The 56352-nt window shown below is 37.5% G+C and carries 62 protein-coding genes and 1 riboswitch (1 of these 63 cut by a window edge); of the genes, 46 read left to right on the forward strand and 16 right to left on the reverse strand.

Going from position 1 to position 56352, the window contains the following annotated elements; genetic code table 11:
- Positions 1-457: 457 nt before the first annotated feature.
- Positions 458-1108: a YqfQ family protein gene (locus BMZ31_RS07195; RefSeq protein WP_254778654.1), complete on the reverse strand. Its 651-nt coding sequence runs from the start codon at positions 1106-1108 to the stop codon at positions 458-460.
- A 298-nt stretch (positions 1109-1406) separates the two neighbouring features.
- On the opposite strand from BMZ31_RS07195, the gene BMZ31_RS07200 reads away from it, so the two are divergent.
- On the forward strand, positions 1407-2720 hold the full coding sequence (locus tag BMZ31_RS07200) for a DEAD/DEAH box helicase (protein WP_090831047.1): 1314 nt from the start codon (positions 1407-1409) through the stop codon (positions 2718-2720).
- 29 nt (positions 2721-2749) lie between these two features.
- Complete coding sequence (locus tag BMZ31_RS07205; protein WP_090831048.1) at positions 2750-3643, forward strand: deoxyribonuclease IV; 894 nt, start codon at positions 2750-2752, stop codon at positions 3641-3643.
- 39 nt (positions 3644-3682) lie between these two features.
- On the opposite strand, the gene BMZ31_RS07210 is transcribed toward BMZ31_RS07205, so the two are convergent.
- On the reverse strand, positions 3683-3937 hold the full coding sequence (locus BMZ31_RS07210) for a DUF2624 domain-containing protein (RefSeq protein WP_090831049.1): 255 nt from the start codon (positions 3935-3937) through the stop codon (positions 3683-3685).
- A gap of 185 nt (positions 3938-4122) precedes the next feature.
- On the opposite strand from BMZ31_RS07210, the gene BMZ31_RS07215 reads away from it, so the two are divergent.
- Genes BMZ31_RS07215 through BMZ31_RS07225 form a run of 3 tightly spaced genes read left to right on the forward strand, consistent with a single transcriptional unit; the run spans position 4123 to position 6175 of the window.
- The gene (locus tag BMZ31_RS07215; protein ID WP_090831050.1) at positions 4123-4917 is read left to right on the forward strand and encodes a metal ABC transporter ATP-binding protein; all 795 of its coding nucleotides are present in this window, start codon (positions 4123-4125) and stop codon (positions 4915-4917) included.
- Entirely contained in the window at positions 4911-5756 is an 846-nt protein-coding gene (locus tag BMZ31_RS07220) for a metal ABC transporter permease (RefSeq protein ID WP_090831051.1), read from the forward strand. The genes BMZ31_RS07215 and BMZ31_RS07220 overlap by 7 nt, the downstream gene beginning before the upstream one ends.
- An 11-nt stretch (positions 5757-5767) precedes the next feature.
- Positions 5768-6175: a zinc uptake transcriptional repressor Zur gene (locus tag BMZ31_RS07225; RefSeq protein WP_090831052.1), complete on the forward strand. Its 408-nt coding sequence runs from the start codon at positions 5768-5770 to the stop codon at positions 6173-6175.
- A 24-nt stretch (positions 6176-6199) separates the two neighbouring features.
- Here the strand turns inward: BMZ31_RS07225 and BMZ31_RS07230 are convergent, their stop codons facing one another.
- A complete protein-coding gene (locus tag BMZ31_RS07230; RefSeq protein WP_090831053.1) occupies positions 6200-6772 on the reverse strand; it encodes a hypothetical protein in 573 nt (190 codons plus the stop codon).
- Positions 6773-6982: 210 nt separating this feature from the next.
- Here BMZ31_RS07230 and BMZ31_RS07235 point away from each other — a divergent pair, with 210 nt between their 5' ends.
- Positions 6983-7360 carry a YybS family protein gene (locus tag BMZ31_RS07235; protein ID WP_090831054.1) on the forward strand — a complete coding sequence of 126 codons (378 nt, stop codon included), beginning with the start codon at positions 6983-6985 and terminating at the stop codon, positions 7358-7360.
- A 58-nt stretch (positions 7361-7418) separates the two neighbouring features.
- Here the strand turns inward: BMZ31_RS07235 and ispG are convergent, their stop codons facing one another.
- Positions 7419-8534, reverse strand: a complete 1116-nt coding sequence (gene ispG, locus BMZ31_RS07240; protein ID WP_090831055.1) for a flavodoxin-dependent (E)-4-hydroxy-3-methylbut-2-enyl-diphosphate synthase — start codon at positions 8532-8534, stop codon at positions 7419-7421.
- Between the two features lie 110 nt (positions 8535-8644).
- The gene (locus BMZ31_RS07245) at positions 8645-8977 is read right to left on the reverse strand and encodes a hypothetical protein (RefSeq protein ID WP_090831056.1); all 333 of its coding nucleotides are present in this window, start codon (positions 8975-8977) and stop codon (positions 8645-8647) included.
- Positions 8978-9144: 167 nt separating this feature from the next.
- On the opposite strand from BMZ31_RS07245, the gene BMZ31_RS07250 reads away from it, so the two are divergent.
- The gene (locus BMZ31_RS07250; protein ID WP_090831057.1) at positions 9145-10851 is read left to right on the forward strand and encodes a methyl-accepting chemotaxis protein; all 1707 of its coding nucleotides are present in this window, start codon (positions 9145-9147) and stop codon (positions 10849-10851) included.
- Between the two features lie 114 nt (positions 10852-10965).
- On the opposite strand, the gene BMZ31_RS07255 is transcribed toward BMZ31_RS07250, so the two are convergent.
- Positions 10966-11736, reverse strand: coding sequence for a DUF1189 domain-containing protein (locus tag BMZ31_RS07255; protein WP_090831058.1), 771 nt, complete (start codon positions 11734-11736; stop codon positions 10966-10968).
- A gap of 161 nt (positions 11737-11897) precedes the next feature.
- Here BMZ31_RS07255 and BMZ31_RS07260 point away from each other — a divergent pair, with 161 nt between their 5' ends.
- Positions 11898-12380, forward strand: a complete 483-nt coding sequence (locus tag BMZ31_RS07260; RefSeq protein WP_090831059.1) for a DUF456 domain-containing protein — start codon at positions 11898-11900, stop codon at positions 12378-12380.
- A gap of 139 nt (positions 12381-12519) precedes the next feature.
- Here the strand turns inward: BMZ31_RS07260 and BMZ31_RS07265 are convergent, their stop codons facing one another.
- Positions 12520-13215 carry a Crp/Fnr family transcriptional regulator gene (locus BMZ31_RS07265; protein ID WP_090831060.1) on the reverse strand — a complete coding sequence of 232 codons (696 nt, stop codon included), beginning with the start codon at positions 13213-13215 and terminating at the stop codon, positions 12520-12522.
- A gap of 354 nt (positions 13216-13569) precedes the next feature.
- On the opposite strand from BMZ31_RS07265, the gene BMZ31_RS07270 reads away from it, so the two are divergent.
- The 8 genes from BMZ31_RS07270 to phoU all read left to right on the forward strand — a co-directional run bounded on the left by BMZ31_RS07270 (position 13570) and on the right by phoU (position 22925).
- Complete coding sequence (locus BMZ31_RS07270; protein ID WP_090831061.1) at positions 13570-14178, forward strand: superoxide dismutase; 609 nt, start codon at positions 13570-13572, stop codon at positions 14176-14178.
- Between the two features lie 331 nt (positions 14179-14509).
- A complete protein-coding gene (locus tag BMZ31_RS07275) occupies positions 14510-15730 on the forward strand; it encodes an MFS transporter (protein WP_090831062.1) in 1221 nt (406 codons plus the stop codon).
- Positions 15731-15943: 213 nt separating this feature from the next.
- Complete coding sequence (locus BMZ31_RS07280; RefSeq protein WP_175478046.1) at positions 15944-18049, forward strand: peptidoglycan D,D-transpeptidase FtsI family protein; 2106 nt, start codon at positions 15944-15946, stop codon at positions 18047-18049.
- Positions 18050-18461: 412 nt separating this feature from the next.
- Complete coding sequence (locus BMZ31_RS07285; protein ID WP_090831064.1) at positions 18462-19421, forward strand: PstS family phosphate ABC transporter substrate-binding protein; 960 nt, start codon at positions 18462-18464, stop codon at positions 19419-19421.
- A gap of 71 nt (positions 19422-19492) precedes the next feature.
- Positions 19493-20440, forward strand: coding sequence for a phosphate ABC transporter permease subunit PstC (gene pstC / locus BMZ31_RS07290; protein ID WP_090831065.1), 948 nt, complete (start codon positions 19493-19495; stop codon positions 20438-20440).
- The gene (gene pstA / locus BMZ31_RS07295) at positions 20440-21318 is read left to right on the forward strand and encodes a phosphate ABC transporter permease PstA (protein WP_090831066.1); all 879 of its coding nucleotides are present in this window, start codon (positions 20440-20442) and stop codon (positions 21316-21318) included. The genes pstC and pstA overlap by 1 nt, the downstream gene beginning before the upstream one ends.
- 70 nt (positions 21319-21388) lie before the next feature.
- Entirely contained in the window at positions 21389-22174 is a 786-nt protein-coding gene (gene pstB, locus BMZ31_RS07300; protein WP_254778699.1) for a phosphate ABC transporter ATP-binding protein PstB, read from the forward strand.
- Positions 22175-22265: 91 nt separating this feature from the next.
- A complete protein-coding gene (gene phoU, locus BMZ31_RS07305; RefSeq protein ID WP_090831068.1) occupies positions 22266-22925 on the forward strand; it encodes a phosphate signaling complex protein PhoU in 660 nt (219 codons plus the stop codon).
- Between the two features lie 42 nt (positions 22926-22967).
- Here the strand turns inward: phoU and BMZ31_RS07310 are convergent, their stop codons facing one another.
- Together BMZ31_RS07310 and BMZ31_RS07315 are read right to left on the reverse strand one after the other, a co-directional pair.
- Positions 22968-23465: an MltG/YceG/YrrL family protein gene (locus BMZ31_RS07310; protein ID WP_090831069.1), complete on the reverse strand. Its 498-nt coding sequence runs from the start codon at positions 23463-23465 to the stop codon at positions 22968-22970.
- On the reverse strand, positions 23458-23832 hold the full coding sequence (locus BMZ31_RS07315) for a hypothetical protein (protein WP_090831070.1): 375 nt from the start codon (positions 23830-23832) through the stop codon (positions 23458-23460). The genes BMZ31_RS07310 and BMZ31_RS07315 overlap by 8 nt, the downstream gene beginning before the upstream one ends.
- 325 nt (positions 23833-24157) lie before the next feature.
- On the opposite strand from BMZ31_RS07315, the gene BMZ31_RS07320 reads away from it, so the two are divergent.
- The 8 genes from BMZ31_RS07320 (at position 24158) to BMZ31_RS07355 (ending at position 29773) form a co-directional block, all read left to right on the forward strand.
- Positions 24158-24817, forward strand: a complete 660-nt coding sequence (locus BMZ31_RS07320) for a DUF4912 domain-containing protein (protein WP_090831071.1) — start codon at positions 24158-24160, stop codon at positions 24815-24817.
- Positions 24792-26132, forward strand: a complete 1341-nt coding sequence (locus BMZ31_RS07325) for a glycosyltransferase family 4 protein (RefSeq protein WP_254778656.1) — start codon at positions 24792-24794, stop codon at positions 26130-26132. The genes BMZ31_RS07320 and BMZ31_RS07325 overlap by 26 nt, the downstream gene beginning before the upstream one ends.
- Positions 26132-26752, forward strand: coding sequence for a hypothetical protein (locus BMZ31_RS07330; RefSeq protein WP_090831072.1), 621 nt, complete (start codon positions 26132-26134; stop codon positions 26750-26752). The genes BMZ31_RS07325 and BMZ31_RS07330 overlap by 1 nt, the downstream gene beginning before the upstream one ends.
- A gap of 56 nt (positions 26753-26808) precedes the next feature.
- A complete protein-coding gene (rpmG, locus tag BMZ31_RS07335) occupies positions 26809-26958 on the forward strand; it encodes a 50S ribosomal protein L33 (RefSeq protein WP_015594975.1) in 150 nt (49 codons plus the stop codon).
- Between the two features lie 63 nt (positions 26959-27021).
- Complete coding sequence (locus tag BMZ31_RS07340; RefSeq protein ID WP_090831073.1) at positions 27022-27588, forward strand: 5-formyltetrahydrofolate cyclo-ligase; 567 nt, start codon at positions 27022-27024, stop codon at positions 27586-27588.
- Positions 27585-28376: a DUF92 domain-containing protein gene (locus BMZ31_RS07345; RefSeq protein WP_175478026.1), complete on the forward strand. Its 792-nt coding sequence runs from the start codon at positions 27585-27587 to the stop codon at positions 28374-28376. The genes BMZ31_RS07340 and BMZ31_RS07345 overlap by 4 nt, the downstream gene beginning before the upstream one ends.
- Before the next feature lie 149 nt (positions 28377-28525).
- Positions 28526-29479: an L-lactate dehydrogenase gene (locus tag BMZ31_RS07350; RefSeq protein ID WP_090831074.1), complete on the forward strand. Its 954-nt coding sequence runs from the start codon at positions 28526-28528 to the stop codon at positions 29477-29479.
- Between the two features lie 99 nt (positions 29480-29578).
- Positions 29579-29773 (forward strand): hypothetical protein, encoded by a 195-nt coding sequence (locus BMZ31_RS07355; RefSeq protein WP_090831075.1) that lies wholly within the window; start codon positions 29579-29581, stop codon positions 29771-29773.
- Between the two features lie 26 nt (positions 29774-29799).
- Here BMZ31_RS07355 and BMZ31_RS07360 read toward each other — a convergent pair whose 3' ends face one another.
- Positions 29800-30669 carry a hypothetical protein gene (locus BMZ31_RS07360; protein WP_090831076.1) on the reverse strand — a complete coding sequence of 290 codons (870 nt, stop codon included), beginning with the start codon at positions 30667-30669 and terminating at the stop codon, positions 29800-29802.
- A 224-nt stretch (positions 30670-30893) separates the two neighbouring features.
- Between BMZ31_RS07360 and BMZ31_RS07365 the strand changes: the two genes are divergently transcribed.
- The 5 genes from BMZ31_RS07365 (at position 30894) to BMZ31_RS07385 (ending at position 36894) form a co-directional block, all read left to right on the forward strand.
- Positions 30894-31103 carry a YqgQ family protein gene (locus BMZ31_RS07365; protein WP_090831077.1) on the forward strand — a complete coding sequence of 70 codons (210 nt, stop codon included), beginning with the start codon at positions 30894-30896 and terminating at the stop codon, positions 31101-31103.
- A 17-nt stretch (positions 31104-31120) separates the two neighbouring features.
- Positions 31121-32098, forward strand: a complete 978-nt coding sequence (locus BMZ31_RS07370; protein WP_090831078.1) for an ROK family glucokinase — start codon at positions 31121-31123, stop codon at positions 32096-32098.
- Positions 32099-32352: 254 nt separating this feature from the next.
- Positions 32353-34215, forward strand: coding sequence for an LTA synthase family protein (locus tag BMZ31_RS07375; protein WP_090831079.1), 1863 nt, complete (start codon positions 32353-32355; stop codon positions 34213-34215).
- A 117-nt stretch (positions 34216-34332) separates the two neighbouring features.
- Positions 34333-35520, forward strand: a complete 1188-nt coding sequence (locus tag BMZ31_RS07380; RefSeq protein WP_090831080.1) for a M14 family metallopeptidase — start codon at positions 34333-34335, stop codon at positions 35518-35520.
- Between the two features lie 228 nt (positions 35521-35748).
- Positions 35749-36894 carry a YqgU-like beta propeller domain-containing protein gene (locus BMZ31_RS07385; RefSeq protein WP_368086637.1) on the forward strand — a complete coding sequence of 382 codons (1146 nt, stop codon included), beginning with the start codon at positions 35749-35751 and terminating at the stop codon, positions 36892-36894.
- Positions 36895-36932: 38 nt separating this feature from the next.
- Here BMZ31_RS07385 and BMZ31_RS07390 read toward each other — a convergent pair whose 3' ends face one another.
- Positions 36933-37109 carry a DUF2759 domain-containing protein gene (locus BMZ31_RS07390; RefSeq protein ID WP_090831082.1) on the reverse strand — a complete coding sequence of 59 codons (177 nt, stop codon included), beginning with the start codon at positions 37107-37109 and terminating at the stop codon, positions 36933-36935.
- Between the two features lie 249 nt (positions 37110-37358).
- On the opposite strand from BMZ31_RS07390, the gene BMZ31_RS07395 reads away from it, so the two are divergent.
- Both BMZ31_RS07395 and BMZ31_RS07400 read left to right on the forward strand, forming a co-directional pair.
- Positions 37359-37994 (forward strand): MBL fold metallo-hydrolase, encoded by a 636-nt coding sequence (locus BMZ31_RS07395; protein ID WP_090831083.1) that lies wholly within the window; start codon positions 37359-37361, stop codon positions 37992-37994.
- Between the two features lie 243 nt (positions 37995-38237).
- Positions 38238-39296, forward strand: a complete 1059-nt coding sequence (locus BMZ31_RS07400) for a class I SAM-dependent methyltransferase (RefSeq protein ID WP_090831084.1) — start codon at positions 38238-38240, stop codon at positions 39294-39296.
- Between the two features lie 52 nt (positions 39297-39348).
- Here the strand turns inward: BMZ31_RS07400 and BMZ31_RS07405 are convergent, their stop codons facing one another.
- Together BMZ31_RS07405 and BMZ31_RS07410 are read right to left on the reverse strand one after the other, a co-directional pair.
- Positions 39349-39594, reverse strand: a complete 246-nt coding sequence (locus tag BMZ31_RS07405) for a DUF2626 domain-containing protein (protein ID WP_090831085.1) — start codon at positions 39592-39594, stop codon at positions 39349-39351.
- Between the two features lie 82 nt (positions 39595-39676).
- Positions 39677-40378, reverse strand: a complete 702-nt coding sequence (locus BMZ31_RS07410) for a helix-turn-helix transcriptional regulator (RefSeq protein WP_090831086.1) — start codon at positions 40376-40378, stop codon at positions 39677-39679.
- A gap of 218 nt (positions 40379-40596) precedes the next feature.
- Here BMZ31_RS07410 and BMZ31_RS07415 point away from each other — a divergent pair, with 218 nt between their 5' ends.
- The 10 genes from BMZ31_RS07415 (at position 40597) to BMZ31_RS07455 (ending at position 46227) form a co-directional block, all read left to right on the forward strand.
- Positions 40597-40971, forward strand: a complete 375-nt coding sequence (locus BMZ31_RS07415) for a Spx/MgsR family RNA polymerase-binding regulatory protein (RefSeq protein ID WP_090831087.1) — start codon at positions 40597-40599, stop codon at positions 40969-40971.
- 491 nt (positions 40972-41462) lie between these two features.
- Positions 41463-42569 (forward strand): competence type IV pilus ATPase ComGA, encoded by a 1107-nt coding sequence (comGA, locus tag BMZ31_RS07420; RefSeq protein ID WP_302846838.1) that lies wholly within the window; start codon positions 41463-41465, stop codon positions 42567-42569.
- Positions 42535-43587 carry a competence type IV pilus assembly protein ComGB gene (comGB, locus tag BMZ31_RS07425; RefSeq protein ID WP_254778658.1) on the forward strand — a complete coding sequence of 351 codons (1053 nt, stop codon included), beginning with the start codon at positions 42535-42537 and terminating at the stop codon, positions 43585-43587. The genes comGA and comGB overlap by 35 nt, the downstream gene beginning before the upstream one ends.
- 12 nt (positions 43588-43599) lie before the next feature.
- A complete protein-coding gene (comGC, locus tag BMZ31_RS07430) occupies positions 43600-43923 on the forward strand; it encodes a competence type IV pilus major pilin ComGC (RefSeq protein WP_090831089.1) in 324 nt (107 codons plus the stop codon).
- Positions 43920-44369 (forward strand): competence type IV pilus minor pilin ComGD, encoded by a 450-nt coding sequence (comGD, locus tag BMZ31_RS07435; RefSeq protein ID WP_254778660.1) that lies wholly within the window; start codon positions 43920-43922, stop codon positions 44367-44369. Before comGC ends, comGD begins: the two co-directional genes overlap by 4 nt.
- The gene (locus tag BMZ31_RS20265) at positions 44353-44688 is read left to right on the forward strand and encodes a hypothetical protein (protein WP_175478027.1); all 336 of its coding nucleotides are present in this window, start codon (positions 44353-44355) and stop codon (positions 44686-44688) included. Before comGD ends, BMZ31_RS20265 begins: the two co-directional genes overlap by 17 nt.
- Positions 44648-45115, forward strand: a complete 468-nt coding sequence (gene comGF, locus BMZ31_RS20900) for a competence type IV pilus minor pilin ComGF (protein ID WP_175478028.1) — start codon at positions 44648-44650, stop codon at positions 45113-45115. The genes BMZ31_RS20265 and comGF overlap by 41 nt, the downstream gene beginning before the upstream one ends.
- Positions 45116-45147: 32 nt before the next feature.
- Positions 45148-45492: a competence type IV pilus minor pilin ComGG gene (comGG, locus tag BMZ31_RS07445; protein WP_217644038.1), complete on the forward strand. Its 345-nt coding sequence runs from the start codon at positions 45148-45150 to the stop codon at positions 45490-45492.
- Positions 45493-45504: 12 nt separating this feature from the next.
- Positions 45505-46008: a shikimate kinase gene (locus tag BMZ31_RS07450; protein ID WP_090831092.1), complete on the forward strand. Its 504-nt coding sequence runs from the start codon at positions 45505-45507 to the stop codon at positions 46006-46008.
- Positions 46009-46041: 33 nt separating this feature from the next.
- Positions 46042-46227, forward strand: a complete 186-nt coding sequence (locus tag BMZ31_RS07455) for a YqzE family protein (protein ID WP_090831093.1) — start codon at positions 46042-46044, stop codon at positions 46225-46227.
- A 60-nt stretch (positions 46228-46287) separates the two neighbouring features.
- On the opposite strand, the gene BMZ31_RS07460 is transcribed toward BMZ31_RS07455, so the two are convergent.
- Both BMZ31_RS07460 and BMZ31_RS07465 read right to left on the reverse strand, forming a co-directional pair.
- A complete protein-coding gene (locus BMZ31_RS07460) occupies positions 46288-47079 on the reverse strand; it encodes a YqhG family protein (protein ID WP_090831094.1) in 792 nt (263 codons plus the stop codon).
- Positions 47048-48745 carry a DEAD/DEAH box helicase gene (locus BMZ31_RS07465; protein WP_090831095.1) on the reverse strand — a complete coding sequence of 566 codons (1698 nt, stop codon included), beginning with the start codon at positions 48743-48745 and terminating at the stop codon, positions 47048-47050. Before BMZ31_RS07465 ends, BMZ31_RS07460 begins: the two co-directional genes overlap by 32 nt.
- 227 nt (positions 48746-48972) lie before the next feature.
- Positions 48973-49063: riboswitch (glycine riboswitch) on the forward strand.
- Between the two features lie 183 nt (positions 49064-49246).
- On the opposite strand from BMZ31_RS07465, the gene gcvT reads away from it, so the two are divergent.
- From gcvT to gcvPB, 3 genes are read left to right on the forward strand one after another with little or no spacing between them, the layout of a single operon-like run.
- On the forward strand, positions 49247-50350 hold the full coding sequence (gene gcvT, locus BMZ31_RS07470) for a glycine cleavage system aminomethyltransferase GcvT (RefSeq protein ID WP_090831096.1): 1104 nt from the start codon (positions 49247-49249) through the stop codon (positions 50348-50350).
- 18 nt (positions 50351-50368) lie between these two features.
- Entirely contained in the window at positions 50369-51715 is a 1347-nt protein-coding gene (gene gcvPA, locus BMZ31_RS07475; RefSeq protein ID WP_090831097.1) for an aminomethyl-transferring glycine dehydrogenase subunit GcvPA, read from the forward strand.
- Positions 51708-53168, forward strand: a complete 1461-nt coding sequence (gcvPB, locus tag BMZ31_RS07480) for an aminomethyl-transferring glycine dehydrogenase subunit GcvPB (protein WP_090831098.1) — start codon at positions 51708-51710, stop codon at positions 53166-53168. Before gcvPA ends, gcvPB begins: the two co-directional genes overlap by 8 nt.
- Positions 53169-53924: 756 nt before the next feature.
- Here the strand turns inward: gcvPB and BMZ31_RS07490 are convergent.
- Positions 53925-54305 carry a rhodanese-like domain-containing protein gene (locus BMZ31_RS07490; protein ID WP_090831100.1) on the reverse strand — a complete coding sequence of 127 codons (381 nt, stop codon included), beginning with the start codon at positions 54303-54305 and terminating at the stop codon, positions 53925-53927.
- 204 nt (positions 54306-54509) lie between these two features.
- Between BMZ31_RS07490 and BMZ31_RS07495 the strand changes: the two genes are divergently transcribed.
- Positions 54510-55346 carry a lipoate--protein ligase family protein gene (locus tag BMZ31_RS07495; protein ID WP_090831101.1) on the forward strand — a complete coding sequence of 279 codons (837 nt, stop codon included), beginning with the start codon at positions 54510-54512 and terminating at the stop codon, positions 55344-55346.
- A 407-nt stretch (positions 55347-55753) separates the two neighbouring features.
- Positions 55754-56352 carry the start of a vitamin B12-dependent ribonucleotide reductase gene (locus BMZ31_RS07500; RefSeq protein WP_090831102.1) on the forward strand. It continues 1960 nt past the right edge of the window, so only the first 599 of its 2559 coding nucleotides appear in the window; it begins with the start codon at positions 55754-55756; its stop codon lies beyond the right edge, outside the window.

Consider the following 56352-nt stretch of genomic DNA (forward strand, 5'->3'; position numbering starts at 1 on the left):
GAACAAATACTCTGTCTTATGTGCTTCTTTATTATATAAAACTTGGTTTGATATTACAAAAGAGAATATCAGCAATGCGATTTTATGAGAAGGCTATGTTAAAGTACAATGTTGATTTTCTGCACTTTGTTGATTGGAGTGGAAGACGCTTGACTCCTCGAAAATCCTCCATTATGCTATCGCATAATATCGTGCGATGTAAATTCAGGAAAGAATTCCTTGTGCTATGGCCTATTCTTCGTACGCGGTTTATTTCGAGGAAGATTATCAATGTCCTAGGGGATTAGCGTTTAAGAATAAACCCTCCGCAGGAGCGATAGCAACAAGGAGGCTCGACGATTGCCCCCAAGACGAATTTGCTAATTCGTACCGGAAAGCAATCGTCTGGAACGGCAATCAAAAGGCAAGTTTAACAGAGCGAAAAAGAAAAAAAGAATGCTGCTTTCAGCATTCTTCATTAAATGTATAGTCTAGGTAATGAGTTTCCTTTTCTTGACGGAGGTTTTTGATTTTTTTCTTCTCTTGAACTGTTCTTCTTTGCTGATGTTTTTGGCAGGGATTCAATTTCTTTTGCATCAGTATTTGAAGATTGTGCTTCCGCATCAACAGGTACGCTCTTTTCTTTACTTTCTTGTTCAGTCTCTACGTTCGAATCCTTAAGACCTCGATAAAGCTTCCACATAGCAGGTAAGTTTTTCACAAGCGGGCCATATTGTTGAACCATTGGACCAATTGTTTGTGCTGTTTTAATGATTTGTTGTGTATTGTTCAACAAGCCATTGATCGAACCCGGGTTACTAAGCGACTTTAAGATTCCGCCCGCACCACTAGCACCGCCCGCACGACTCGCTGCTGCGGCCGGACCTGCTGCACCTCTTTGGTTCCCTTTTCCAAGGAGCTTAGAGAGAAGTCCTCCGCTACTATTACCTTGGCCACGAGGTGGCCTGTTCATCATGGGACTTTGAGGATAACCCATCATCGGTCCTTGTCCTTGGTAGGGTGATTGCATGGGCATGTTCCCAAAAGGAGGACGACCTCCCATATTTCCATATGGGCCCATCATAAATGGTCCCATTCCTCCCATAGGCATTCTTTGTCTTGGTGGCATTCATTCAGCCTCCTTCCAATATCCTTTCAAACAGCGTAAGAAAGTTACTTGATAATTACTATCTGGCCTGCAACTTCACAGAAAACGGCGCAGACTCTTTCTTAATATGATATGCCAAACACCTAATTTGGTTTAGGATTTATACACAAATTAGAAAAGTATATTTGTGATAAAATGAACTGAAAAAGTGAATGATGATAATAAAATCAGGGAATGGGTGGAGATTTACGTTAATCTCTACTATAATTACATGATGGACAAAAATTTGATCATAAATGAACTTTAAGGAGCAGTAACCATGAAAGTAACAAAATTCGAGAAATATGATTTTCAACCATTTATCATAAATGCATTGCAGAAGTTAGGTTTCCATGAACCTACTGAAATTCAGGAACGCATGATTCCACTTGTCTTAAAAGGGGATAGTGCAATTGGTCAATCACAGACAGGTACAGGTAAGACACATTCTTATGCTCTTCCAATCCTTCAAAAAATCAATCCTGCAAAAGCTGAGGTACAAGCCATCATCACTGCGCCTACGCGTGAACTTGCATCTCAAATTTATCAGCAAATTTTAAAGGTGACAGAACATTGCACTCCAGGAAATGAAATCACAGCACGCTGTTATATCGGTGGAACGGATAAACAAAAATCGATTGAAAAATTAAAAGTTCAGCCACATATTGTAGTAGGAACTCCGAGTAGAATTAAGGATTTAATGGTGGAACAGGCACTTTTCATTCATACAGCTAAGACACTTGTAATTGATGAAGCAGACTTGATGCTGGACATGGGCTTCCTTGAAGACGTGGACAGAGTGGCGGCAAAAATGCCTGAAGATTTGCAGATGCTAGTATTCTCAGCGACGATTCCAGAAAAATTAAAGCCTTTCTTGAAAAAGTATCTGGAGAATCCAAAATATGTTCACATTGAACCAAAGCAAGTTGCAGCGGAGAACCTTGAGCATTACTTATTGCCTTCACGTCATCGTAATAAGAAAGAATATGTTTTCGAAGCACTTACACAATTCAATCCTTACTTAGCTATTGTTTTTACAAACACGAAGAAGATGGCAGATACTGTTGCTGACTTCCTCATTGACAAAGGTCTAAAAGTTGGTCGAATCCATGGTGACCTTAACCCTCGTGAACGTAGGAAAATGATGAAACAAGTCCAGGATCTTGAGTATCAATATATCGTTGCAACGGATCTTGCTGCACGCGGAATCGATATTGAAGGTGTTAGTCATGTAATCAACTACGAGTTGCCTTCAGATCTTGATTTTTATATTCACCGTGTTGGCAGAACGGCGAGAGCGGGTAACTCAGGTATCGCACTTACAATTTATGAAGTTTCAGATGAAGATTCATTGAATCGACTTGAAAAGATGGGGATTACATTCAAGCATGTTGACCTTAAGAATGGTGAATGGGTAGAGCTTGAAGATCGTAACAAACGTAAAAAGCGAGTTCGTCAGGAAGATACTGCTGATAAAAAAGCGAAATCCTTAGTTAAGAAGCCAGGTAAAGTGAAACCAGGTTATAAGAAAAAGATGAAATATGAAATGGAATCTATCAAGAAGCGTGAAAGAAGATTGCAGAGGAAGAAATAAACCTCGCACTATAGGGGGAAAAGCTAGTTATGCTAAAAATAGGGTCACATGTTTCCATGAGTGGGAAAAAAATGTTGCTTGCTGCCAGTGAAGAAGCTGTTTCATACGGAGCAAACACTTTTATGATTTATACAGGTGCTCCACAAAATACACGTAGAAAAAGCATTGAAGATCTGAATATCGAAGCCGGCAGAAGACATATGGAGGCTAACGGAATAAATGAAATTATTGTTCACGCCCCATATATCATCAATATTGGCAACTCTACAAATCCAGATACATTTGAACTAGGAATAAGATTTTTGCGTTCTGAAATAGAGCGTACGGAAGCGCTTGGGGCAAGCCAGATTGTGCTTCACCCTGGTGCACACGTAGGTGCAGGTACTGAAGCGGGGATTAAGAAGATTGTTGAAGGGCTGAATGAAGTTCTTACCGGAAACGAAAATGTTCAGATTGCCCTTGAGACAATGGCTGGAAAAGGCTCTGAATGTGGAAAGTCATTTGAGGAAATCGCCATGATCATGGATGGTGTAAACTATAGTGATCGCCTCTCCGTTTGTTTTGATACATGCCACACTCATGATGCAGGATACAACATAGTGGAAGATTTTGATGGAGTACTAGATCAATTTGATCGCATAGTTGGATTAGATAAATTAAAAGTAATGCATATCAACGACAGTAAGAATGAAATGGGCATGAGAAAAGACCGACACGAGAATATCGGTTTTGGCCATATCGGATATGACGCACTTAGCTATATCGTTCATCATCCTCAACTCGTAAATGTGCCAAAGATTCTCGAGACACCATTTGTCGGCGAAGATAAGAACAATAAAAAAGCTCCGTATTTGCATGAAATTTCCATGCTCAAAGAAAAGAAATTTAATGATCAGTTAATGAATCTAATTGCTAATTCATAAACAAAAAGCTGTGGAATGCGTTCCACAGCTTTTACTATATTACTTAATAAATTGCATAAACAATTTATTTACTTCTTTGGCGGTATCTGCTCCAGCAATCTTAGCTATTTCTTTAACCAGTTTCACTCTTTGGCTATCATCAAAGATATTTACTTTTTTTCCGTGTAAGTACTCCGCGATTTGAACTGCTTGGGTACGATTCACTGAAATCTTAAATTGATTCGCATATTTCAGCAATTCATCGGGCGTTATGGTGCTTATCTTATGATTAATGATGTTCTCGTAAATCTTCATCCTCATCACCTCTCAATTAACTTATGACCTATTTTTGAAAATAGTGACAAAAAGAAGAGGGGGAATGAATAAAAATTATATTTGATGTTTAGATGTATAATAAGTGAAAGCAATTGCCTTTGAAAAATAAATGCGGTATACTACTCAGTGGTAAATCGGAATGATTCTTAAAATAAGGTGAATATATGACACAAGAAACTATAGTTGAGATAAAAGGATTAACATATCGTTATGAAAAAGAAACCGTCCTTGAAAATATAAATTTATCGATACCAAAAGGTGCCTTCTTAGGAATAGTAGGTCCAAACGGGTCAGGGAAATCTACATTATTAAAGATTCTCCTTGGATTGCTTAAGCGTCAACAAGGTGAAATAAAGTTATTTGGAAAAGAAATTAACCGATTTCATGATTGGCAACTTATAGGTTATGTCTCCCAAAAAGCCAATTCATTTAATACTGGTTTTCCGGCCACAGTATTTGAAGTTGTAGCGAGTGGATTGACTAAGAAACTAGGTATGTTTCGTTTTTTTCGGAAAGAAGACAAACCCATTGTGGTAAAGGCTCTTGAATCAGTTGGAATGAAAGAGTTTATGGATCGAAATATCGGTGAACTATCAGGAGGACAGCAACAAAGGGTATTCATTGCGAGAGCTCTTGTTAGCGAACCGAAGCTTCTGATACTCGATGAGCCGACAGTCGGAGTGGACGCAGAAAATGTACAAACTTTTTATGAAATGCTCCATGATCTAAACTTGAACTGGGGAATTACGCTTCTATTAGTGACACATGATATTGGAACGATTTCCGATAAAGTCACTCACGTTGCATGCTTAAACAAGCATCTGCATTTTCACGGGAAAACAGAAGACTTCATGAATCAAGAAGAAAATAAGATGTCTGGTTTCTATGGACATGACGTACATGTCCTGTCACATCATCATCACGAACATCACGGTGAAAAAGGAGCGGGAACATGTTAGAAGGGTTATTTCAATACGAATTTTTACAGAACGCCTTTCTCACAGGATTGATGATTGGAGTCATTGCCCCTTTACTTGGTGTATTCATCGTTGTAAGAAGGTTATCACTAATTGCAGATGCGTTAAGCCATGTTACTTTGGCGGGAATTGCAGCAAGTTTACTACTTGAAAAGAAGCTTGGCACAATGGGTATTTTCAATCCTCTTTACATGGGGATGGCCTTTTCTGTTACAGGTTCTTTGTTTATCGAAAAGCTTCGCAGTGTATATAAACATTATCAAGAGCTAGCCATTCCAATCATTCTCTCTGGTGGTATAGGTTTAGGTGTAATTTTCATCTCACTTGCCGACGGTTTTAACACGGACTTATTTAGTTATTTATTTGGTAGTGTAAGTGCCGTAAGTCGTATGGATTTATGGATCATTTTCATCATAGGATTAGTTGTTATTGGAGTTGTTATTGCTCTATATAAAGAGCTATTTTTGCTTTCATTTGATGAGGACCATGCAAAGGCATCGGGAATAGCTGTAAAGAGTGTTCACTTTATTTTTATCGTAATGGTTGCACTCGTGATTGCTGCTTCGATGAGGATTGTAGGGATATTACTTGTTTCTTCTCTGATGACCTTACCGGTTGCTGCGAGTATTCGAATCTCAAAAGGATTTAAACAAACGATTTTTCTTTCTTGTTTGTTTGGGGAGTTGTCAGTCCTTAGCGGTTTAACGATATCGTATTATCTGGATTTAGCTCCAGGGGGAACAATTGTCATGATTTCTGTTCTAATCTTAATTCTGGCCATTTTGTATAAGAAAATGGGTACAAGAATGCCTGCACGTTAGGAGAATTTAATATGAATGTAAATGAAGCCCTTCAAGTGCTGAAGGATCATGGATATAAATATACGGGTAAAAGAGAAGAGATGTTACAAGTCTTTGCCCAAAACAATAAATATCTCACAGCAAAAGACGTACTGGATAAAATGAAAGACGATTATCCAGGATTGAGCTTTGATACCATCTACCGTAACTTGTCTGTTTTTGCTGAACTTGGGATTCTTGAAATGACCGAATTATCTGGTGAAAAACATTTTCGTTTTATGTGTTCACTTAATCACCATCATCATCATTTCATTTGTATGGATTGCGGTAAAACGAAAGAAATTGACAGCTGTCCAATGAGAGATTTAAGTGAAGACCTTAAAGGATATGTTGTTTCTGGTCATAAATTTGAAATTTACGGACGTTGTCCAGAATGTTAAAAAGGAACGGCAAATGCCGTTCCTTTATTTTTTTGAAAGAAGCCAATCATTCACCCAACGATCTGCCTCAAACCAATCATTTACTCGAATGACGCCTTTAGGAATGGGATCTTGATTATATGGAGTGTTGAATAACAAAACAGGAATTCCGCATTCTTCGTGGATGGATACTGCATTGTCATGTTTATCCTCCAAGAATATATCTACTTCAAACTTTTTAGCAGCACCAATTTTATCATGAGTACCGATTAATTCGATATGATTGAAGCCTACCTCGTTCCTCACAAACCAATCCTTGGTGATTTCTAATAAATGATCACCTCGTGCGCTGATAAAGCATAACTCGTGGAGAAGTTCCCATTTAGCGAGAATCTCTTTTGCTCCGCTAGCCAATGGAGATTGTGAATAAATAATCGGCTCTTTTTCATAAAACCATTTAGCAAATTCCTTTTCGTCAATGTCTACCAACGGATTCAAATCGTATTGCTTAATATCATCAAGGGTGATATTAAGATTAAACGATTCGTTTAAATAAGGTACAAGTGAAGAAGGACAGGTAACTGTTCCATCTATATCGATGCCAAATTTTATTTTCATCTTGAATCTCCTTTATGTATGAGCTAACAATATTATAAATCCATTTTATCAAAATAAATGGCTCTGTATAACTTAACCAAAAAGTTACCTATTTCTTATGAAATGGCTAATCATGCAACAAACAACTATTTAGTTAAACATTGACATAGTAAAAAAACGTGAGCAGTAAACACTATGAAGGCTCCTATCATTGAAAGTGAGGGATCCTACATGGCAGATCAAGATCGAAATTTTGAAATAAACGATCTTCGTCATAGTACTGACATTGGAGAAGATGACCAATATCGATCAGCGGAATCAGGGTTTAGGGAAGAGACTGCTGCTGAAATTGCTGCTCCAGTTACACTCAGACGGGAAAGGGAGCATGATTACGATCATGACAGAGTGGATAGCGGTAGAGGTGTAGGTTACGCTGCACTTGCTCTCTCTGTACTTTCATTGTTCATCATGCCAATTCTGTTTGGTGCTGCAGGAATTGTGTTAGGTTTTGTTGCAAGGCGAAGAGGAGCAGAAGCTTCAGGAAGCTGGGCAATTGGGATTGGTGCCGTTTCTATTATCATCGGCATTTTTATCCTCCCGTTTTTCTAAAGTAGGAGCAAAAGAAAGATGCCTGGCGGCTGCCAGGCATCTTTTCGATTTCACTTTTCTAAACTTCTTGAATTTCAGCTTGTTCAGCAGCTTTTTTCTGGAAATATTCTTCAGCAATCTGGTCGATTTCCTTTTTAAGTTCTTCAACCATGGTAGCTTCAGGGACCTTCCTTACGATTTCACCTTTACGGAAAAGTAATCCTTCTTTCCTCGCGCCAGCGATGCCAATATCTGCTTCCCTTGCTTCTCCTGGACCGTTTACTGCGCATCCAAGAACAGCCACTTTAATTGGTGCTTTAATTTGTTGAATATATTCTTCAACTTCATTTGCAATGCTAATGAGGTCGATTTCGATTCTTCCACAAGTTGGACATGAAATTAGGGTTGCTGCATTTGAAGACAATCCGAAAACCTTAAGGAGTTCCCTTGCAACCTTTACTTCCTCAACTGGATCAGCACTTAAGGAAACTCTAAGGGTGTTTCCAATGCCTTTACTTAAAATTGCGCCTAGACCCGCAGCACTTTTAACAGTTCCAGAAAACAGTGTCCCAGACTCTGTAATGCCAAGGTGAAGAGGGTAGTCAAATGCTTTTGCAGCCTTCTCGTATGCTTCAATTGCTAATGGAACATCAGAAGCTTTCATAGAAACGATGATGTCATGGAAATCAAGGTCTTCTAAGATTTTGATATGATGAAGGGCACTTTCAACCATTCCATCTGCTGTTGGATATCCATATTTTTCGATGATTCTTTTCTCAAGAGAACCTGCGTTAACACCAATACGGATAGGAATACCTTTTGCCTTAGCAGCCTTTACGACCGCTTCAACTTTTTCCCTTTTGCCGATGTTACCTGGATTGATGCGGATTTTGTCAGCACCGCCTTCAATCGCTTTTAGAGCCAATTTATAATCAAAATGAATATCAACCACAAGAGGAATATTAATTCTTTTTTTGATTTCTGCTATTGCATTAGCAGCACGTTCGTCTGGACAAGCAACACGGACAATTTGACAGCCGGCTTCTTCAAGACGCAAGATTTCAGCAACAGTTGCTTCCACGTCATGCGTCTTTGTAGTAGTCATACTTTGGATGACTAGTTCATTATTGCCGCCTATCGTTAAATTACCTACCTTGACAGGACGGGTTTTCGTGCGATGTATAATTTCGTTCAAAGGTTTTCGCTCCTTTTAAAAATCGGATTCAATAAGTGCAATTGAAAAAACAATATGAGATTATTCTATCAGCAGAGCACTGGAATTGACAAGGAAAGAAACCATTTCGATTATTCCTTTGAATAATCAGGAAACTTGTATTTTTTCCCGATCTGAATTTTTTCTGGTTTTTGACCAGAATTAAGTTTTTTGAAATCTTGTATGACCTCACTAATGGATATAGGTATAGGTTTATCAATTTTAGATTCAATGATAGAAAGCACGGTATCTCCTGGAGTTACTTTTTGTTCAAAATAAGGTGAAGAGGCACCCTCATTAGAACTTACTTCTGCCATGACTTCTTTCTCCTCCATGATAGTATGTGGTAATGTACCTACTTTTAAATCGTAATAAATGGCATATATCAATAGTAGTGTAAGGGAGAGTACGAATAATTTCTTCATCAGCCATTCCTCCGGACAATTGTTTTCTCCATTTATATGCTTGTCCATCTATTCATATGACAATTTTTTCTTTGATAATGGGCACTATTACCCAGTCTTTACATTACCTTTACATGCCCTTAATACTTCATCTTTAAAATAAAATATGTAAAAGAAGGGGGCGCAACATGAAGTTGACAATGGATTCACTTAAGATAGGATTTGTAAAAGAGCGGCTTGGAAAATTCTCTTTACTAAGTAGATTGTTACTTTTGACTTTAAGTTTGTTAATTTGTACGGTTATTTCCGTGGCATTTATTGCGTACTACATTGCGAAAGATTCTACCCAGCAGCTAATGGAACAAAGATTGGAAACTGACGTACAATCTGTTTATGATACTGCACAAAATTTGATGCTAATATATGTTGGGAATGAATCGAAGTTTGAGGCGAAAATGAATCAGTCGCTTCGAAAACTTGATTCGAAACTTTCACAAGATGGTTTAGCGAGTAGTTATCTCCTTATCAATGGCGAAAAGATCAAACCGATAAATCAGAATAATCGTCAATCGATTTCAATCAATAAAGAAGTGTTAAAAGAAATCAATTCAACAAAACGTGGAGTCATACATAGGGAAATCAATGGGGAAGAATACACACTTGCCTTTCAGAATGTCCAAGAATTAAAAGGCATTTTTGTTATTGCCTTACCTGAAACTTTATATATGAAAGATGTAACAAAGTTAGCCATATATATTATGATCGTGGCAGGGATTGGATTGGTGATTACAGCCATACTTCTCCTTGTTCTTGTTAGAAGCCTGACGATCCCGCTTGTAAGGTTGACAGAAATCATGAAGGAAGTAAGAACAGGTAAATTGAATATACAGTTAACCCCAAAAACAACGACTCCAGAAATTCTTTCCCTTTATGAGAGTTTTCAGCTCATGTTAACTCAAATGAAGGATTTATTGAGTAACATATCAAAAACGACTTTTCATTTATCCATTACCGGAAATGAATTAAGTGGTATTTCAAATCGAGTAATGAGTGACAATGAACAACTCTTGAGAGCGATTTATGTGGTAAGGGGCGGTGCTAATGAAACAGCAGGCAGCTCTGAAATTAATGTAAAATTGTATAGGGATATGAAACATACTGTGGAGCACGCATTTGGTCACATGGAATCTGTAATGGAGAATACTATCTTGATGAATAATCTAGCTGTGACTGGAGAAAAGAACGTTGAGAATATGGCGGAATTGATTTCGATTTTTGAAAAAGAAATCGACAGTGTGACAATCACTGTGAATCAAGTGAAAAACCATTCACTATCCATTGCAAACGTTGTAACGATCATTAAGCAAATCGCAGATCAAACCAAGCTTTTAGCCCTAAATGCAGCAATTGAAGCTGCAAGGGCAGGTGAAGCAGGAAAAGGATTTGCTGTTGTGGCAAGTGAAGTCCGTAAGTTGGCAGAACAATCATCTAATGCCACAGAAGCTATCACTGAAATGATTGGGGAAATGGAGAGTATATCATATCAAGCTTCTAAACAATTTGATAACATGCTTCTTCGTTTTAAAGACCATCAAAAAATTGCTATTGAAAGTAAGTCTGCTTTTGATCAATTGATGATAAAGATTCTTTCTGTTAGTGAATTAATCGGAAATGTCCAAAATGACTTAATCGAATTGAAAGAAACTTTACCATCTATCGAAAATTCAACAGAAAATTTTGTATCGATAGCTCAACAAACCTTAGCGAGTGCTGAAGAAATTCTTTCTTCATCAGAAGAGCAAATGACGACGATAAGAAGCAATTACGAAACCGGTAAACGTCTAAATGAAATTTCAACTTCTCTTACTAAATTAACCGATGGTTTTCAGCTTTAATAGGGAGCAAAAAAGAGCGGCTTTTTTCCGCTCTTTTGCTTTTGGTTCAATCTTCCTTTCGTCGTCTTGGAAAGGTTAAGAATAACCTGAGAGTACACTTTTCTGTTAAGACGATTATTTTCCTTTGGGTTTAGGAATTTCTTTAATGGCTAGATATAAAACTATAATCCCTACAAACCAGTTGAGGATAAATCCATTCGGGACATTTGTTTGAATTGCGGCCATGATGGTAAAAAACAAGGTAGGCAGGGTCACGCTGTATGCGGCCATTCTCCATGTATGTCGATACTCAACATTTCTACCGATAAGATTTTTTAGGACTAATCCTAGTACTGCCAGGAAAGATACTTCAATAAACTTGATTGCAGTTGTAAAGAGGTAAATCAAGATGAAGAAAACAGGTAAGATTATATACATCATTTGATCTACTTTATCTATGAACCCAAGTAATTCATCTTTTGTGATCGATTTTAGCGTAAACATGGAATAAGGATAAGTATGTACTTGATTCCCAGCAACAAGAACGAATTCATTTTTTAAAAGGGCAAGTGAATTGTTAGAATGCTCAATGTCCTCTTTACTTACCGAGCCTGTGCCGTCAAATATGATCGTCGTGTCATTTTCTACGACTGTTATGGGGCTGGTTTCATTCGTCTTAAGTTCGAAATCTTCTATAGAGAAGTCAGGTAACTTCTTTTCGATCCCTTTTTGTGCGGAATCGATACCCGAGTTGGCTGAAATGCTAAAATAAAATATGGATGGTAAAACAGCAATCAGTGTTAAAAAGAAAACATAGAGAATGGTTTTTCCGATTCCCTGAAACCGAAAGACGGCAATATCCCTTGGAGAATATATGCTTTTAAAAAATTGCTTAAAAATACTCATATTGACACACACCCTTAAACGTATTCATCATTTATTGTAACTTTACAGGATTTATTGTACAAGATGTTAAGGTAATAGGATACCTATAAGGTAAATGGGTATTTAATGTTAAGAAAGCGTTTATTGATTTATAAATCGTAATGAAATAGAAGAGGTGTTCCATGGAAAGTGTATATTGGTCGATCATCATCGTGATGTTTATAGTCGCTTTTATTGGTTTAGTATTTCCGATCATCCCTAGTTCCTTGTTCGTCATTGCAGGTTTTCTGTTATATGGTGTTCTGTTCTCATTCGAACCACTTAATTGGTTCTTCTGGGTGATTCAAGGAACGTTCGTGGTATTACTTTTTGGAGCAGATTACGCAGCGAATCTAATCGGAGTGAAAAAGTACGGTGGTTCTAAAGCGGCTGTATGGGGGAGTACAATAGGTTTACTAGTTGGTCCCATAATCTTGAATGTCTTCGGAATTATATTAGGTCCCTTTATTGGAGCTATTATCGCAGAAGCAGTCGTCAATAAAAAAGGACTTAATGAAAGTGTAAAAGTAGGCATCGGGTCCGTGGTAGGATTGATCAGTTCAATCTTTGCGAAAACCATCCTTCAAGGATTGATGATCGCATACTTTCTTTATCAAGTCTCATAAAATGAAGAGAAGGCCCTGTTATAAACGCATTAACAGGGCCTTCTCTTTTATTATTAATTGGCTATGCTAAAGTTCACTGTTGATTTTTAGCACTTTGTTTATTGAAGCGGAAATTAACAGGCAAGTTTAACAGAGCCTCTCAATTTAAACCACAAACTTCCGAAGCACAATTTTGACAGTCGACTTCTTCCTTTAGATAACTTAAGCGGCGGATCGTGATTCTTTGCTGGTCATAAGACACTATACCTTGATCTCGGAGTTCCCTTAATGATCTTTGGATCACTTCTCGGGTCCCATAGGTTAGATTTGCAAGGTCTTGATGGGTTAAGGGCAAGTCTATTATGATACCTTCCTCTGTCATGATCCCGTACGAATGGCATAGCCTAATTAAAATGGAGTATAGTCCGCCTTTCTTTCCATTCATCAACAAGTCTTGGCATTTCATTTGGGCTTTTAAATAGCTTAAACTCAGCCAAGTAGATAATGCATTCATTGCTTCAGGGTCATGCGAAACAAATTCCTCGAAATCCTTCTTTTTAATACATAGAAATTCACAATCTTCCAAGGTTTTTGCAGAGAAATGATAGTAAGCATTGTTTTTGAATAGTTGATACTCGAGGATGATGTCCTCATTACTTATGATTTTCATGATAAACTCTTTGCCTTTCATATGAACTCTTCCGAGAGCAACGCTACCCTTTAAGATAAGATAAATATTTTCGACTATCTCTTTTTCTTGAAAAAGTACTGTTCCTTCCTTTACTTTTTGTAAATGGTCCTGCCTTTTAAAAAATGTTCGCAAAAGATTGTAAAGTAAGGATGCGCTGTGATTCAATGCCACCCCTCCTTATGTAATGTTAATGACTCTTTATGATTTGATTTAAGGAAATAAAAGTCACCACGTCAATACAGGTATCTCCTATATGTAGATGATTAACTATAAATATTGAAGCTGATCGTAAGTACTGAAAGGGATTTTATAAAAACGACAATTTTTCGAATTTTGAACTGAAATGTAAAGGGGGTAGAGTTCCATCAAAAAGGGAAGTGTAAGTTGGTGCGTTTCATTTGAAAGAATTACCGAACTTTGGTAATCTATAGCTAACGTGCTTTAACTATATTCTGAAGGATTTTTCTGAATAGAAGTCTAAGCTGTTAAAAACCATGAATACATAGGAGGAAGTTAATTATGGCATTTGAATTACCACAATTACCTTACGCGTACGATGCTCTTGAGCCTCACATCGACAAAGAAACAATGAACATTCACCACACAAAGCATCATAACACTTATGTAACAAACCTAAATGCTGCATTAGAAGGAAATGAAGAACTTCTTTCTAAGACTGTAGAAGAGGTAGTTGCAAACCTGGATGCAGTTCCAGAAGCAGTTCGTACAGCTGTACGTAACAATGGCGGCGGTCACGCTAACCATTCTTTATTCTGGGAAATCCTTTCTGCAAACGGTGGCGGAGAGCCAACTGGTGAACTTGCTGAAGCAATCAACAGTAAGTTTGGAAGCTTAGAAAGCTTTAAAGAAGAGTTTGCTAAAGCTGCAACAACTCGTTTTGGTTCTGGTTGGGCTTGGCTTGTAGTAAACAACGGTGAGCTTGAAGTGACAAGTACACCAAACCAGGACTCACCATTAATGGAAGGCAAAACTCCTGTTCTTGGTTTAGATGTTTGGGAACATGCTTATTACTTGAACTATCAAAACCGTCGTCCAGAATACATCAACTCTTTCTGGAACGTTATTAATTGGGATGCAGTTGCTGAGCGTTACGCTCAAGCAAAATAATTTTTTAAAGGAGCTGGCGAACGCCGGCTCTTTTTTTAATTGATTAGGTTCTTTTCGTAAACTTTGTTGTTATTGGAACAAGTAAAAGCCGGCAGTAGGGCTTTTTCTCTCCATATCCCACTAGGAAATTAGGGGTTAGAATTTCATATTGAGGAAAAGAGCACGAAATAAGAATCTATACATATTGTTGCTTTAATCGAAAAAGCAACAATCTATGTGAAAACAGCCATGGAGTAAAATGCAAAGTATCATTCATTAGACGGTCGAAATCTAAATACGAATAATTACCACAGAGATGTAAGAAACTACCCTTATGCAAAGGGGAGTTTCTATGCTAAACATATTCAAACATGAAGATGGAAACGTTGAAGCATCACGGAATCTGTCATTACTATTAATGATTGGCGGCCTGTATTCGTTAAGTATCGCTCTATCAAATACATTCGTTAATATCTATCTATGGAAGCAATCGGGTAAATTTGCCGATATCGGAATGTACAATTTGGCCATAGTCATCATGCAGCCGTTGACTTTTATCCTTGCGGGGAGATGGGCCAAAAAAGTTGATAGGGTCATTGTTTTACGAATGGGTGTCATCTTCCTTACCATTTTCTATTTGGCAGTCTTGTTCATTGGAACAAGAGCAACAGATTTCATCCTTCTTTTGGGAGGACTTCTCGGGATAGGTTACGGATTTTATTGGCTTGCATTTAACGTACTCACATTTGAAATCACAGAACCAGACACAAGGGATTATTTTAATGGATTTTTAGGGATACTTTCCTCATTAGGAGGAATGATTGGCCCCATGGTTGCGGGGTTTATTATTTCTAAGTACATTTCCTACGGGGGCTATTCCATTGTATTTGGCTTATCGCTCTGTTTATTTGGACTCGCTGTTTTCTTGAGCTTTTCTTTAAAAAGAAGACCTGCCAGCGGTAAATATTGTTTCATGAGAGTGATGTCAGAAAGAAAAAACAACCCAAATTGGCGATACATTCTACACGCTCACTTTTTTCAAGGTCTCAGAGAAGGTACATTCTTATTTGTTGTCTCTGTATTCGTTTTTATATCTACTGGAAGTGAATTTGCTTTGGGGACATTTGGATTATTAAATTCTGGAATTGCATTTGTGGCCTATTATTTTGCTTCGAGATACATTAAACCGCATAATAGAAAAAAGGCTATTCTTACGGGTGGAATCTTATTATATGGAGCAGTATTCCTGATTGTTTGGAAGGTTACGTTTTTTAAACTTTTGCTCTATGCAGCCGTCATCGCAATTGCGTATCCTATTTTGCTTGTGCCATATATGTCCATGACATATGATGTAATCGGAAAAGGATGGAATGCGGCCGAAATGAGGATCGAATATGTGGTTGTCAAAGAAATCTTCTTAAACGCTGGAAGAATCGCTTCAATATTAAGTTTCTTGATTGCAGTGACTTTTTTTGATGAAGCGAAGAGCATACCGGTGTTATTGTTGATTTTAGGTGCGGGTCATACATGTATCTATTTCTTTATTAGGAAAGTTGAGTTGTCGGAAGGGTAAGAGCAATGAGGAAATTAGGACTCATTGCTTTTTTAGTTTAAAGAAAAAATTACCACTACTCTTTTTTGTTAAATATTAAAAATGGTAAGCCTTCCTCATAGCGCAAATCATTTTTTTCTTTTAGAATAGGTAGTATCGAATTTTGTAAAAGGTAGTGTGATACTGTTGAATAAAAAGAAGAAAAAGAAGACACATGTCCCTTTCCGGCTAAACATGTTGTTCTTTGCTGTTTTTCTCTTATTTTCTTTGTTGATATTGCGACTTGGTGTTGTCCAAATTGTATACGGAGATGATTTCAAAAGAGAAATTGAAAGAACCGAAGACATAACCGTTAATAATCCGGTTCCACGTGGGAAAATGTATGATCGGAACGGAATGATCATAGTGGATAATACCCCGCTGAATGCGATTACGTATACAAAATATCAAGGAACGAAACAAGAAGAGATGCTTGAAGTAGCTGAAAGATTGGCGGTTCTTATTAAAAAGGACACAGACAAAGTCCAAGAAAGAGACAAGAAAGATTTTTGGATTATGAAGCATCCGAAAGAAGCAGATAAGAAAATCACCAAAAAAGAAAAAACGCTTTTTGCACAAGAAAAGCTCACGGATAAAGATTTGTATAAACTGACTCTCGATAGAGTAGATGAACATGATCTTGACATGCTCTCTAAACAAGACTTAGAAGTGTTGGCCATTTACAGAGAGTTTAACAGTGGTTATGCTTTAACACCTCAAATAGTTAAAAATGAAGATGTTACGCCTGAAGAGTTTGCAGTAGTAAGCGAAAACCTGGAGTACTTGCCAGGTGTTGATACGACGACGGACTGGGATCGTTATTATGCTTTTGAAGACACATTGAAATCTGTCCTTGGAAACGTAACAAGCGCTGAAGAAGGAATACCTAAAAACCAGCTTGACTATTATATCGCAAGAGACTACAGCCGTAATGATAGAGTTGGAAAGAGTTATATCGAAATGCAATATGAAGATGTATTACACGGTCAAAAAGCGAAGGTAAAGAATAAGACAGATAAGGCAGGGAACATCCTTTCAACTGAAGTGATTTCAGAAGGGAAAAGAGGGAAGGACCTTGTACTTTCGATTGATATGGAATTGCAAAAAGAAGTGGAAAAAATTGTTGAAGAGCAATTGTGGGATGCAAAACAGCAACCTGGAACAGCATTACTTGATCGTGCCTATGTCGTTTTAATGAACCCCCATACGGGTGAAATCCTTACAATGGCGGGTAAAAAAATCGTAAAAAATAAAGAGACAGGCAAGCCTGAAATGACAGACGATGCACTTGGCAATATTACAACGTCCTATAACGTAGGTTCTACTGTTAAAGGAGCTACAATTTTAACTGGTTATCAAACTGGCGCCATTCATCCGAATCAAACTATTTTAGATTCACCGATGCAAATTAAAGGAACACCAGTAAAGAAATCTTGGAGAACGATGGGGAATATCAACGATTTAATGGCTTTAAGAAGATCCTCCAACGTTTACATGTTTAAAACTGCTATTGCTATTGGTAAGGGGCATTACGTTTTTAACCAGCCTTTAGGAGTAGAATCACAAGCCTTTGATACAATAAGACAATCGTTCAGTCAATTTGGCTTAGGAGTAAGGACAGGAATAGACTTACCAAATGAAACAATGGGATACAAGGGACCACTTAAAAAGCCAGGTTTCCTGCTTGACTTATCAATTGGGCAATATGATACCTATTCAACGATGCAGTTAGCTCAATATATCTCTACCATTGCAAATGGCGGCTATCGCCTCCAGCCGCAAATGGTTAAAGAAATAAGGGAGCCTGTCATGAAGAATGATGAAATGGGTCCAATCATTCAAGATATCCAACCAAAAATTCTTAATCGTGTTGATATGAAAAAAGAATGGATAGAGCGAGTTCAAGAAGGTTTTAGACAGGTAATGCAAGAACCTCAGGGAACAGCGGTAGGTTATTTTGGAGGAAAAGCTTATAGTCCGGCAGGTAAGACCGGAACGGCGGAAGCTTTCTATGATGGCCCACAAAGAAGCAAATACGGGAAAGAGCCACCAGAAGTCATGAATCTAAGTTTAATCGGCTATGCGCCTACGCAAAATCCTGAAGTGGCAATGGCTGTACTGGTACCATGGGCATTCCAAGGAGATCATGACAACAAGTCCAATCTTAAGATTGGCGAAAAAGTAATGGATGTTTATTTTGAATTGAAGAAAAAGCGTCAAGGTCAAAATACGGGTACTGAAGGAACCGAGCAACAGCCGTTACAAGCGCAAAATGGCGAACAAACAATTACAAATGAATAGAATCACCTAGCTTAGAAAGCTGTCTCCCAATTGGAGGCAGCTTTTTTAGATTGCATAAACTTATTGGCTATGTTTAAGAAAAGTATCAATTTATGTACCATGTTGATTGGTACGGAGGATACGGATCCTTCGGGAAAAGGGAATGCCTGTAGCGGAAATCAACATGCAACTGTAACTGAGTTTTTTTTATTAAAAATCTCTAGTTGTACATACTAAAGTAAGGGTTAACAAAAATCCCTTCCTATATAACGATTTAAAGGGGATGCATTCCAATCCTAAGTTCATCCACATTTACGATAAGTACATGTAAATTTACAGAACCTTTACAATGTATTAAAACTCAGTTTACGCTTCTGCTTTATTGTATTAACTGTAAGACAAAACAAACATATCTCGTAGGGGGAATTAGGGAATGAAAAGCTTTAAGAAATTAGCACTGACAGCAATGATGACTGGTGTGCTAGCAGTCACTTCAGCTTGTGGTTCACAAGGAGCCGAAACTAACAAAGCTGGTGAAGAAGCAAAGCAACTTCAAGGTGATATAAAAGTTGATGGATCTTCCACAGTATTCCCGATCATGGAAGCAGTTGTTGAAGAATATGGTGCAGAACAACCAGGCGTTAAAGTTTCTCTTGGTGCATCAGGTACAGGTGGCGGTTTTGAAGCATTCATCGCAGGTGAAACACAATTAAGCAACGCTTCACGTCCAATTAAAGATGAAGAAAAAGCAAAATTAGAAGAAGCTAAAATCGACTACACAGAATTAAAGTTGGCATTTGACGGACTTTCTGTGGTTGTAAATAAAGATAATGATTTCGTTGATCACTTGACAATCGATGAATTGAAAAAGATTTGGATTGAAGACGGTAAAGTGAAGAAATGGTCTGATATCCGTGCTGGTTGGCCGGACAAGGAAATTAAACTTTACTCTCCAGGAACTGACTCTGGTACATTTGATTACTTTGATGAAGTTATTCTAGAAGAGCAACCAATTGTTAAGAAGGCAACTCTTTCAGAAGACGACAACATCTTGGTTCAAGGTGTGAAAGGCGACAAAAATGCAATTGGATATTTTGGTTATGCTTACTACCTTGAAAACAAAGACTCTTTAAAAGTAGTTCCGATCGATGGCGGTAAAGGTCCAGTAGAACCGAATAACAAGACAATTGAATCTGGTGAATATGCTCCACTTTCACGTCCGTTGTTCACTTATGTGAAAAATTCTGCAGTAAAAGATCAAGAAGAAGTTTATGATTTCGTGAAATTCACGATTGAAAATGCTGCAGCAATGTCTGAAGAAGTTGGATATGTAAAATTACCAAAAGAAGAGTACACAAAAGATCTTGAAGCTTTAGAGGCACTGAAGAAATAATATCAATTAAATGATGGGAAGCATGATCCTATGCTTCTCATCTTGTCATGTGGATGAAAGGGGTTTTCATTTTGGCTATTCGAGATACGAATTCTTTCTCTGTACAGGAAATGATCAGTGAAAAAAAGAGTAAAAGAAGTGCAGCTGGCTTGACCGAGAAAATTATGCCAATCCTGCTTTTTCTTGCAGCTGCAGTTTCTGTATTAACAACCATAGGTATTGTTTTAACCTTGATTTTTGAAACGTTTATTTTTTTCGATACTGTTTCAATAAAAGAATTTTTTACAGCGAGAGAATGGTACCCATTCTCAGAAAAAGAAGGGTCATTTGGAATTCTACCTTTGGTTTCTGGAACATTAAAAGTCACAATTATAGCAACCATCGTAGCAGTTCCTATTGGATTGGCTTCAGCCATTTATTTGAGCGAGTATGCATCCGATCGGATGCGCCGCATTATTAAGCCGATTTTAGAAGTTTTAGCAGGCATTCCTACCATTGTTTACGGATTTTTTGCTTTAACATTTGTCACACCGATTTTACGAGCAATGATTCCTTCCTTAGAAATTTTCAATGCTTTGAGTCCAGGAATTGTAATTGGGATTATGATCACACCCATGATCGCATCTCTCTCAGAAGATGCGATGTCATCTGTTCCCAATTCAATGCGCGAGGGAGCTTTAGCATTAGGTTCAACAAAATTTGAAGTTGCATTAAAAGTTGTTTTACCAGCTGCTGTATCAGGTATTGTAGCTTCCATCGTTCTTGCTGTTTCTCGGGCAATTGGTGAAACGATGATAGTAGCAGTGGCGGGGGGATCGACTCCAAATTTAAGTTGGGATGTTACCAACTCAATCCAAACGATGACTGCCTACATTGTACAGGTGAGCCAAGGTGATGCAGGGTACGGAACAACGATCTACTACAGTATTTATGCTGTGGGGATGACATTATTTGTGTTCACTCTACTAATGAACCTACTCGCACAATACATCACCCGTCGTTTTAGGGAGGAATACTAATGAAATTCATCAATCACGATTCCGTTATCAAACGAATGAAGTCACGATTGGTATCAAACACTTTTTCAAAAGCTATCTTTTTTGCAGCTACAATGTTTGGATTAGTCGTTTTAGGTGTGTTGCTATATCGGATATTCGCTCAAGGAATTGGTTATTTGGACTTGCAATTTTTGCAAAGCTTGCCTTCAAGAAGACCGGAACAGGCAGGCGTTTATACAGCTTTAATTGGAAGTATATGGTTAATGGGCGTTGTTGCGCCAGTTTCATTATTATTGGGTGTCGGAACGGCTTTATATCTTGAAGAATATGCCAATAAGAACTGGTATACAGATTTTATTAAAATTAATATTTCTAACCTAGCAGGTGTCCCATCAATCGTTTTCGGACTTCTTGGTTTAACGGTATTTGTACGTGCACTTGCACTTGGAACAAGTGTACTTGCAGCAGGTTTTACTATGAGCTTACTCGTTCTCCCCGTCATTATTGTATCTGCTCAAGAAGCGATTCGCGCTGTACCTCGAGAGCTAAGAGAGGCTTCCTATGGAATGGGAGCGACGAAATGGCAAACCATTGTTAAAGTGGTACTTCCAGCAGCGATTCCTGGAATTCTTACAGGTGGAATTTTAGCGTTATCGAGAGCAATCGGTGAAACGGCTCCACTTGTTGTCATTGGTTTACCTTTATTCCTGGCGTTCTTACCACGAACTGTATTTGATATGTTTACAGTCTTGCCCATGCAAATTTACAACTGGACTGGCCGCCCGCAAGAAGAGTTTCACGCCTTGGCAGCCGCAGGAATCATCGTATTACTGGCATTATTAATATTTATGAACAGCATCGCTGTATTGATAAGGAATAAGTTCCAAAAAAGATATTAATTGTTGAAGGCTTAAATGGATGAAGGAGGCAATTTCAATGAATACAACTATATCTGTTGATAGAGAAAGAATGACTAAACAAAACGAAGCGGTGAATAAAGGTCAAATCGTATATAAAACGAGTCAATTAAACTTATGGTATGGTGAGAACCATGCTTTGAAGAATATTGATCTAGATATCATGGAAAACGAGGTTACAGCCATCATTGGGCCTTCTGGCTGTGGTAAGTCTACTTATATCAAGACTTTAAACCGTATGATTGAACTAGTGCCAAGCGTTCGTACTTCTGGTGAAATTGTATATCGAAACAGAAACATACTCGATAAGTCTTATCAAGTAGAAGAATTGCGCACAAAAGTGGGCATGGTATTTCAAAAACCGAACCCATTTCCTAAATCAATCTATGAAAATGTTGCCTATGGTCCGAAAATTCACGGAATTCGCGACAAAAAAATTCTCGATCAAATTGTTGAGAAAAGTTTGCGTGGAGCAGCCATTTGGGATGAGGTAAAGGATCGTCTAAATCAAAATGCGTACGGACTATCTGGCGGACAGCAACAACGTTTGTGTATCGCTCGTTGTTTAGCAATCGAGCCAGATGTTATCTTAATGGATGAGCCTACATCGGCGCTAGATCCTATCTCTACTCTTAAAGTTGAAGAACTCGTACAAGACTTGAAAAAAGACTACAGTATCATCATTGTTACTCATAATATGCAGCAGGCTGCACGTATTTCGGATAAAACAGCCTTTTTCTTGAATGGTGAGGTTGTTGAATTTTCTGAGACGGATAAAATCTTCTCAAATCCTTCCGACAAGCGTACAGAGGATTATATTACCGGACGCTTCGGTTGATGTGTAATAATGGTATTAGTAAAAGGTTGAACTCGTGCGATCAGATTCGTGCGAGTTTTGACTAATCTGGAATTCGAAGGGAGTATTATATATGGTCACTCGCGGGAAATTTGATGACGACTTAAATGAATTGCAAGGAAAACTTCTAGAAATTGGGAACTTCGCTATTAAGGCACTTGATCGTTCATTAGAGGCTTTAGAAACAAAAAATATTGATCTTGCTCTTGAGATCATTGAAGATGATGAGCATGCAGATATTCTCGAACTTGAGATCAATGATATGGCCATTTTACTTATTGCAAAACAACAGCCCGTTGCGATAGATTTGCGCAGGGTAATCGTGGCGATCAAGATTGCGACGGATATTGAAAGAATCGCCGATTTCGCTGTAAATATTGCAAAGTCCACAATCAGAATCGGCAAAGATCCGTTGATCAAGCCAATCGAACATATCAAGAAAATGCACGAGATAAATAAAGATATGTTGAGACTGTCATTAGAGGCTTTTAACAACGAGGATACTATTTTGGCTAAAAAAGTTGCAGAAATGGACGATCAAGTTGACGACCTCTACGGACAAACGATTCGAGAACTTCTTCAACTTAATCAGAAAAATCCTGACGACTTACCACAGATTACTCAGTTGTCGTTTATTGCTCGTTATTTAGAAAGAGCAGCCGACCATACAACAAATATCGCTGAGAATATCTTTTACCTAGTTAAAGGAAGAAGATACGACTTGAACAACTAAGGCTTTCATGAAAAAAAGTTAAGGAACGGCAAATGCCGTTCCTTAACTTTTTGTTATAACCTTTGCAATTTCCTCATATGTCATTTCACTATTTACTTCAAAGGTACCTAATTGGACTTCTGTATGATAGTTATTTTTAATTAAATATTGTTCGAATTCAAATTTATTAGCTACGATTTTTTGTTTTGCTAACACTTCTGCAATTTCACCTGAGGTCATCCCACTCACAATGTACAGTGAATAATTAATGACTTCCGGTTTCTTTTCAACTGGTGCAGCAGGTTTTTCAATCGAACTAGTGGTTGGAGATTCCTTTTTCTTAGCGGCGGTTTCTTTTTTTACTGCTTTTTCTTTGAACTGTGTTTTCTTATACTCATCTGAAGTTAATACTACAAAATTCTTTTTTTCTAAGTATTTTTTAGCAGACTGTTCATTAAGTTCTCCTGATACGCCTACATCTTTTACATAATAATACGTGCCTAGGATACTGACTGCAAAAACAATACCCAATGCAAATGCTCTAATTACTCTACTATTCATGACGTGTTCCTCGTTCTTTTGATTCTCTTAATATGCCGTATACATCTTCCATCGAAAGGGAAGATTGTGCTGCAATTTGATCAATTGCTTTTCCTTGTTGTGAAAGGGCAATAACTTGATTTTTAATAATATCGTGAATTTCTTTCTTTTCACTATTGTAAACCGATTTTGGCAATTCAACCTCATTTACAAGTAATTCTTCTTCTAAAACTTTCATTTTCTTCTTTATTTGATACAAATCTTGAACTTGTTGAATTGTAAATTGATCTATTTCATCCTTTAATTCTTTCAGTGGATCTTTTTGAAAGAAAGACAATACAATCAATAGAATAGATATTCCTAGAAGTATAAACATAATTAGTTCCATCTTATAACACCTCTACATATTAGTCTGAAATAACATTTTATCATTAAAAATGCTGATTTCGGAATTTCGTAAAACAATCGTAAAATTTGTCACATTTAATTGAAAATATGGGAATTAAATGTCGAATCAACCGTTTATTTTTCCTTCTTTTTATATTTGTTAAAATTTTTTCCCTCGCCAATAGTATCCCTCTCAACTCCCACAAGATACGACAAAATGCGTTCATTGTCCATGTCTGCAGTCAGTGATAACATTATTAGTAGAAATTATGTATAAATTCTGAACGGAGCTCATATCATATGAGGTTGGAGAAAAGAGGGATGGCATGATAGAAGAAATTATTTTTCTTAAAAATAAAGGATTATCTTTTAGAAGAATTGCCCATGAACTTGATTCAACTGTTGGGAAAGTCCAGTATCAATGGACTAAATGGATGTCCAAACAGTCAGAGGCCGCAATCAGTGAAGATGGAGTCCTTCAAAAAGAATCCGGGGATTCCAAGTTTGGGAAATCCAGTCTATCCATCGCTTTTAAACCTGATAAGAAATTAAGAATCGTTTGGTGTATAAGTGAAGCAGAAAAAGAATTAGTCACCTCATATTTTAATGAAGACTACAATGACCTCGTGCATCTGATTAGGATTTTTGATGTAACGGGTATTTCTTTTTCCGGTCACAATGGACATAAATTATATGAACTAGCGGTTCCTAACACCCATAAAGCATGGACGGTCAAAGGGCTTCAGCCTGAGAGGGATTACATGGCTGAATTTGGGGTTCTATTAACGGGAAATAAGTATTTCCCTATTCTACGTTCTAATCAAGCTTTTGCCCTATCAGAAAGTGGCAAGGTGTATGACAGAGAAGAGACCATTAGCGTAAACAACCTTCCAAATTGGCATGATCACGTTAGTACCTATACTTACTATCAAAAATATCTAGTAGAAAGGGAAGAAGGCTATGATGAACCGAGAAAGAAACGCTAGCCTATATGACGACGGTGTAACGAATCATTCACTTTCTTCTTCGATTATTAACCATGAGGAAGCCAAACATGTTCAAGATGTAGGGCTAAATGAACCATTAAGAATATTTATCTTAACATGGGAGTTTCCTCCGAATATTTTAGGTGGATTAGCCGCGCATACTTATGGACTTGCAACTGCTCTTAACGAAGTGAACTGTGAAGTCCATGTTTTGACTTCTCAGCGTCCAGGTCTTGAAGAATACGAGAATATGAATGGAGTCCATATACATCGAGTAACTCCTCTAAACCAAGATGATCCAGATTTCTCTTATTGGATTGGAGGCTTGAATTTAGCCATGGTTAGGAAAGCGATGGATTTGGTCGAAAAAAATCATCTGCCCTCTCTTATCCATGCGCATGATTGGCTCGTCTGCGGTGCTGCCATTTCTTTAAAGAACACCTTAAGAGTTCCATTACTTGCTACCATTCATGCAACCGAATATGGAAGGAATAATGGAATCCACACTGAACTTCAAAGGTTCATCTATCAAAAAGAGCAACAATTGATAAATGAGGCGAATCAAGTGATCGTTTGTAGCGACTTTATGAAAAATGAATTGCTCTCGGTTTTTGATGCAACCGAAAAGGAAATCGCGGTCCTCCCTAATGGTATTCATTGTAAAATGTCCTCCAACGAAAGTCATTCTTTTGTGTTCCCACACTTTCCAGAGAAAGCAATGGTCTTTTCATTAGGAAGGATTGTGAAGGAAAAAGGTTTTGAGACCTTAATTGCTGCGGCTAAAATAGCAAAAGAAATGAAGATTGATGTATATTTCTTGATTGGTGGAAAAGGACCGATGCTTGAAGGATACCGACAAAAGGTAAGAGATTTAGGTTTAGAAGAGGACGTGTTTTTCCTCGGCTATATTGATAATAACCAAAGAGATATTTTGTTCTCAGAATGTGACATCGCTGTTTTTCCTAGCTTATATGAACCGTTTGGAATTGTTGCCTTAGAGTCGATGAGTCAAGGAGTGCCGACAATTGTTTCGGAAACGGGTGGCTTGAAGGGAATTGTGAAACACTTACAAACAGGAATGCAGATGGATCCTGGCAATGCCGAAGATTTGGTGAACCATTTGCTGTATCTAATTAAAAATCCTAAGCAGGCCGAACAAATGGGGCAAAATGGTAAAAAAATAGTGGAAAGCATGTACAGTTGGACAAGGGTGGCAACCAATACAATGCGATTAATGCAAGACCTCGTTCTTTTGCATAAAGTAGATACCGAAAATGATTTGAAAGACAATAATACATTGAAGGTGTCAAACTGATGATGAAACCTTTTACAGAAACTATTGAATTTAAAAAAGAAGTGAATAGTTTAGAACAATTTTTATGTTCTACAGGCTTATGGAAAAATGGGGAAATACACTGGTTAAAAGATACATCTGACCATTGGGATCATATAGGAATAAAAACTACAGTGGAAGATATCGAATCTAATATTAGACTGTATTCCATCCAGCTTACGAATCACCAGTCTCATGATATTAATCTCAAATTACTTTCCAAACACCAGATGAAAACAGCAGGACATGAGCACATGACCTTTGTGTCTCCTGCAGAAAATGTTATTCTTCATTTCATAGAGCACAAGGTCATCCTTGTAAATGGTTGCTGCCAGGGTGAAGGCATGAAACAAAGTACAACTCAATCAAGCATAAATATCGACGATGAAATTTATTGGTCATCTTCGGAAAAAGGAATTTTGAAATATCAGCCAATGGCGAAAGGGAAAGTAGGCAGTGTTTTTAGTCTAAACGTGAATTTACAAGGAAATTCAGGGGTTCGTCTATATACATGGATGATAGAAGGAGAGACAAAAAACGAAGTCATTCAACTTGATTCATCACTTTTAAAAAACAGACTAGCATTTCCTGTAGAAAGGTGATATTATAGAAAAGTCGTATAAACGAACTAGCTTGAAATCGTTTGGAGGGAAATTACATGCGCGTTAATATCACATTAGCTTGTACAGAGTGTGGAGATCGTAACTATATTTCTACAAAAAATAAACGTAACAATCCTGATCGTCTTGAGCTAAAGAAGTATTGCCCAAGAGAAAAGCGTACAACAGCACATCGTGAAACAAAATAAGCAGTAGGGCTTCCTGCTGCTTTTTTTGTTGTCTAAAAATATTGTTTGCAGGGGGATTCAGAGATGAATGAAAAAGATCTTTTGCGAAAAAAATTAAAATCACAATTATCAAATATGCCTAACCACCTCTATGAGCAATCTTCAGATACCATTGCAAAACTCCTCTATCAACAGCCGGAATGGAATAATTCCAATACAATTGGGATAACAATTTCCAAACAACCAGAAGTACATACACGTAAGATTATTATCGAGGCATGGAATCAGAAAAAAACAATTGTTGTTCCTAAATGTCATCCAAAATCCCGCAAGATGGAATTCCGGGAGATTACCGACTATTCGCAGCTAGAGTCAGTATATTATGGATTACTTGAACCGATTGTGGATAAGACAAGGCTCATACATAAAGAAGAGATAGATTTACTCATTGTTCCTGGTTTAGGTTACACAAGGGATGGGTTTAGACTCGGTTTTGGAGGGGGTTATTATGACCGTTACCTGCAGAATTACTCTGGTCATACGATTTCCTTGGCTTTTCAATCACAGCTTGTAGAGGAGTTAATGGTAGAAGGCCATGACATCGCTGTAAAGAAGATCATAACGGACAAAGAGGTTATTCCTATAAAATGATAATAGATGCCATAGTTGTTTTCTCGATTCTCATAATCAGTTTCCTCGGCTACCTAACTCACTCACTGACCATTTCTGGTTCGATAAGTGCAATTATTGTCGGCTCTTGTGTATATATAGGCTTTGGAGTGCCAGGTCTTATTCTCCTTGGTACATTTTTTGCCACTTCAACATTTTGGTCGAAATATAAAAGTGCAAAGAAAAAGTCGATTGAAGAGAAATTGGAAAAGGACGGCAAAAGAGATTGGCAGCAAGTGGCTGCCAACGGTGGTGCGGCTGCGGCCATTAGCTTGATTCAATTCATCAATCCCAATAATGTTTGGCTGGTGCTTTTTTGTATCGCCATTGCAAGTGCGAATTCAGATACATGGGCATCGGAGATTGGTTCATTAAGTAGAAAGAAACCTATTTTCATTAAGAATCTTAAGAGGGTTGAAAAAGGAACCTCTGGTGCGATCAGCTTATTAGGCACAAGTTCCGCGGTAATGGGGTCATTTTTGATTGCTATAGTCGGAAAATGGGTTTTCAATCTTCATTCAACTAAAGATTTATGGATCGTTTTTGTTTTTGGTTTTTTAGGGAATATGATTGATACGATTATCGGAGCTTACTTTCAACAAACTTATCAATGCACCGTCTGTGGGATAGAAACGGAGAAAAAGAGTCATTGTGGAAAGAGGAACGTGAGATTGAGTGGATATCTAATCATTGATAATGATTTTGTCAATTTCCTCTCAGGTTTACTGTCTATGTTATTAGCCTACATCTCCCTAATTTCATTTTTGTAACAATATCGCTACAAATTACTAGGTTTACACTATGAAAACATTAGTATAATTTGTCTATGTTCCATTATCTATTTTCTTAATTCATTCATGAATTCATTTATAAATGGAGATAATGAAGAAGTCAATTGCACTATTTGGGGGTATTTTATATGTTGAATCGAGTGAATCGTGTCGCATTGATCGGAACGGGTTTTGTTGGATCAAGTTATGCATTCGCATTATTAAATCAAGGAATTACAGAAGAATTGGTCCTCATAGACTTGAATAAGGAAAAATCGGAAGGAGATGCCATGGATCTCAATCATGGCGCGCCATTCGCTCCTTCTCGTACAAAAATCTGGTATGGGGACTATTCTGATTGTGAAGATACAGATTTAGTTGTCATTTGTGCAGGTGCCAACCAAAAGCCTGGTGAAACCCGACTGGATCTTGTTGAGAAAAATACACGTATCTTCAAAGTGATCGTGGAAAAAGTTATGGGCAGTGGATTTGATGGGATTTTCCTCGTAGCAACAAATCCTGTGGATATCCTTACCTATGCTGTCTGGAAGTATTCTGGATTGCCAAAAGAACGTGTAATCGGTTCAGGGACGATCCTTGATACAGCTCGTTTCCGCTTCTTACTTGGTGAATATTTTGACGTAGATACAAGGAATGTCCATGGATATATTATCGGTGAACATGGTGATACAGAACTTCCTGTGTGGAGTCATGCGGATATTGCAGGCAGACCCATTTCAGACTGGGTAAAGAAAAACGACGATTATAAACAAGCAGATTTGGACGGATTGTTCTTAAATGTGAGGGACGCTGCTTATCATATTATTCAACGCAAGGGAGCGACCTATTACGGAATTGCTATGGGATTAGTCAGATTGACTAAAGCCATCCTAGAGGATGAAAATTCTGTTTTGACCGTTTCTGCATACCTTGATGGGGAGTATGGGCAGAGTGACATATACATTGGAGTCCCAGCTGTTGTAAATCGCAAAGGTATCCGGGAAATCGTTGAACTTGACTTAAATGCCGATGAAAAGCAGAAGTTCGCTCACTCTGTGGATGTTCTTAAAAAAACGATGGGACCTGTTCTTGATAGTAAATAAGATAAAGTAGAAAACTTAGGATAAAAAGCGACACTTCTTCTCACACTATAGTTGGATGCACATGAATGAAGTGCATAGAGAATAGTTGGGAGGTAGAGCATGTCGCGTATGTTATCGTCCATCTTAATGATAGGAACATTAGGGTATTTTGGGTATCGGTACAGATACAGGCTGTTAAATGTCATGATAGGAACTGGCTGGCTCCGCCGTTTAGCAGTTGGTTCGGTAATGAGTATGCCAGGAATTAGAAACAAGATGATGAATACGGTGTTTGGAGGACCATCTGAATGGTGATATCACCACAGATGGTTTTTTTTATTCTATGATGCTGGAATAGCTTGGCGTAATACTATAGGTTCGCCATCGGATGTCTCGAAAAGTACAAGGAGATGTGTATTGTCTTTGGCCAAGAGAATAAGAGGCATTGTACTATTGATAGGAGACACCATCTTTCCATTGGCTTTCTTAATCCCAAGAAAATAATTCTTGTATAATCCTTCCCACAAATTGCCGAGCACTCTTTGCTTTTTTCTCTTTGGCAAAGACTGAAAAGCATTTTTTTTACCACTTAGCAAATCTGTGAGTGGGATCGAATCATATGAACTCAAATTGATAGAATGAAATTTCGCAGCCTTTCTCCAGCTTTCTTGTAGTTCCTTTGTGACTTCCTTATCAATTACTTTCTTCCAATCTGCTGAATCTTTATCGAATGGTGTCCTGAAGGATTGTAACGGACTCATAGTTGAATCGATTACGTATAAATAATCACCTGAAAGTTGTTGAGCGCTTGTAATCACATCTTTTTGATGCAGTTCGGCATAGTGAAAAATAATGGCTTGGAAAAGGCTACTATCATTTGCCTTAACTGTTTGTTGTTGAATCGATTTTGATGTGTTTTGTTTCCAATCCCCTACTGTCGCAATCAATTTCCCATTGGCAAATAAGAACCCTAAATCTTGCCGTATATATGCTTTCCTATCTAGGTCAGATTGGATTTTCCAGTCCACTTCATATTGTTTGGCAGGATTTTTACTTGTTAATGTTAGAGATGTGTTGGCAGTTCGAAAGGAAGCAGATGGATCGATGGGGAAAAAAGTTATGGTCTCAACTGCAGGTTTCCAATTTACTTTATTTACAATGAGTATGAGTATGCTTACACCTATCAATAATCCAAAAAGTAGTTTTTTCATATACACCATCCTTTTCTTGCATAAATAGAAATGACAAAGGTCGTCCTCTTTGAATATATGGCTTATATGAATGGGACATACCTATTAAGTTGTAGAATGTCATCATGAGATTTTAAACTTATACATTAAGTTTGAAAAAAAGTCATTTCTCTGTACTTGAGGACAAGATTAGTTTGAATTATACTTGTTTGGTATGAACTTCTTTATACATAAGGGGATAAATGATGAAATCAGTTTATGAAATTCAGCAATTTTTGAAGAAATATGGAACGATTATATATATAGGAGAAAGAGCAGCTGATCTGGAGCTGATGGAGGCTGAACTAAAAGAACTCTATCATGCGCAATTGATTGAACCAAAAGTATATCAAACCGCCATTTTGATTCTGCGTCAAGAATGGCACATGGAAATAGAGAAGAATAAACAATCTTAGAAAATAGGTGGAAAATCATGGCTGATAAATGGCTTGTAGGTGTAGATTTAGGTGGAACAACAACGAAACTTGCTTTTATCAATGTATATGGAGAAATCATTCACAAATGGGAGATTCCTACAGATAATAGCGATGAAGGGAAAAATATTACGATTAATATTGCTAAATCTATTGATCAAACACTTGAAGAATTAGACGCTTCTAAATCCAAACTGTTAGGTATTGGTATGGGGGCACCGGGTCCAGTAAATTTAGCAACTGGAGTTGTTTATAAAACCGTAAATCTTGGTTGGAAGGATCATTATCCTTTAAAGGATCTTCTTGAAGTGGAAACTACTCTACCGGCAGTAATTGATAATGACGCAAACTGTGCAGCTTTAGGTGAGATGTGGAAAGGCGCAGGAAATGGTGCGAAAGATTTAGTATGTGTGACTCTTGGCACAGGTGTTGGAGGCGGCGTAATCGCAAATGGAGATATTGTACAAGGCGTAAGTGGTGCAGCGGGGGAGATTGGTCATATTACCTCTATTCCATTCGGAGGAGCGCTTTGTGGCTGTGGCAAAACAGGTTGTCTAGAGACAATTGCTTCAGCTACAGGAATCGTTAGATTGGCAAACGAACGTCTTGGTGATGAAGAAATAAACAGTTCATTAAGAGATATACTCATCAGTAACGGTAAAATTTCTGCTAAGGACGTCTTTGACCATGCAAGAAATGGTGATGAGATGGCTCTTAAAGTACTTGACGAAGTAGGAATGCATTTAGGTTTAGCTCTCGCTAATATCGCCAACACTCTAAATCCAGAAAAAATAGTTCTTGGAGGCGGGGTTTCAAAAGCAGGCGATGTATTACTCAATATCGTTAAATCCAACTTTGAAAAATTCGCGTTCCCAAGAGTGAAAGAATCAACAAATATCACCCTTGCTACATTAGGAAATGATGCTGGTGTCATCGGTGCTGCCTGGTTAATCAAAAACAAAACTTCGTTGATATAATCAAAAAGAGTTTTCGGGATGTCCCTGAAAACTCTTTTTTTGATGATTCAAGTCTGAAACTTTTTTGTGTTTCAATCGTCTAATGAGTAGGGAAAAAGAATAACGTTGAATATATATTGTAATCAATTGCTATTAAACGATGATTGCATTTAAGTAAAATTAGTATTAATATTATTTTTGGTCATTTTGTCAAGAAAACTGTACATATAAAAATTTTCCATATCTGTTATTGAAACAGGGAGGGTATAACTCGTATGAAAAAAATTAAGGAGTCAAAGTTGTCGCTTATTATTGTAGCGACAGTTCTACTTTGGCTGAAAACATACCTCGTCTATAAAACTAGTTTTGACATAAAAATAGAAAATTGGAGACAGGAATTCATTCTTTTTATTAATCCGTTAAGTTTCCTATTGTTTATTTTTGGAATCAGCCTGTTTATGAATGACAAGAAACGCAACCCCTATATTTTGATTTCCAGTTTCCTTGTTTCTTGTATTCTTTTCGCTAATGTAATCTTCTATCGATTTTTTAATGATTTCTTAACCATCCCCGTTCTTTTCCAAACTAGTAATATGAGTGATTTGGGAAGCAGTGTAAATGAACTTTTACATTTTAGTGATTTCTTTTATTTTGCAGACGTAGCCCTGTTAGCAATGATTATTAAAGTAAAACCAAAGTCTATAAAATTTGATCAATTTACGCGCGTGAATCGTAGAGTTTATGTCTTAGCAAGTATAGCGCTTGCCTTTTTCAATCTTGGATTGGCGGAAGCAGAACGGCCGCAATTGTTAACGAGAACCTTTGATAGGGAGATGCTGGTAAAGAATATCGGTACCTATAATTATCACATTTATGACGCTTTCTTACAGTCAAAGTCATCAGCGCAGAGAGCTCTTGCTGATGGTAGTGAACTGGCTGATATAGACAATTATATTCGTGCAAATTATACGCCCCCAAATCCAAAAATGTTCGGGATTGCCAAAGGTAAAAATGTCATTATGATTTCGATGGAGTCAACACAAAACTTTGTAATCAACCGTTCAATTAATGGCCAGGAAATCACGCCCTTCCTTAATGATTTTATTAAGGAAAGCTACTATTTCGAAAACTTTTATCATCAAACAGGGCAAGGGAAAACTTCTGATTCAGAATTTATTGTAGAAAACTCTCTATACCCCTTAAGTCGAGGCGCTGTATTCTTTACTCATTCAGGAAACGAGTTTCAAGCTACTCCTGAGATCTTGAATGAAAACGGATACTATACAGCTTCCCTTCACGCAAATAATAAAAGTTTTTGGAATCGTGATATCATGTATAAATCCTTAGGATATCAACGTTTTTATTCAATGAATGACTATGAAATTACTGCTGAAAACTCGATTGGCTGGGGATTAGAAGATAAAGAATTTTTTGAACAGTCCATTGAACATCTTAAGAATATGCCAAAGCCATTTTATTCGAAGTTCATTACATTGACGAATCATTTTCCGTTTGAATTGAATGAAGAGGATCGACTAATTGATCCTTTCACATCTGACGATAAAACGGTTAATAACTACTTACCGACCGTTCGTTATACTGATGAAGCATTAAAGTATTTTGTGCAAAGGTTAAAAGATGAAGGGCTATATGAAAATTCCATTATCATTATTTATGGAGATCATTATGGAATTTCAGAAAATCACCATAAAGCAATGGGGGATTTGTTAGGTAAAGAAATCGATCGTTTCGAAAGTACTCAATTGCAAAGAGTACCCCTCATTATTCATATACCCGGACAAAAGGGAAAAAAGATAGCTACAGTTTCAGGACAAATGGATTTGAAACCTACCATTCTTCATTTATTGGGGATAGACACGAAGAAAAACATGGATTTTGGCTCTGATTTATTTTCACAAGATAAGAAAGAATTAACTGTGTTACGTGATGGTAGCTTTATAACAGCTGACTATTTGTATACACGTGAAACCTGCTATGATAAATCCTCTGGCCAACCGATTGAAGTGAATTATTGCGAGCCTTATATGGATACAGCTAAAAAAGAGCTGGATTACTCTGATAAGATCATTTATGGAGACCTATTAAGATTTTATAATGACTTACCACTTCAAAAGTAACGAATAGATTAAAAAAGAAATTCCTGCATGTGCAGGTTTTTCTTTTTTATAAAGGTTTGTAAGGGTATTTTTCTTCTTTTCTTTCATATGTTTTTATGATGAAAAGGGGGGATTGGAATGAAAGTTCGTGTTCGTGAAGGTGACACTTACTGGTATTTCAGTAATTTGTTTAATATACCACTTCCGCTATTGATGGACGCAAACAGGCATCTAGATCCTGCATGTTTACTCATGGATGATGAAATTAAGATCCCAGGTTTCAAGATAAAAGATTACAAAATAAAAAAAGACGATACATTTTGGAAACTTGCACTGAAAAATCAGATTCGTGTTGAAATACTACTATACTTTAATCCCGGGCATGAGAAGAAACAGTTGCAAATCGGTGATTCCATAAAATTACCAATCAAGGTTTCCGACAGTAGTTTAATGAGAATGAAAAAGTATACTTCAGAACAGTTGTATGAAGACATTCTTAAATTAGAAGAAAGCTTTCCTTTTATAGAAGTTCAAGAAGTGGGTAAGAGTGTTTTAGGTAAATCGATTCCTTTATTAAGAATAGGTAAAGGGAAGAAAAAAGTTCTAATGAATGCTTCTTTTCATGCAAATGAATGGATTACTACCGCAATCTTAATGGATTTAGTCCATGAGTATGTAATCACCTTAACCAACAACCATCAGATGAGGGGAATAAACACATTTCAACTATACAATAGTGTCGAGCTAACGGTTGTTCCAATGGTCAACCCCGATGGTGTGGATCTTGTATTGAACGGACCGATTGATGAGATTAGAGGGAAAGTATCTTTTATTAACAGAGGGTACTTTGATTTTACTCACTGGAAGGCAAATATTAATGGAGTTGATCTAAACAATCAATACCCTGCAAAATGGGAAGTGGAAAAGGAGAGGAAGGAACCAAAAGTACCAGCACCACGTGATTATCCCGGAGATGATATATTAACCGAACCTGAAGCAAAAGCTATGGCTGATTTGGCTCATAATGAAATGTTTCATAGGATGGTAGCCTTTCATACACAAGGTAAGGAATTTTATTGGGGATATGAAGGTTATGAACCAAGTGAATCGAAGGGGATTGCTGAAGAATTTGAGCGCGTGAGCGGTTACAAAGCGATTCAGTACGTCGACAGTCATGCAGGATATAAGGATTGGTTTATTCAGGAATTTAAAAGACCAGCTTTCACACTCGAACTTGGTAAGGGTATAAATCCATTGCCTCTTTCACAATACGAAGAGATATACCGCGATGTAAGCGGCATTTTCTTAGCTGCTTTATATATGTAAAAAGGCTGGAAGTTTCCCAATCTAAATACATTGAATAAATTGTAAAATCATCTTGTTATTTCAGAGGATAATCTATAAAATAAAAATTCGTTAAGCAAAACGAGGACATTCAGTAAAAGCTAGGATTAGAATTTTTCTCTTTTATTTTCTGAAAATAATGACATATTATCAACGGATTAATAAGGTTTAAAAAGAAAGGTTAAGAGGAGGGAAGTTCTATTGTCTAAGATGATGAAAGAGAGATTGGAATGGAGAGAACTTCTCTTAACGTTTTTCTTGTTAACTATTTCGTTGTTTCTATTAAGTGGTTGTAGTGACAATACAGTGAACTTGCCAGAAAAAGAAAAAATCATCCCGCCAAAGAAAGTGATTGTAGAAAAGAAACAGAGTGATTCAATCATCTATCCGATTTCTGTCCCTGACGGCGAGTTTTTCCAACTAGTTGGGTTAATAGATAATCAGTCCGCAATATATATAGCCAATTTGCAAGAAGGCTCAAAGGTATTTAAATACGATCTTTATTCTGGTAAAAGTAATGTAATTCATGAATCTCAACATCCAATCGTAAACTGCCATTTAAGTCCATCACGATCAAAAATTGTTATCCATGCAGCTCCCTCCACCTATGAAGGAGCTATAACGGTTATTGATTTATCAGGTATGGAGATATGGAAATATTCTATTCCTTCGGTTGAACTTGCATTCGAATGGAATCCTTATAATGAAGATGAAATTTTAGTTTCGAGCTTTAACGAGGATTGGACATATAAACTTTTTCTGTTGGATATGAAAGGGAAACATATTCAAGATATTGATAGTCCTCAGCCTTTCGTTAAGTGGTTGAATAAGGATGAAATTGGATATATCAAATGGGACGAAGATAATCCAGAGTTGTTCGCTCCTTTAGCAAGTAAAAATATAAGAACTGGAGATGAAAGAATCTTATTAGAGCATGTCTTTCAGTTTTCGGCATATAAAGACCGCTTATTGACGATTACCTCCAATGATAGTGATGACAGTATGGCTGATTATTCTTTTTTTGATATGCAAATGAATAAATTACATTCTTTCCAGGTACCACAGTTGACTCGATTTTCAGACTGGCTCATACCTTACTATGAATTCGTTGAATCGGAGAAGCGATTGTTCATGTTTGTCCCTTTCAGGAGCGGGGATGCGGATTCGTATCAAGAAGGTTTTCAACTCATGTCCTTTGATTTGGAAAAAGGGAAACAAGAAAAAATTCTTGATGGAATTGAAAAAAATGAACCTATTAGCTGTTCTCCAGATGGGGAGTTGTGTTTATTGGGAAATCAGTTGGAAAATCTAATCTTAATGAAAGAAAAGAAAATCATTGATTTATACAAGGAATAAAAAAAGGCTGCCGATGGCAGCCTTTTTCACGATGAATTTTAGTGACCTGTTGGAAAGCCGTGGTGCAAAATAGTCATAACTGTAAACCAACCAAAAACAAGAAATGATCCTGCTCCAAAGACAATACCAAGCAAGTTCTTGTTTTTTAATGCAGTAAACGTACCGTATCCAGCCATTAGGCTGACAATCGCAAGGATAATAACTAGTCCATTCATGAAAAAGCCCCCTTTATGTTGTTGTGAGCAGTCATTAGCTGCTTTCAAAGGTTTAATAGTTCTATGTAACTCTAAGTGTTTACATTCGTTCTTTATTTTATATTTTTTTCTTTCATTTGTCGAGAACTTATCAATTGTACAACTTAATAAAATAATTTTTCTAAATAACAAATTTATCATAAATCTTAATTCTTGCTTTAGAGTCGGGTAAAATAGAAAATGGTAATTAAGGAACGGAGGAATGTTGATATGAAATGGTATCCAATACCTTTAGGCGCATTACAAACAAATTGTTACATACTTGCAAATGAAGATAAATTGTGTTTGATTTTTGATCCAGGTGATGAAGGAGAAAAGTTAATCAAATGGTTAACAGCTAAAAATTTTAAGCCGCAGGCTATCCTGTTGACCCACGCTCACTTTGATCATATAGGTGGGGTTGATACTGTCCGCGATCACTATCAAATTCCTGTCTATCTTCATAAGAAAGAAGAAAAATGGATGATGGATCCTGCATTGAACGGTTCACAGTTTTTTATGATAGGGCAGATCGTTAGATGTAGACCTGCTGATTATTATTTATCTCAAGAAAAGAAAATGACTATAGGTGATTTTGAGTTTTCTGTTTTTGAGACACCAGGACATTCTCCCGGAAGTGTTTCCTATTATTTCGAAAGTGCTGGTTTAGTCGTTTCAGGGGATGCTCTCTTTAAAGGTGGAATTGGCAGAACGGATTTATCTGGTGGGAATCATCAAACCCTTCTAAAGAGTATCCATGAAAAACTTTTAACACTACCTGAAAACACAATTGTCTTGCCTGGACATGGTCCACAGACATTGATAGAAGATGAAATGGATAGTAATCCTTTCTTAAATGGCTTTTAGCTAGGCTCTTTTCGTAAACTTTGTTGCTATTGGAATAAGAAAAAGCCGGCAGTAGGGTTTTTTCTATACTAAAGTCAGAAGAGATTTAGCGTTTAGAATTTTATCTTGAGGAAAAGAGCACGAAATAAGAATCTATACGTGTTTTTGCTCTAATCGTAAAGCAACAATCTATGCGAAAACAGCCTTTAGCTAAAATAGACGAGGAGCTCCCACTCCTACATGCAAATCAAAAGGGGATTAAAAATGAAGGAATACTTAGCTTCTTTAATCTTAAATTCACAAGACCAATACATTACATACGAAGAATTTATGAATGCTGTCCTCTATCATCCTTCCTTAGGCTATTACATGAAAGATAAGCCTAAAATAGGGCGTGAAGGAGATTTTATTACAACGACCAATGTTTTAGATATTTTTGGGAGTGCGGTTTGTAAATGGTTTTCTTCGAAGATTCATGAAGAAGGCCCACTCCTTCCAAATGTTTGTGAGATTGGTGGAGGGAATGGAAGGTTTGCAAAAGCATTCATAGATGAGTGGAATCGTCATTGCGATCTGCCATTACAATATACCATTATCGAAACAAGTCCTTATCATAGAAGATTGCAAAGGGACTTACTTTCAGATATACGGGGAGTTCAGATTCTTGAAAGTTTAGACCACATCTCTGAACATGAAGGTATGTTCTTTTCTAACGAGCTTTTTGATGCCTTACCGGTCAGAGTCATTGAAAAAAATGGACATCAACTGTTGGAAGTCGTCATTGGATTAGAAGCGGGCGAATTAGTTGAGCGAAAAGTTGTTCTGGAGAATCAACGGATTATTGATTTTATTAAAGAGAGCGGTATTAAATTAGTTAATCATCAGAGGTTTGAAATTCCATTGGCTATGGATGATCTTCTTCGAGAACTTGCAAACAAACTTAAAAAAGGGTATATGTTGACAATAGATTATGGTTATACAAATCTTGAATGGCAAGAAGAAGCACATCGAAACGGTAGCTTAAGAGGATATTATCAACATAAAATGGTGACCAATCCGCTATTGTATCCAGGTGATATGGATCTTACTACTCACATACACTTTGATCGGCTGATCGATAAAGGAAAAGAATGGGGCTTACATTTTATTAGTTTTCTTAGACAAGACCAATTTCTTTTGGAAGCTGGAATATTGCAAGAACTTGAAGATAATTTTGATCCTAATCCCTTTTCCGAGCGTAGTAAACGCAACCGAGCCATTCGCAGTCTCGTTATGCCTTCAGGAATGAGCGGGTTCTTCCATGCTTTAGTTCAAAAGAAATAATCCACAAAAAAAAACGCTGGTGTTTTCCAGCGTTTTTTTGTATATCTAGTTTTTAATGACCAGCGACAGGTGTCGACATCATAAACGTGCTCCAGTATGTGAAGCCCGCGAAGAAAACAGTCAAATATGCACCAAAAACATAGATATACATGCGTTCGGATAGTTTTAAATAGCTTAATAAAACGAAGAATCCCGTTTGACCTAAGAAAATAAGAGCTGTTGTTTCCATGTGCCCTAAGTAAAACATCACTGTGAAAATGCCCGTCCAGAATCCTAATACTCTGTACATGCGCTCCATATGTATCCCTCCTTTTACCTTGCATTACCATCATTACAATATTATAAGGGAAAAGCAATTGAAAAGTAAATAACCGTTTCGTTTACTTTGCCATGATTGCTTGATATGAACAAGTTTTACAGCCAGAAAGCATATTTTCACTCTCAATCAATTCAACATCATCAAATAATTCTTCAAACATTCCTTTTAGAAACTCATGGTGCATTGTGCAAACTTCTTCTGCGTGATCCAAAGCCACTTCTTTAAAAGGGCAGTTGAAAATCTGGAAGTATATTTGATTTTTCTCGGCATTTGTTTCTAATGAAGGGTAGAATCCTGCTAAAGTTGCTGCACTTTTCAATATCTCTAGTTTCTGTTCAAAAGTCAATTCTATTCCTGTTTGGCCTCGCTTCGCCAACTCTTGTTCCATCAATTCAGCTCCGAATCGTTTTCCTGTCACATGAAGAGCTTGTTTGCCGACTTCTCCGAGAGATAGCATTGTTTGCATGGTTACCTTTGCTAATAGCATGTAATCACGGAATGGGAAGTGCATTTGAATGACTTCATCTGAAAGACGGTATAAACGACTGGGTCTTCCACCTTTCCCCGTTTTTTTTGTTTCTGAAACCAACATATTTACATCTTCTAATTTTGACAAGTGTAAGCGGGCAACATTTGGATGAATATTAAATTGATCTGCAACCTCCTGTACATTGACTTCCTCATGACGATTTGTAATGTATTGATAAATGTAGTATCTCGTTGGATCAGACAAAACATTTGTTATCCTTAATGTTTGTTCCATCTTGAATCACCTCGGCCCCCATAATTTATCACAATTATAATACACCAATAATGCAGTGAGAATGAGGTTAACAATATTAACACCATATGTTTAGAAAGTGTTCACAAATAGAAATTTTAAGTTATGCAAAACACTGTACAAATATTATACAAATGATATACAATCTAAATATCAAGAAATATTAAATATTTTTAAAAACGAATACTAAGGAGGTAGCCATGTCGGAATTAACCTTTTTTACTTACCCAAGTTGTACATCTTGTCGTAAAACTAAGAAATGGCTTGCTGAAAACTCGATCGCTTTTAAAGAAAGGCATCTTTTTAATGATGCTCCAACGTTTAAGGAAATGCTTCGAATTCTTGCATTGACGACTGAAGGTATTGATGAATTGTTAGCGACCCGAGGGCAGACCTTCAAACAGTTAGGGTTAGATGTCAATGACTTAAGCTTGTCGCAATTTGTGAAATTGGTCATCCAAGAGCCAAAACTATTACGGAGACCGATAATTACAGATGGCAAGAAATTGATTGTAGGTTACAATCCTGATGCATTAAAAAGTATAAGAAATAAAGAGCTCAAAAAAACGAGTTGAATTTATTACTACTAGGAACCTCAAAATGTGAGGTTTCTTTTTTAGTTAGGCTCTGTTAAACGAAACTGTTGATTATTTTATGGGAGGGAATCCGCGAGACTCCTCGAAAATCCTCATGATGCTATCGCATCATTTCGTGCGATGTGAATTCCTGGAAGCTTTCCTTGTGCTATCGCATTTCCTTCGTGCGGTGATTATTCACGGAAGCTTATTCAATGTCCTGCGGAAAAACGGGCTGGAAAGACCCCGCAGTGAGGAACGAGCGAGGAGGCTTGCCAGTTCGTCCGCGGAAAGGGAGTGGATTCCCCATACTCACTTATAAAAAAAAACACTAAACATTAACAGAGCCTTTAGTTAAAGGACATTATTGATTTTCTTTACTTTGTGCGTCTGGAGCGAGAATCAATAAGCAAGTATAACAATCCCTTTTTGAAATATTTTTTTGAAATATTTATCAAATGAAGAAGGAAATTGGAGATGAGGGTAGAATATTGTCTAATATCAAGAAAAAGGTGGTGTTTCATATTGTAAGTTCAATTGAATTACTGGCCGATAGAATCATTGCAGATGCAGCTAGAAACCAAGCAACAGATATTCATATCGTTCCACGTAAGAAAGATACCTTGGTCCAGATAAGATTGACAAACAAGCTAATTCCCAGGTTATATTTACCCCAAGAAGAATGTGATCGCCTCGTATCTCATTTCAAATTTACAGCGAACATGGATATTGGTGATAAAAGGAGACCTCAAAGCGGGTCAATAGTCAGTGAAGTGGATGGACAGCAAATAAATCTTCGACTATCCACACTACCATCCAACAACCGCGAAAGCCTCGTCATCAGACTTCTGCCTCAGAAGGAACAAATTCCATTCCATCAATTATCGTTATTTCCTGAAATGACAAGAAAATTACTCGCTCTTTTAAAACATGCCCACGGATTAATCATTTTTACCGGACCGACCGGCAGCGGTAAAACCACTACTTTGTATTCGCTTCTGAATGAAACAGCCCATCTCTTTCATCGCAACGTCATTACTCTTGAAGATCCTATTGAAAAAAATTATGACTCTGTATTGCAAGTTCAGGTAAACGAAAAAGCAGGGGTAACTTATGCTACAGGCTTAAAAGCCATTCTACGCCATGATCCAGATATCATTATGGTAGGGGAGATCCGCGATGCTGAGACGGCAAAAATTGCTGTTAGAGCCTCTTTAACGGGGCATTTGGTATTAAGTACGATGCATACAAGAGATGCTAAAGGTGCTATTTACAGATTGCATGAATTTGGGGTGAATTGGCTCGAGGTTGAACAAACTCTTATAGCCGTTACAGCGCAACGTTTAGTTGAACTGACCTGTCCGTTTTGTAAAGAAGAGTGTTTACCTTATTGCTATTCTTCCGGCAGATGGAAGCGGGCGAGTGTTTTTGAATTGTTGTCTGGCAAAAACTTGCGTGGAATGATGAGACAGGCAAAAGGTGAAGAAGTGGATGTAACGTACCGTAAATTGAAACATGTCATTAGAAAAGGAATTGCCTTAGGTTATATCAAAAAAACTGAATTTGACAGACTTATATATGACGATGAGAGACAGTAAATGGGATTTGAGTGAACAAGCTAATTTCCTGAAAGATACTGGAGACCTATTGAAAAGGGGTTATCCAATCTCGGAGGCCATTGAATCGGTTACATTTCGTACAAGTGAAAAAAGAAAGAAACAATTAAGAGCTGCTCTTGGGATGTTGAAAGATGGATTATCATTCAATGATGTTTTAGAAAAACTGAATTTTCATCCCGATTTAGTAGGCTATGTGTTTTTTGCTGAAGAGCATGGCAACCTGGCTGAAGCGATTCATGAGGGAAGCAAACTGCTATTAAAGAGGGATCAAGATTTGAAAAGGCTTCTGAAACTCCTTTATTATCCTATCCTACTTTTCTGTATGACCTTCCTATTATTAATTTTTGTGCAAAGAACTCTTTTACCTCGATTTACTTCTCTTTTTATAACGATGAATTTAAAGGAGAACATCTTTACGACACTCCTTTTTGTGCTAAGTGATATGATGCCGTTTATAGCCACTTCGGTTTTGTTTATCGTTGTTAGTATGACTGTTTATTATCATTTGCATTTTAAACAACTCCCCACACTCACTCAAAAGAATTTGATTGCCTCAGTCCCATATATAGGGAATTTTTTCAAACTACTTTATACCCATTATTTTTCCGTTCAGTTGAGTTATTTATTATCAGGAGGATTGTCTGTCTATGAAGCTTTGAAGCTCTTCGAAAGGAACGAAACGCAAAAGCTATATGTCGAAATTGGATCGGAAATAAAGAAGAAACTTGTAAGGGGAGAAAGACTTGAAGATATTCTTGGGGATTTTCGAGTATTCGACCGTGATCTTTCCAGGATAATCAGGCACGGTCAACAGAATGGAAAGCTCGAACAGGAGTTGTATTTTTTTAGTCTACACTGCGTAAGCGTTTTGGAGACAAAAATTGATAAAAATTTAAGGATCTTACAACCATTGCTTTATAGCTTTATTGGGATTCTGATTTTATGTATTTACTTAGCGATACTTTTACCAATGTTTCATTTAATGGATGGTATTTAAGGAGGAATAGAGATGAAGAACGAAAAAGGCTTTACTTTGATTGAGATGCTTATTGTCATGTTGGTTATTTCAATGCTTTTGTTCATTACAATTCCAAATATCACAAAACATAATTCAAACATCAATAAAAAGGGCTGTGAAGCGTATGTCAAAATGGTACAAGCCCAAGTGCAAGCATATCAAATTGAAAAAAATAAACTACCAGCAAATGTTCAAGAATTGATTGATGCAGGTTATTTAAAAGAAGGTGATAAAGGATGCCCGGATGGACAAAAGGAAATCATTATTGATTCAGAAGGTACTGTCTCGGCTGCAACTCTTCCAAAAACCCCATGATGAAAGTGAATAGTCGTGGATTTACTTTAATTGAATCCCTCGTAGTTTTATCAGCCTTTCTTATTCTTGCTTCGATTTCGATTTTTCAGGTAAAACCTCAACATGATCTCATTGAAAAGAAAACATTCATTTCTCAACTTCAAGCTGACCTGTTTTATGGACAACAGTATGCTATCTCCCACCAACGAGATGTAACTGTGTATTTCATGATGGATCAACATTATTACTACCTATTTGATAAGACGGATTCGAATACAGTAATGGTAGTGGAGAGGCATTATTCAAAGTCCATTTCACTGGTTCCGGGCTCCCTTAGTTATACCTTCAAATTTCTTTCAGATGGCAACGTTAATAAGTTTGGCACTCTGCTCATCGACATTGGAGAAAAGAGATTTCGCTTGACCATTTTAATTGGGAAAGGGAGATTTTATGTTTCAGAAGAGTGATGGGTTCTTTTTAGTAGAGCAATTGTTATCCTTGTCTGTGCTGCTTGTCATTTGTCTTTTTTTCGTTCCAAAGTGGATGAGCTTAAATGAACAGGCTGAGGAATTGCAAAAGGAAAAACAGGCGATGAGTATATTGTTTGATGAATTGAACTCACACATAGGAAACAAAGCGACTTTCGCTAATCAGACGATAGTCCTTAATGGGCAGAAATATGAAGTGGTTTGGGAAGAAAGTTCAATTTCAAGTGGAAAAGAGGTGTGTGTACAATTTGAAGCAAATGATAAAGACAAAAATACAATATGTGAACCACTTGAATAGGAAGGGGTTTACATTGCTAGAGATTCTTGTGTCGCTCTCATTGTTGTGTACAACTGCTTTTTTTCTTCCTCCTCTGTTTTCTATCTTATTGAAAAATGATTACTCTGAAAGTCGATTACAAGAAATGGAATGGGATGTTTTTTGTAATCAAGCAAAAAAAGAAGTGCGTCGAAGTACAAAATTGGAGGTAGCGGGCGGGAAACTCATGCTCACATCAGATGTAGGCTCGGTTATTTATGAACAATATGGCACTAAGTTGCGTAGACGAGTGAATTTGACAGGGCATGAAATTTTGTTACAAAACATCAATTCTGCCACTTTTACACTTCTTAAAGATGGAATTCAAATTTCTGTCATTCTTTCAAATGGTGATGAACGTGTGTCAAAAATGTATTCTATGGTGAAAGGTGTGACTCCTCAGCCATGATAAGTGAAAAAGGGTTTATGTATCCAATTACATTGGTTCTGCTAACTTTATTCTTAATCATTTTTACTGTAAGCATTGAGCAGCTCTTGTTGGAAAGAAAAATGCTAAGGGAAACAAGAACGATTTTAACGGAAGAACACTATTTGCTCAATTCATTGACAAGATTAGAAAAAGATTTGCAATCAGGCAGTGTTACTGGTACAAGAGAAGTGCATTATTTCAAAGACGGTCGGGTGGAATGCACGATCGATAATGTTTCAAGTAGTCAGAAAAAAATATCCCTCACAGTGATTTTGAATTCGGGAGCCAAATATACGAGTCATGGTTACTATGACATCAACCTGAAAAAGGTGGTAAAATGGATGGAAAATAACTGATTGAGGTTGCACATGAAAACGATTTTTTTGATAGGTTTTATGGGATCTGGAAAAACAACAGTTGGAAAACTATTGTCGAAAAAAATGAAAATACCTGTTTGTGATACAGACCAAGAAATTGTCAGGGAAAAAGGGACAAGTATTACGAACATCTTTGAAACAATAGGGGAAGAGGGGTTCCGTTTACTTGAAACCAAAAAGTTGAAGGAAATGCCATTGCGAGATTATATTGTGACTACCGGAGGTGGAGTCATCTTAAGACAGGAAAATCGTGAGTGGATGATTGAGAATGGGACAGTCGTTTTTCTCGATACAGAGCCAGATGAGATTCTTAATAGACTAAAAGCTGACACAACTCGTCCTTTATTGCAAGGGGATATGGAAGAAAGGATTCAAAAGTTGTGGACATTAAGGCAGCATTTATATTTGGAAACTGGACATATAAGAATCCATACAACAGGGAAATTGCTTGAAGCAATAGTGGAGGAGATAAAGGAGCGTTTGGAAATTCATTAACTGGACATACTTGTATTAAAGGCAGGTGTGTTTATGAAAACAAATGACTATGTGAAATACATGACCCAGACGTTTGTGCAATATATCGACCAACCCAAGGAAGAACGAAAAAAAATGAGGCTTGAACACAAAGAAGCCAAAGGAAGTTTCCTATTTCGATGGTTTGGAATCATGCCCTATTTGCTAATGTCTCAGGTTAAAAGACGAAAAAAACGATAAGAAGCAGACATATTTAAGATATGTGCTGCTTCTTTTTTTGTAAGTTCATATTAAGTTTTCCTAAACGGCATTTTCTGTTAAGTAGAAAAGTCCGCCATTTACAATATTGATATTGATTTTTGGTTCATACTGATCTTGAAGTGCTGCTTTCTCTGTATGATAACTTTCGCTTTTTTCTTCTTCCTCTTCATAAAAATGATCAAGAAGTTTCAAATCCTCATTCCATCTCTTCATCGCTTCCTCTGCCCAGCTATGATCTTCCTCTTTAAATTGTATTTTTAAGAAATTCTCTATCCTTGATATTCCGCTTTGTGGACGGACCAAGGGTGATAATGTAAAAGAATAGTCAGGAATTTTCGGGGTAAGTCTTATATTTAGCATTTGGTCGTGAAAGTTTTCTACCATTCTCCCGTTGATTAACTGCAGCCCGATTGATTTAAAAACATCTCTCTTACGATCACTTTGATAGGAAATCTTCACATTCATTCCTAGCCATGGCATAAGCGGAGTCTGGCCATTATTTGTAGGGCGATTTTCATATAATCGTATATATGCCGCTAAGTTTTTACTCGATTCAAAAATTTGATGAAGACGAGGCGACCCAAAGTGAATATTCTCACCTCTTAATCCCTCAGGTACCGAATGTGGATCCGTTATGAATGTAAGTGAAGCAGGATTGGGAACTCCACCAGTTTTCTCAAGATAGTGCCAGTAAAAAGGGCGATTCATCAACTCTTTATCCAATTCAATAGTAAGTTGCACCGTAAGGTAACTTGGATTATTGTCTATGATTTCACACCCGTTTGCTTCAAAATAGCGTTCAAGAAACCGATGAATTTCCCTCTGCTGCATGCGTTTCACTCTCCTTTATATCTTGAGCAAATTGTATCATGGATGATAAATTCTCCATTTTGATCTTCATTTCACCTTCTGTGGAGGATTGGCCAAAGATATCTACCAAATGGTCTTCGATATTTCCGAATTCAAGTTTGGTGAGTATATCGTCCAATTCACCGATGACTTTTTCAAACAATTGTATTTTTTCATAAAGAAGCTTTAGGACATGTTCTTCTACTGTGTCTTTTATAGCAAAATTATAAATCATAACGTCCTTTTCCTGTCCAAGGCGATGGATTCTTCCAATTCTTTGTTCAAGACGCATTGGATTCCAAGGTAAATCAAAGTTAATGATGTGATTGCAGAACTGAAGGTTGATACCCTCGCCTCCAGCCTCTGTGGCAATAAGCACTTGAATATGCTTTTGGAACAACTCTCTCATCCAGTCCTTTTTCCCTCGTTTGAACCCGCCACGGAAAGGAACTGAACTGATTCCATGTTGCTTCAAGTACCATTGCAAGTAGAGTTGTGTAGCTCTGTATTCTGTAAAGATGATTACTTTATCGTCGATGCTCTTGATAAGTTCTAATGCCTTCAGTGCCTTCGCGTTAGATTGAATTGCCTCCACTTTAGAAATTAGGTTATGGATTTGACTCTGATATTGAGGAGTAGGATTTTCCTTTCTTGCTAACATGTTCTTAAGTGTATAAAATACGGCTTCTCTGCTACTGCACGCCTCTCTTTGTAGGGTCATGACTGAAAAAGCACTAGAATCTGCCCAACCGCCCTCATTCCTCATATTCGTGACAGAGTCATATAAATCCCGTTCCTCTTTGGAAAACTCGATAGGGATTGTTTCTACATGCCGTTTTGTCCATTCAATACCAGTGTCGGCACGGCGATTTCGGATCATGACTTTATTCACGAGTTCTTTAAGATGTTCATCATCATTTAGAGACCGAGCGTCTTTTTTATATTTTTCGTAAAAGGCTGCTTCGTTACCAAGATGTCCAGGTTTTAAAAGGGAAACAAGATTGAAGATTTCCCCAATTCTATTTTGTATCGGTGTCGCTGTAAGCAAAAGACAAAACTTCTTCTTTAAGTTCTGAACGAATTCATAGTTTTTTGTTTTGTTATTTTTCAATTTATGAGCTTCATCGATGATGATGAGGTCATAGTCCTGTTTATTTACGATTTCCCGATGTGGACTTCTTTTAGCCGTATCAATTGAGGAAACCACCACATCACATTGATCCCACACATAGCTTTTTCTTTGAGTGACAGCGGGGATATAGAATTTTGTATTCAATTCGATCGCCCATTGTGTAACGAGTGATGCCGGAACCAAAATCAATACTTTCTTTACGAGGCCACGAATCATGTATTCTTTCAAAATCAGTCCTGCTTCTATCGTTTTCCCAAGACCTACTTCGTCTGCTAGAATCGCCTTTCCATTCATATTTTCAACAACCTGTTTCGCTACCTCAAGTTGATGTGGCAGAGGCGTTAATTGAGGAAGGTGCTTGGGAGCAAGCAAACCTTCAAATTCTGGAATGACAAGGTGTTTTTCTACTTCAATTGCTAGCTTATATAGTTCCCAGTTACCCCAAGGCCCATCTTGTTCGATTTTCTGCAAAAATCCATCCTGCCATGTGGAGTCAAAATTGACCTGCACGTTCATATCTTCAGCTCCTTTTTAGTTTAAATGAATGAGTATGGAGTTGTTTTGACTCGGTCGTTTTCTTCGTTGCAATTTATATAAAAATATTGCCCAATTTGTCTTTTTAATGTTAGGATTATATTAGCTTTGAAAGTTTAAAATATTAGCACAACAATAATTTAACTTTGAAAGTATGAATGAAGATTGTGATTTTAGTATGACCAACTTGGAAAATTTTATAAATGCGAATGATGACAAGGGGAGAGACTACGTTTGTGGCGCCGAAGGAGCAAGCAACTTGTTTGTGAATCTCTCAGGCAAAAGAACTCTTGTTTGACGCAACTCTGGAGAGAGCTTCTGCACGCAAGAAGCCACCAAAGGGGAAAGCCTTTTACGGGTAAACTTTCAGGTGCAAGGACAGAGACCTTCTTAATTTCTATGAGGGGGTTTTCTGTCCTTTTTTATGCCATTTAAAATTTTTCCTGAACGTTCTTTTTTCAAAAGCTTGAAGGGGGATAAAACATGTCAGAATTAAAACGCACACCATTATTTGAGGTTTACAAGGATTACGGTGCCAAAACTATTGATTTTGGAGGCTGGGAGCTTCCAGTTCAATTTTCAAGCATTAAAGACGAACATGAAGCTGTTAGAACGAAAGCAGGATTATTTGATGTTTCTCATATGGGAGAAATAGAAGTAAAAGGCACTGATAGCTTAAAATATCTTCAAAAAATGATGACAAACGATATTTCAAAATTAAAAGATGGTGGGGCGCAATATACTGCGATGTGTTATGAAAATGGCGGTACAGTTGATGACCTACTTGTTTATAAAATGGAAAATGATCATTATTTGTTGGTAGTTAATGCTTCCAACATTGAAAAAGACTATGAATGGCTTCAACAACACGTTGAAGGTAATGTAACTCTAGATAATTTATCAGAAACGACTGCACAGTTGGCTTTACAAGGCCCACTAGCTGAATCGGTTCTGCAAAAACTTACAGACTCAGATTTAAGTAGCATTGGATTTTTTAAGTTCCAACAGGATGTAGTCTTGAACGGAAAATCAGCTCTTGTTTCAAGAACAGGATATACAGGAGAAGACGGATTTGAGATTTATTGTGACGCAAAAGATGTTGCTGCTCTTTGGGTGGACATTTTAGAAGTAGGAAAAGAAGATGGTGTACTTCCATGTGGTCTAGGCTGCCGAGATACATTACGATTTGAAGCAAACTTGGCATTGTATGGTCAAGAGCTCTCAGCGGATATTTCGCCACTTGAAGCGGGAATTGGATTTGCTGTCAAATTGAATAAAGAAGAAGATTTCCTTGGAAAGCAAGTATTGCTGCAACAAAAGGAAAATGGGTTACCAAGAAAGCTTGTGGGAATTGAGATGATTGATCGTGGTATTCCACGCCATGGATATCCAGTCTTTATTGGTGAAGAAAGAATCGGAGAAGTAACAACTGGCACTCAATCTCCAACTCTGAAAAAGAATATTGGCTTGGCACTTATCAAGACTAGTTACGCAGAGCTTGGAAGCGACGTAGAAGTGGAAATTCGCGGTAAGCGACTCAAAGCGAAAGTAGAAGCAACACCTTTTTATAAAAGAGAGAAAAAGTAGAAAAGGGGCGAAATGCTGATGAAACACCGTTATTTACCGATGACAGAAGAAGATAAGAAAAGCATGCTTGAAACAATCGGGGTTAAGTCTGTTGACGAGTTATTCAGTGATATTCCTGAAAGTGTACAGTTTAAAGGTGAATATAAAATCAAACAAGCGAAGCCTGAAACTACTTTGATGAAAGAATTAACAGTTTTGGCTGGGAAGAATGCAGATTTAAAAAGAAATACTTCATTCCTTGGTGCAGGTGTCTATGACCACTATATGCCTACAATTGTAGACCATGTCATCTCTCGTTCTGAATTCTATACTGCATATACACCTTACCAACCGGAAATTTCTCAAGGAGAGCTACAAGCGATCTTTGAATTCCAAACAATGATTTGTGAACTTACAGGCATGGAAGTTGCCAATTCCTCCATGTATGACGGGAGTACAGCAATAGCAGAAGCTGCAATGCTAAGTGCGGGACAAACAAAAAGAAAGAAACTTCTTGTTTCTGGTGCAGTGCATCCTGAATCTAAAGAAGTAATCAAGACTTATGCAAAAGGGCAATACATAGAGGTAGTTGAAGTTCCGACTACTGATGGAGTAACAGATATAGAAGAACTCAAAAAGCTGATCAATGATGAAATTGCAGCTGTTGTCGTTCAGTATCCAAACTTCTTTGGTCGAATCGAACCGATGAAGGAACTTGAAGAAGTGATCCATGCAAATAAGGCGATGTTTGTTGTGTCTAGCAATCCACTTTCATTAGGAGTTTTAACACCTCCTGGGAAATTTGGTGCTGATATTGTTGCTGGAGACGCACAACCTTTCGGTATTCCAACTGCATTTGGTGGACCACACTGTGGGTATTTTGCTGTCACAAACAAGTTGATGAGAAAAGTGCCAGGCAGACTTGTAGGGCAAACAACAGATGATCAAGGACGTCGTGGATTTGTACTTACACTTCAAGCGCGAGAACAACATATCCGCCGTGATAAAGCAACTTCAAATATTTGTTCTAATCAGGCACTGAATGCTCTTGCTGCATCAGTTGCCATGACAGCACTAGGTAAGAAGGGTGTCCGTGAAATTGCAGCGGCTAATCTTCAAAAAGCTAATTACGCTAAAAAAGCGTTCAAAGACAACGGTTTTGAACTTGCATATGTTGGGCCAACTTTTAATGAGTTTGTTGTGAAGCTAAACAAACCAGTTAAAGAAATCAATCAACAATTGCTTCAAAAAGGCATCATTGGTGGATATGATTTAGGCCGTGACTACTCAGAGTTAGCTAATCACATGCTAGTTGCAGTTACAGAACTTCGTACAAAAGAAGAGATAGATACTTTTGTCAAAGAATTGGGGGATTTCCATGCATAATCAAGATCAGCCGCTTATTTTTGAGCTAAGTAAACCAGGTCGTGTCGGGTACAGCTTGCCTGAGATGGATGTGCCCCAACTAGATTTATCAGAGCTTCTTCCTGAAGGCTATCTGCGCGAAGAAGAGCCTGAACTTCCAGAAGTATCAGAATTGGATATCATGCGCCATTATACGGCTTTATCAAACAGAAACCACGGTGTTGATTCAGGATTCTACCCGCTTGGATCTTGTACGATGAAATATAATCCTAAAATCAATGAAAATGTTGCTCGTTTCAATGGTTTTGCTCATATTCATCCACTTCAGGATGAAAGTTCTGTCCAAGGTGCCCTTGAATTGATGTATGATCTTCAAGAGCATTTGATTGAAATTACGGGTATGGATGAAGTAACGCTTCAACCTGCTGCAGGTGCTCATGGTGAATGGACGGGGTTAATGATGATCCGTGCCTACCACGAAGCAAACGGAGATACAAAAAGAACCAAGGTCATCGTTCCTGACTCAGCGCATGGTACGAATCCAGCATCGGCAACGGTTGCAGGACTAGAAACGATTACTGTTAAGTCAAATGAACATGGACTTGTTGATCTTGAAGACTTAAAGCGTGTAGTTGGAGAAGATACTGCAGCTCTAATGCTTACAAATCCCAACACACTAGGATTATTCGAAGAAAATATCTTAGAAATGGCTGAGATTGTTCATGCTGCTGGCGGTAAATTGTACTACGACGGTGCCAATTTGAATGCTGTACTTTCTAAAGCGCGTCCTGGAGACATGGGCTTTGATGTTGTTCACTTAAATCTACACAAAACATTCACTGGTCCTCATGGTGGCGGTGGTCCTGGGTCAGGTCCTGTTGGTGTAAAGGCTGATTTAATACCTTTCCTACCTAAACCAATCGTGACTAAGCGTGGTGAAGAGTACGTACTCGATTATGATCGTCCACAATCTATCGGCCGTGTTAAGCCGTACTACGGAAACTTTGGCATTAATGTGCGTGCATATACTTATATTCGCACAATGGGTCCAGACGGGTTAAAGGCTGTTACAGAGTATGCTGTGTTGAACGCTAACTATATGATGAGAAGATTGGCAGAGTATTATGATTTGCCGTTTGACAGACATTGTAAGCATGAGTTTGTATTAAGTGGAAGACGCCAAAAGAAACTAGGTGTACGTACACTTGATATCGCAAAACGACTTCTTGACTTTGGTTACCATCCGCCAACGATCTACTTCCCGTTAAATGTTGAGGAATGTATCATGATTGAACCGACTGAAACGGAAGCAAAGGAAACTTTGGATGCCTTCATTGATGCAATGATTCAAATTGCTAAGGAAGCAGAAGAAAATCCTGAGATTGTACAAGAAGCACCACACACGACTGTAGTTGGCCGTCTTGATGAGACAACAGCAGCACGTAAACCAATTTTAAGATATCAAAAACAATAATCAATTTACCTTAAAATAGTAAGAAAACATCGCCCGTCTAGTTGCGGGCGATTTTCCTTTTTCTTAAAACAAGGCTATGTTAAAGTACACTGTAGATTGGAGGGAGGACGCTTGACTCCTCGAAAAGGCTCTGCCTATTCTTCGTGCGTGGTTCTTTCGGGGAAGATTATCAATGTCCTCGAAAAGCCAGTGACTGGAGCGGAAATCAACAGGCAAGAATAACAAAGCCTATTTTTTAGGAAATCGACCGGGATTTCTCTAATTTCGTGATTTTTATAAAACTCGTATATGAACTTAGCGAATAAATTTTTGAAAACGTTCATTATCACGAAAAAACAGGCGATAACAATTTTGAATATGGCGATTACGACCAAAAAACAGGAGTATAAAAATGTCACATACCCTATAGGGGTATAATGAAATATTTTCATATCCACTTTAAAAGTGATAATTACGCCAAAATCTCCATATTTAAGCATACAATTTTTCGAACAAGTAGTCTTTTCTTACCTTCTTCCAGTATTCCTGAAAGATAAAGGTAAATTCAAGTGAAATGTTGATTTTCTGTACGTTTCATGCCGACATCACAGGAGCACTATGCGAAGAGGCGAATCGGCGAACGACCCCAGGACGAATTTTGACACAGGTGGCAAAAGGACTTTGTCAAAATTCATATCGGAAATCAAGTACTGGAGCGGAAATTAACAGAGCCAAAACAAAAAACCTCCTGCATGAGCAGAAGGTTTTGCAATTTCATTATTTAGCTTTTACTTTGCCAGACCATTTCTTAAATCCACCTTGAAGATGTGAAAGGTCTCTATAGCCTTTACGGTGCAGGAATTGTGCTGCACGGCTACTACGCATGCCACTTTGGCAATATAGGTAGACTGGCTTGTCCGGTCTAATTTCTTTCATGCGCATTTTCATTTGGGATAGCGGAATATTTCTTGCTCCCAAAATATGTCCTGCGTCAAATTCATTTGGCTCGCGACAATCAATTAGTTGAGCTTTTCGATAGCCAGAACGGAATTCCTCTTCCGTTAATGTTGTAAGAATTTTACGCTGATACAGCCATGTCACAACAGAGTAAATGATAAAAGCTCCAGTTGCGATTAACAAAATATAAAGTGCATCCAATTTGATTCTTGCCCCTTTCAAGCTAGCTTTGCCATATATTATTATATAAGTGAACCATTGAAAGAGTAAAGAAGATGAAACAAAAAAATACAAATAATCAGTGAAAAAAATGTGGTAAATTCATCTGACTTTAATTTTTATCCTGGTTTTGATAGACTAGGACTCGCATAGTAAAATCAAACCTATTAAAAATGAGGCATACATATGACGAAAGAAACATGGTATTTTATTGACTCGGGAAATCAATCTCCATCATACAATATGGCTTTAGATGAAGCATTGCTTGATTGGCATAGTGAAGGGAAGATTCCCCCAACGATCCGTTTTTATGGTTGGAACCCAGCGACCTTATCCATTGGATATTTTCAAAAAGTGGAAAAAGAGATCAATATGGATGCCGTAAGAGAGCATCATCTTGGATTTGTGCGAAGACCTACTGGTGGCAGAGGTGTCCTTCACGAACATGAATTGACATACAGTGTGATTGTTTCGGAAGAGCATCCTGAAATGCCTAAAACCGTTACAGAAGCATACCGCGTCATTTCTGAAGGGATTTTAAAAGGCTTTCACCGTTTAGGTTTGGATGCATATTTTGCCGTACCACAATCATTAGAGGAACGGGAATCTTTAAAAAATCCTCGCTCTGCTGTATGCTTTGATGCACCTAGCTGGTACGAGCTTGTGGTCGAAGGACGTAAAGTGGCAGGAAGCGCACAAACTCGTCAAAAAGGAGTCATCCTTCAACATGGTTCTATCCTTTTGGATATTGACGAAGAGAAACTATTTAGCCTTTTCCATTATCCAAGTGAGAGAGTAAAAGAACGTATGAGAGCTGCTTTCAAAAATAAAGCTGTGGCGATTAATGAAATTAGTTCAAGGCAAATTAATCTTGAAGAAGCGAAGGATGCTTTTTATAACGGATTTGCTGAAGGCCTGAATGTAGAACTTGTTCCATATACATTGTCAGTGGAAGAAGAAGAATATGTCGCAAAGATTGCCAAAGAAAGATATGAAAGTGATGATTGGAATTTTAAGAGATAGAGAAAGGAGCGACTATTAGTCGTTTCTTTTTTTTATCCTTTTTTTAGGAATGAGATCTTATAGAGATTTTTCAAGCAAACTGTTACTTATTACCTATGCATTCAATTAGCAAACTGCGAAATATGTTAAAATTTATCGTTTTATCCGATTTAGTTAACTCAATCTATATTTTCCTCTTATTTTCACTTGTTTTTGATTTTGACAAAAAAGTGTTCATCAAAACTGAACACAATATATAGTGTGGTTGAACCAAATTTCAATACTATATATTGATGTTTTTGGTTGTAATTTGAGTTTCACTATGCTAGATTTAGGGTATTCCAAAACAGCAAGACTTAGCAGATATTTCTACAAAATTTTTAACTTTACTATTAAATTGATTGAGATTTCTAGAAGGAGATGTGATTATGTCTGTTGCAGTAAGACAAAAAATGAATATTAATTTCGAACGGTTGAATGAGGATATCGGTTTATTTCCACAAGTACATCCTGTGACATCCGACATGAAAATTACACATAAAGGTGTTTCCCGTCTCGTAATGTTAGATCGTTATACTTTTAAAGATACGGAGAAAATTACGTTGACAACTGGTGACTTTGTAGTGTTAACCATTAAGGAAGATCCGAAATTCCCTGCACGTGGTCTTGGATTCATTTTAGGCATCGATTGGGAAAAGAAGACTGCACAGGTTTTGGTAGAGGAAGAATTTAGAGGGGTGCTAGACGATCCAGAGGAAGTTAGCACAGGTGTGATTGTTCGTTCATTAGATATCATTGAAAAGCCTTTAGAGCTTTTTTATGAGCAAATTGCAAAACGTAACGCAACAGGCCTCGCCAGCGTAGAAAAGACTGAAGAGAAGCGGAAAGAATGGTTTGAAAAGTTCTATCAAGAACTTGTTCAAATGAACTTCATTCCAGCTGGACGTGTACTATACGGAGCAGGTGCGGAAACGGATGTGACTTACTTCAACTGCTACGTTATGCCATTTGTTCAAGATTCGCGTGA

Origin of the sequence: Bacillus sp. cl95, assembly GCF_900115925.1 — a bacterium.
In the GTDB taxonomy this organism is placed as follows: domain Bacteria; phylum Bacillota; class Bacilli; order Bacillales; family Cytobacillaceae; genus Neobacillus_A.

What these genes read in the sequence shown, in the direction of transcription:
- BMZ31_RS20265 (WP_175478027.1), top strand. Translation starts at nt 44,353, where the DNA reads ATGTTTCAGAAGAGTGATGGGTTCTTTTTAGTAGAGCAATTGTTATCC.
- BMZ31_RS07260 (WP_090831059.1), top strand. Translation starts at nt 11,898, where the DNA reads ATGGAAAGTGTATATTGGTCGATCATCATCGTGATGTTTATAGTCGCT.
- gcvPA (WP_090831097.1), top strand. Translation starts at nt 50,369, where the DNA reads ATGAAACACCGTTATTTACCGATGACAGAAGAAGATAAGAAAAGCATG.
- BMZ31_RS07360 (WP_090831076.1), bottom strand. Translation starts at nt 30,669, where the DNA reads ATGAAAAAACTACTTTTTGGATTATTGATAGGTGTAAGCATACTCATA.
- pstA (WP_090831066.1), top strand. Translation starts at nt 20,440, where the DNA reads ATGAAATTCATCAATCACGATTCCGTTATCAAACGAATGAAGTCACGA.
- BMZ31_RS07345 (WP_175478026.1), top strand. Translation starts at nt 27,585, where the DNA reads ATGATAATAGATGCCATAGTTGTTTTCTCGATTCTCATAATCAGTTTC.
- BMZ31_RS07250 (WP_090831057.1), top strand. Translation starts at nt 9,145, where the DNA reads ATGAAGTTGACAATGGATTCACTTAAGATAGGATTTGTAAAAGAGCGG.
- BMZ31_RS07200 (WP_090831047.1), top strand. Translation starts at nt 1,407, where the DNA reads ATGAAAGTAACAAAATTCGAGAAATATGATTTTCAACCATTTATCATA.
- BMZ31_RS07465 (WP_090831095.1), bottom strand. Translation starts at nt 48,745, where the DNA reads ATGAACGTGCAGGTCAATTTTGACTCCACATGGCAGGATGGATTTTTG.
- BMZ31_RS07355 (WP_090831075.1), top strand. Translation starts at nt 29,579, where the DNA reads ATGTCGCGTATGTTATCGTCCATCTTAATGATAGGAACATTAGGGTAT.
- phoU (WP_090831068.1), top strand. Translation starts at nt 22,266, where the DNA reads ATGGTCACTCGCGGGAAATTTGATGACGACTTAAATGAATTGCAAGGA.
- BMZ31_RS07450 (WP_090831092.1), top strand. Translation starts at nt 45,505, where the DNA reads ATGAAAACGATTTTTTTGATAGGTTTTATGGGATCTGGAAAAACAACA.
- BMZ31_RS07255 (WP_090831058.1), bottom strand. Translation starts at nt 11,736, where the DNA reads ATGAGTATTTTTAAGCAATTTTTTAAAAGCATATATTCTCCAAGGGAT.
- gcvT (WP_090831096.1), top strand. Translation starts at nt 49,247, where the DNA reads ATGTCAGAATTAAAACGCACACCATTATTTGAGGTTTACAAGGATTAC.
- BMZ31_RS07365 (WP_090831077.1), top strand. Translation starts at nt 30,894, where the DNA reads ATGAAATCAGTTTATGAAATTCAGCAATTTTTGAAGAAATATGGAACG.
- BMZ31_RS07390 (WP_090831082.1), bottom strand. Translation starts at nt 37,109, where the DNA reads ATGAATGGACTAGTTATTATCCTTGCGATTGTCAGCCTAATGGCTGGA.
- BMZ31_RS07325 (WP_254778656.1), top strand. Translation starts at nt 24,792, where the DNA reads ATGATGAACCGAGAAAGAAACGCTAGCCTATATGACGACGGTGTAACG.
- comGD (WP_254778660.1), top strand. Translation starts at nt 43,920, where the DNA reads ATGATGAAAGTGAATAGTCGTGGATTTACTTTAATTGAATCCCTCGTA.
- BMZ31_RS07410 (WP_090831086.1), bottom strand. Translation starts at nt 40,378, where the DNA reads ATGGAACAAACATTAAGGATAACAAATGTTTTGTCTGATCCAACGAGA.
- BMZ31_RS07285 (WP_090831064.1), top strand. Translation starts at nt 18,462, where the DNA reads ATGAAAAGCTTTAAGAAATTAGCACTGACAGCAATGATGACTGGTGTG.
- BMZ31_RS07460 (WP_090831094.1), bottom strand. Translation starts at nt 47,079, where the DNA reads ATGCAGCAGAGGGAAATTCATCGGTTTCTTGAACGCTATTTTGAAGCA.
- BMZ31_RS07235 (WP_090831054.1), top strand. Translation starts at nt 6,983, where the DNA reads ATGGCAGATCAAGATCGAAATTTTGAAATAAACGATCTTCGTCATAGT.
- BMZ31_RS07270 (WP_090831061.1), top strand. Translation starts at nt 13,570, where the DNA reads ATGGCATTTGAATTACCACAATTACCTTACGCGTACGATGCTCTTGAG.
- BMZ31_RS07405 (WP_090831085.1), bottom strand. Translation starts at nt 39,594, where the DNA reads ATGGAGCGCATGTACAGAGTATTAGGATTCTGGACGGGCATTTTCACA.
- BMZ31_RS07340 (WP_090831073.1), top strand. Translation starts at nt 27,022, where the DNA reads ATGAATGAAAAAGATCTTTTGCGAAAAAAATTAAAATCACAATTATCA.
- BMZ31_RS07320 (WP_090831071.1), top strand. Translation starts at nt 24,158, where the DNA reads ATGATAGAAGAAATTATTTTTCTTAAAAATAAAGGATTATCTTTTAGA.
- BMZ31_RS07230 (WP_090831053.1), bottom strand. Translation starts at nt 6,772, where the DNA reads ATGAAAATAAAATTTGGCATCGATATAGATGGAACAGTTACCTGTCCT.
- BMZ31_RS07195 (WP_254778654.1), bottom strand. Translation starts at nt 1,108, where the DNA reads ATGCCACCAAGACAAAGAATGCCTATGGGAGGAATGGGACCATTTATG.
- BMZ31_RS07310 (WP_090831069.1), bottom strand. Translation starts at nt 23,465, where the DNA reads ATGAATAGTAGAGTAATTAGAGCATTTGCATTGGGTATTGTTTTTGCA.
- comGF (WP_175478028.1), top strand. Translation starts at nt 44,648, where the DNA reads ATGATAAAGACAAAAATACAATATGTGAACCACTTGAATAGGAAGGGG.
- rpmG (WP_015594975.1), top strand. Translation starts at nt 26,809, where the DNA reads ATGCGCGTTAATATCACATTAGCTTGTACAGAGTGTGGAGATCGTAAC.
- BMZ31_RS07455 (WP_090831093.1), top strand. Translation starts at nt 46,042, where the DNA reads ATGAAAACAAATGACTATGTGAAATACATGACCCAGACGTTTGTGCAA.
- BMZ31_RS07205 (WP_090831048.1), top strand. Translation starts at nt 2,750, where the DNA reads ATGCTAAAAATAGGGTCACATGTTTCCATGAGTGGGAAAAAAATGTTG.
- BMZ31_RS07225 (WP_090831052.1), top strand. Translation starts at nt 5,768, where the DNA reads ATGAATGTAAATGAAGCCCTTCAAGTGCTGAAGGATCATGGATATAAA.
- BMZ31_RS07495 (WP_090831101.1), top strand. Translation starts at nt 54,510, where the DNA reads ATGACGAAAGAAACATGGTATTTTATTGACTCGGGAAATCAATCTCCA.
- pstB (WP_254778699.1), top strand. Translation starts at nt 21,389, where the DNA reads ATGACTAAACAAAACGAAGCGGTGAATAAAGGTCAAATCGTATATAAA.
- BMZ31_RS07395 (WP_090831083.1), top strand. Translation starts at nt 37,359, where the DNA reads ATGAAATGGTATCCAATACCTTTAGGCGCATTACAAACAAATTGTTAC.
- BMZ31_RS07210 (WP_090831049.1), bottom strand. Translation starts at nt 3,937, where the DNA reads ATGAAGATTTACGAGAACATCATTAATCATAAGATAAGCACCATAACG.
- BMZ31_RS07280 (WP_175478046.1), top strand. Translation starts at nt 15,944, where the DNA reads ATGTTGTTCTTTGCTGTTTTTCTCTTATTTTCTTTGTTGATATTGCGA.
- BMZ31_RS07215 (WP_090831050.1), top strand. Translation starts at nt 4,123, where the DNA reads ATGACACAAGAAACTATAGTTGAGATAAAAGGATTAACATATCGTTAT.
- BMZ31_RS07370 (WP_090831078.1), top strand. Translation starts at nt 31,121, where the DNA reads ATGGCTGATAAATGGCTTGTAGGTGTAGATTTAGGTGGAACAACAACG.
- gcvPB (WP_090831098.1), top strand. Translation starts at nt 51,708, where the DNA reads ATGCATAATCAAGATCAGCCGCTTATTTTTGAGCTAAGTAAACCAGGT.
- comGC (WP_090831089.1), top strand. Translation starts at nt 43,600, where the DNA reads ATGAAGAACGAAAAAGGCTTTACTTTGATTGAGATGCTTATTGTCATG.
- BMZ31_RS07275 (WP_090831062.1), top strand. Translation starts at nt 14,510, where the DNA reads ATGCTAAACATATTCAAACATGAAGATGGAAACGTTGAAGCATCACGG.
- BMZ31_RS07380 (WP_090831080.1), top strand. Translation starts at nt 34,333, where the DNA reads ATGAAAGTTCGTGTTCGTGAAGGTGACACTTACTGGTATTTCAGTAAT.
- BMZ31_RS07330 (WP_090831072.1), top strand. Translation starts at nt 26,132, where the DNA reads ATGATGAAACCTTTTACAGAAACTATTGAATTTAAAAAAGAAGTGAAT.
- BMZ31_RS07375 (WP_090831079.1), top strand. Translation starts at nt 32,353, where the DNA reads ATGAAAAAAATTAAGGAGTCAAAGTTGTCGCTTATTATTGTAGCGACA.
- BMZ31_RS07315 (WP_090831070.1), bottom strand. Translation starts at nt 23,832, where the DNA reads ATGGAACTAATTATGTTTATACTTCTAGGAATATCTATTCTATTGATT.
- BMZ31_RS07350 (WP_090831074.1), top strand. Translation starts at nt 28,526, where the DNA reads ATGTTGAATCGAGTGAATCGTGTCGCATTGATCGGAACGGGTTTTGTT.
- BMZ31_RS07415 (WP_090831087.1), top strand. Translation starts at nt 40,597, where the DNA reads ATGTCGGAATTAACCTTTTTTACTTACCCAAGTTGTACATCTTGTCGT.
- BMZ31_RS07245 (WP_090831056.1), bottom strand. Translation starts at nt 8,977, where the DNA reads ATGAAGAAATTATTCGTACTCTCCCTTACACTACTATTGATATATGCC.
- BMZ31_RS07385 (WP_368086637.1), top strand. Translation starts at nt 35,749, where the DNA reads ATGATGAAAGAGAGATTGGAATGGAGAGAACTTCTCTTAACGTTTTTC.
- BMZ31_RS07400 (WP_090831084.1), top strand. Translation starts at nt 38,238, where the DNA reads ATGAAGGAATACTTAGCTTCTTTAATCTTAAATTCACAAGACCAATAC.
- BMZ31_RS07220 (WP_090831051.1), top strand. Translation starts at nt 4,911, where the DNA reads ATGTTAGAAGGGTTATTTCAATACGAATTTTTACAGAACGCCTTTCTC.